Genomic DNA, 55312 nt, shown 5'->3' with positions numbered 1-55312 from the left:
CGGGCATGATTTCGTGGCGGACGCGCTGGCCCGCGGCGCCGCCGCCGCGCTGGTCTCGCGCGTGCCCGAGGGCGTGGCCGGGGACGCGCCGCTGTTGATCGTGCCCGACGTGCTGGCGGCGCTGGGCGCGCTGGGGCGCGCGGGGCGGGCGCGGGCGCGGGCGCGGGTGGTCGGCGTCACCGGCTCGGTCGGCAAAACCTCGACCAAGGAAATGCTGCGCGCCGTTCTGGCCGGGCAGGGCCGGGTGCATGCCGCCGAGGCGAGTTTCAACAACCACTGGGGCGTGCCGCTGACCCTGGCGCGCCTGCCCTCGGACGACGATTTCGCGGTGATCGAGATCGGCATGAACCACCCCGGCGAAATCGCGCCGCTGGCGCGCCTGGCGCGCCCCCATGTCGCGCTGATCACCACGGTGGCCCCCGCGCATCTCGAGGCGTTCGACGACCTCGCGGGCATCGCGCACGAGAAGGCGTCGATCTTCGAGGGGCTCGAGGACGGCGGCGTCGCGGTCTATCCCGACGATCTCGAGGTCAGCCCGATCCTGGCCGAAGCGGCCCGCGGCCAGGCTGCCCGCCCGATCACCTTCGGGGCGTCGAAATCGTGCGACTTCAGGCTCTTGGGGGCTCAGCTTCATCCTCATTCGACGGTGGTCGAGGCCAAGGTCGGGGGCGAGAAGCTGCTGTTCAAGATCCGTGCTCCCGGGCGCCACTTCGCTGCGAACGCGCTGGGCGTGCTGGCCGTGGCCGAGGCGCTGGGCATCGACCGGGCGGTGGCCGCCTGCGACCTGGCCACCTGGGCCCCGCCCGGCGGGCGCGGCGCGCGGCTGAAGGTGCCGCTCGACGCGCTCGATCCCGAGATGGCCTTCGAGGTGATCGACGACGCGTTCAACGCCAATCCCGCCTCGATGGCCGCCGCGCTCGAGGTGCTGGCCGCGGCGATGCCGCGCGACGGCGTCGGCCGGGTCGCCCGCGGTCGGCGCATCGCGATCCTGGGCGACATGCTGGAACTGGGCGCGGACGAACAGGCGATGCATGCGGGCCTGGCGGACCTGCCCGCGATGGGCCGCGTCGATCTGGTGCATTGCGTGGGGCCGCGGATGCGGGCGCTCTATTTCGCGCTGCCCCTGAAACGCCGCGGCCAGTGGTTCGACGAGGCCGAGCCGCTGGCGGCCAAGGTGCACGGGCTGGTCGATGCCGGCGACGTGGTGCTGGTCAAGGGCTCCAAGGGCAGCCGCGTCTCGGTCGTCGTTGACGCGCTGCGGAAACTGGGCCAATCGGTCCCCGAAACCGACGAGGACCTTGAGTAATGCTGTTCTGGCTGGCCGATCTTTCCGACGGGGGCGGTGCGTTCAACCTGTTCCGCTACATCACCTTCCGCGCCGGCGCGGCCTTTTTCACCGCGCTGGTCTTCGGCTTCCTGTTCGGGCGGCCGCTGATCAACCTGTTGCGCAAGCGCCAGAAGAACGGCCAGCCGATCCGCGCCGACGGCCCCGCGGGCCACCTGGAAACCAAGGCGGGCACGCCGACCATGGGGGGCGTGCTGATCCTGGGCGGGCTGATCTTCTCGACGCTTCTGTGGGCGCGGCTCGACAACCCCTACGTGTGGCTCTTGCTGTTCGTGACCCTGTCCTTCGGCGCGATCGGGTTCGCCGATGACTATGCCAAGGTGTCGAAGAACAACACCAAGGGCGTGCCGGGGCGCGTGCGGTTCGGCCTCGGCCTGCTGATCGCGGCCATCGCCGGGGTCTGGGCGGCCTCGGTCCACCCGGCGGACCTCAGCTATCAACTGGCCTTCCCGGTGTTCAAGGACACGCTGTGGAACATGGGGCTGCTGTTCGTGCCCTTCGCGATGATCGTGATCGTGGGCGCGGCCAACGCGGTGAACCTGACCGACGGGCTGGACGGCCTCGCCATCATGCCGGTGATGATCGCGGCCGGCACGCTGGGGGTGATCGCCTATGCCGTGGGGCGCGTCGACTTTACCGAGTATCTCGACGTGCATTACGTGCCCGGCACCGGCGAAATCCTGATCTTCTGCGCCGGGCTGATCGGCGCGGGGCTGGGATTCCTGTGGTATAATGCCCCACCGGCGGCCGTTTTCATGGGCGATACGGGGTCGCTGGCGCTGGGTGGCGCGCTGGGCGCGATCGCCGTCGCGACCAAGCACGAGATCGTTTTGGCCATAGTAGGCGGGCTTTTCGTGACCGAGGCGCTGTCGGTCATCATCCAGGTCGCCTATTTCAAGGCGACCGGGAAACGTGTGTTCCTGATGGCACCCATCCACCACCATTTCGAGAAGAAGGGATGGGCGGAACCGCAGATCGTGATACGCTTCTGGATCATCAGCCTGATCCTCGCGCTGATCGGGCTGGCGACCCTCAAGGTTCGGTGACACCTGGGGGAACAGGAGGACGAGAGCATGGAATACAAGATCGTGGACGAGGATTTCGTCCGGGACTACGAAACCCCCGCGCCCGAGCCCAAGCCGCAGAAACGGCGCCGCGCGTCGGATTTCTGGGCCGCGCCCAGGTTGCACGCGGTCACGCCCGACGCGACCCTCAAGCAGTGGGACGGCGTGCCGCCCTACGCGGTGGTGGCGTTCATCGGCTACCTGATCGCGCTGACGCTGGTCTTCTCGAACCAGTTGGTGCCCTATTGCATCGAGAATTTCGCCCAGCCGCAGAACTGCGCGCCGATCTTCGACAAAATCCTGCCGATCGTGCTGGCCGCGATCGTGGTGGCGCCGGCGATCTCGGGCGCGGTGCAGCGGATGGGCGGCAACCGGACGGCGGGCTTCGTCTTCGCGCTGACCGCCGTGGCGGTGCCGCCGCTGATGCTGGGCTGGCACTACCTGGTCTGAAGGCCGGGGCGGCCCGGGTCCGGGCCGTCTTGCATCCGCCCGCCCCGCGCGGGCATGCTCGCGCCACCTTGGAACGGGGGTAGGGCATGATTCCGGTGCGGGGCGTGAACGGGGCGCGGGTGGCCGTGCTGGGGCTGGGGCGGTCCGGCCTGTCGGCGGCGCGCGCGCTGCGGGCAGGGGGGGCCGAGGTTCTGCCCTGGGACGATAACGAGGCCGCGCGCGCCGCGGCCGAGGCCGAGGGGTTCGCACCCGCCGACCTGACGCGGGCGGGCGCGCTGGAGGGTGCGGCAGCGCTGATCCTCAGCCCCGGCATCCCGCATCTTTACCCCGCGCCGAACCCGGTGGTGGCCGCGGCCTGGGCGGCGGGCGTGCCGGTGGACAACGATATCGGCCTGTTCTTCCGGTCCTTCGCGACCGAGGCCTGGGAGAGTTTCGACAGCCCGCCCAAGGTGATCGCGGTTACCGGGTCGAACGGCAAGTCCACCACCGCGGCGCTGATCCACCACGTGCTGGCGGCGTCGGGGCGCGACAGCCAGCTGGCGGGCAATATCGGCCGCGGCGTGCTGGATATCGACCCGCCGGGCGAGGGCGGCGCGGTGGTGCTGGAGCTGTCGTCCTACCAGACCGAGCTTGCACGCGCGCTGACCCCCGATATCGCGGTCTTCACCAACCTGTCGGCCGACCACCTGGACCGGCACGGGGGCCTGGGCGGCTATTTCGCAGCCAAGCGGCGGCTGTTCGCCGAGGGTGGGCCGGACCGCGCGGTGATCGGCGTGGACGAGGACGAGGGCCGGTTCCTGGCCAACCAGATGGCCGAGGGGCCGGGCGACGACCGGGTGATCCGCGTCTCGGCCGAGGCGAAGCTGGCGGGGCCGGGCTGGTCGGTCTTTGCGCGCAAGGGGTTCCTGGCCGAATGGCGCAAGGGGCGCCAGGTGGCCAGCATCGATTTGCGCGGGGTGCCCGGCCTGCCCGGCGCGCACAATCACCAGAACGCCTGCGCCGCCTATGCCGCGGCACGCTGCCTTGGCATCGGCCCGCGCGAGATCGAGCGCGCGTTCAACGATTTCGCCGGCCTGCCCCATCGCAGCCAGCTGGTGGCCGAGGCGGGCGGCGTGCGCTTCGTCAACGATTCCAAGGCGACGAATGCGGCGAGTGCCGCGCGCGCGCTGGCGGCCTTTCCGCGCATCCGCTGGATCTGTGGCGGGCTGGAAAAGGAGGGCGGGCTGGGCGCGCTGACCCCCCATTTCGGCCATGTCGCCAAGGCCTATGTGATCGGGCGCGAGGCGGCGGGCTTCGCGCTGCACCTTAGGGACCTGCCGCACGAGCTCTGCACCACGATGGCCGCGGCGGTCGCGCGGGCCGCGGAGGAGGCGGAGGCGGGCGAGGTGGTGCTGCTGGCCCCCGCGGCGGCAAGTTTCGACCAGTACGACAATTTCGAGAAGCGCGGCGAGGATTTCATCGCCGAGGTGGCGCGGGTTCTGCAGCGCTGAGGCACGCGCCCGGTGGTGCGCGGGGGCGCGATGTCCGGGTTTCGCCTCGCTGCGCGAGGCGACCGGCGCCGGGGGCTGCGCCCGCGGCGCGTCCGCTATCCCGGCGGGGGAGGCCAGGCGGGGCCGGGACAAGCGCGGGCGGGACGCGGCACGGTTCCCGGCGGGTTGGGCTTTGAGGCGGGTGGTTTCGCCTCGCTTTCGCGAGGCGACCGGGCGGGGGGCGCTGCCCCCCGCACCCCCCGGGGGACGCGCGGGCGGCAAGGGCGGGCCGGCCCCGGAGAGGTTGCCCGCAGCGGCCCGGCGCTAAAGCCCCAGCGCGCCCGCCGTTTCGCGCAACAGCGCCGCGCTTGCGGCCAGCGCGCGGGTTTCGGCCGCGTCCAGCGTCGGCATCAGCGTGGTGCCCACGCCGCCCGCCCCGACCACGCGGGGCAGCGACAGCGCCACGTCGCGCACCCCCGCCGCCTCGGGCGTGACCACGGACAGCGACAGCACCGCCTGTTCGTCGCGCCCGATCGCCCGCACGATGCGCGCCAGCCCCGCGCCGATGCCGTAATTCGTGGCCCCCTTGCCCGCGATGATCCGGTAGGCGGCGCCCCGCACGCCCGCATCGATCCGCGCGCGCACATCCGCCGTGATCGCCGCGCCCAGTTGCGCCGCGACCGAGGCCAGCGGTTCCGAGCCCACCCGCGCCCCGGACCAGCCCAGCACCTCGCTGTCGCCGTGTTCTCCCAGCACGTAGCCATGCACCGATTGCGGCGCGAGCCCGAGATGGCCCGCCAGCAGCATGCGGAACCGCGCGGTGTCCAGGATCGTGCCCGACCCGATCACGCGCCCCGGCGAAAGCCCCGACAGCCGGGTGGCCACATGGGTCATCACGTCGACCGGGTTCGTCGCGATCAGCAGGATCGCCCGCGGCGCGGCGGCGCGCACCGCGCCCACCACGTCCTCGAACACCGCGGCGTTGCGCTCCAGCAGCGCCAGCCGGCTTTCGCCCGGCTTCTGGCCCACGCCCGCGGCCAGCACCACCACGCCCGCGCCCGCCAGCGCGTCGTAGCCCCCCGCCTCGACCACCGCGGCCGAGGCGAAGGGCACCGCGTGGGCGATATCCTGCGCCTGCGCTTGTGCCAGCGCCGCATCGCGGTCCACCAGCACGATCCGGCTGGCCGCCCCGGTCAGCGCCATCGCATAGCCCGCCGCACTGCCCACCATGCCCGCGCCCACGATCCCGACCTTCATGCGTGCCCTCCGTTCGTCCTGCCGGCAGCCTAGCACGGCCGCCGCCCCGGCCCTCAACCGCTGCCTTCTTCCTGGCTGAAATACCCATGGCGCGCCCGCGCAAGTTGCGGCGCGGTCACGGTTTCGCGCGCGCGTGCCCAATCGGCGAAATATTCCAGATTTCCTGTTGCACCGAATCGGCGCCGGCCCTATCTGCCCGCCCACGGACGCCAACGCACGCGCCTCTGTCCCCTTACGGGTTACGTAGCGACGGTAACGTCTCCCTTGGAACTGAGCGGTCATAGCTGGCCGGGTCTATTGGAGATGACCATGTACGCTACGCAAGCCGATTTCGTCGGCCGATCCCCCGTCGCTGCGCCCTCGCGCGCCGAATCCTTCATCCGCGGCGCCCAGTTCGACCGCCCGACGCTGGTGCTGGACGCCGAGGCCGTGGCGGACCGCTTTGCCGCGCTGCGCGCGGGTCTGGGCGATGCGGCGATCCACTATGCCGTGAAGGCCAACCCCGCACCCGCCATCGTCGAGCGGCTGGTCGCCCTCGGCTCGGGCTTCGACGCGGCCTCGCGCGCCGAGATCGAACTGTGCCTCGGGCTGGGCGCCCGGCCCGAAACCGTCTCCTTCGGCAACACCGTCAAGCGCGCCGCAGACATCGCGTTCGCGCATCGCGCGGGCATCACCCTGTTCGCCGCCGATGCCGAGGAAGAGCTGGACAAGATCGCCGAACACGCCCCCGGCGCCCAAGTCTATATCCGGGTGCTGGTCACCGCGAGCGCCGCCGACTGGCCGCTGTCGCGCAAGTTCGGCTGCGCCCCCGGCAAGGTCCAGCCGCTGCTGGAGCGGGCCCGCGCGGCCGGCCTGCGCCCGGTGGGCCTGTCCTTCCATGTCGGCAGCCAGACCCGGGTCGCGGCGATGTGGGGGCCGGTGCTGGACGAGGTGGCGGGCACCTGGCATGCCGCGCGCGCGGCGGGGTTCGACCTCGAGCTGTTGAACATCGGCGGCGGTTTCCCGGCCTTTTACGGCGAAGAGGTCGAGGCCCCCACGGCCTATGCCGCGGCGGTGCGCGCCCAGATCGCGGCCCGCTTCGGCGACGTGCCCCGCGTCATGGCCGAACCGGGCCGCGGCCTGGTGGCCGAGTGCGGCGCCATCGCCGCCGAGGTGATGCTGGTCTCGCGGAAATGCGACACCGATGCGTTCCGCTGGGTCTATCTCGATATCGGCAAGTTCTCGGGGCTGGCCGAAACCATGGACGAGGCGATCCGCTACCAGTTCGTGACCGACCGCGACCACGAGCCGATGGCCCCCTGCATCCTGGCGGGTCCCTCGTGTGACAGCGCCGATGTGCTGTACGAAAAGCGTCCCGTCCTGCTGCCGACGGGGCTGAAGGCCGGCGACCGGGTGATCATCCGCAATACCGGCGCCTATACCTCGAGCTATGCCTCGGTCGGCTTCAACGGCTTTCCGCCGCTGGACGTGGTGGTGATCTGAAAGCGGGGGGCGCTGCCCCCCGTCCTTCGGACTCCCCCCGGGATATTTCGGGCCAGAAGAAGGCAAATTTGTTCTTTTTCTTGGAAAAAATACTCTGGGGGTCTGGGGGCGGAGCCCCCAGCCGGTCGCCCCGGCGTCAGCCGGGGCGAAACCCGTGGCCCGTCCTTCGCCGGTCAGCGGGTCCGGGGCGTGCGCCGCGGCCGGTAACCTTTCCGTGCTGGCGCCAAGCGCGCTTTGGCGTTACACTTGACGTCAGACCCGGCAAACGGGCGGCACGAGAGGCAGTCGAGGCAGTACGCCCATGACGGAAATGGTCTATGGCACCGCGCCCATTCGCGCGGGCGAACCGGTCCTGCCACGCTGGTGGCGGACAGTCGACAAGTGGGCGATGTCCTGCATCCTGATGCTGTTCGGGGTGGGGTTGCTTCTGGGGCTTGCCGCCTCGCCGCCGCTGGCCGCGAAGAACGGGTTCGACGCCTTTCACTATGTGGAGCGCCAGGTGGTGTTCGGCGGCATGGCGCTGGCGGCGATGCTGGTGTTCTCGATGATGTCGCCGGACCTTGTGCGCCGGCTGGGGGTGATCGGTTTCCTGGCGGCCTTCGTCGCGCTGGTCTTGCTGCCGGTCTTCGGCACCGATTTCGGCAAGGGCGCGACGCGGTGGTATTCGCTGGGTTTCGCCAGCGTGCAGCCCTCGGAATTCCTGAAGCCCGGTTTCATCGTTCTGGCGGCCTGGATGATGTCGGCCGCGCAGGATCTGAACGGCCCGCCGGGGCGGGCCATGTCCCTGGGGCTTGCGCTGCTGGTGGCGACCTTCCTGGCGTTCCAGCCCGATTTCGGGCAGGCGGCGCTGATCCTCTTCGCCTGGGGCGTGATCTATTTCGTGGCCGGGGCGCCGTTCCTGTTGCTGGTGGGGCTGGCCGGCGCGGTGGTGGCCGCCGGAACGCTGGCCTATGAGCATTCCGAGCATTTCGCCCGCCGCATCGACGGGTTTCTCAACCCCGAGATCGACCCGCGCACGCAGCTGGGCTATGCCGTCAACGCGATCCAGGAGGGTGGGTTCTTCGGCGTGGGCGTGGGCGAGGGGCAGGTGAAATGGTCGCTGCCCGATGCCCATACCGATTTCATCATCGCCGTGGCGGCCGAGGAATACGGGCTGGTCCTGGTGGCCGCGATCATCCTGCTGTACGCCACCATCGTGATCCGGTCGCTGTTCCGCCTGATGCGCGAGCGCGACACCTTCATCCGGCTGGCGGGCACGGGGCTGGCCTGTACCTTTGCCGTGCAGGCGCTGATCAACATGGGGGTGGCGGTGAAACTGTTGCCGGCCAAGGGCATGACGCTGCCCTTCGTCAGCTATGGCGGCTCGTCGCTGATCGCGGGGGGCATCACCGTGGGCATGTTGCTGGCGCTGACGCGGACCCGGCCCCAGGGCGAGATCGGCGACATCCTGCGCCGCCGGGGGCGGGCATGAGCGCGCCCCTGTTGGTCATCGCGGCAGGCGGCACGGGCGGGCACATGTTCCCCGCCCAGGCGCTGGCCGAGGCGATGCTGGCGCGCGGCTGGCGGGTGAAGCTGTCGACGGATGCGCGCGGCGCGCGCTATGCGGGCGGCTTCCCGCGCGAGGTGGAAATCCTGCGCGTCGCCGCCGACAGCCTGGCGCGCGGCGGGTTGGCCGAACGCATCGCCGCCCCCTTCCGGCTGGGCGCGGGCGTGCTGGCGGCGCTGGTCAACATGCTGCGCGACCGGCCCAGCGTGGTGGCGGGGTTCGGCGGTTACCCGTCCTTCCCGGCGCTGTCGGCGGCCATCGCGCTGAAGCTGCCGCGGATGATCCACGAACAGAACGGGGTGCTGGGCCGGGTCAACCAGCTTTACGCGAAACGCGTGCACGCGGTGGCCTGCGGCACCTGGCCGACCGACCTGCCCGAGGGGGTCGAGGGCTGGCATTGCGGCAACCCGGTGCGCGCGGCGGTGATGGACCGCGCGGGCGCCCCCTATATCCCGCCGGGCGACTATCCCATGAGCATCGTCGCCATCGGCGGCAGCCAGGGCGCGCGCGCCCTGTCGGACAACGTGCCCGCCGCCGTCGCCGCGCTGCCCGCGCCCCTGCGCCGGCATGTTCGCGTCGCCCACCAGGCCCGCGAGGAGGACGTCGCCCGCGTGACCGCCGCCTATGATGCCGCGGGCGTCGAGGCCGAGGTCCGCCCCTTCTTCGACGACATCCCGAAGCGGCTGGCCGAGGCGCAGCTGGTGATTTCCCGCGCGGGGGCCTCGTCCATCGCCGATATCTCGGTGATCGGGCGGCCCGCGATCCTGATCCCCTATCCTTACGCGACCGGCGATCACCAGACCGCGAATGCCCGCGGCCTGGTCGAGGCTGGGGCCGCGATCCTGATCCCGGAATCGGCCCTTGACCCCGCCACGCTGTCAGAGCACATCGCCACGGTTCTGGAACAGCCCGACGGCGCGCTGCAGATGGCGCGCGCGGCGCTGTCTTGCGGGCGGCCCGACGCGACGGAACGCCTGGTGGAAATCGTCGAGGCATTGGGCGGGGAGGGATAAGGCATGAACCTGGCACGAGGGATCGAGTGGATGAACGCGGTTACCAAGCTTCCGACCGATGTGGGGCCGATCCATTTCGTGGGCATCGGCGGCATCGGCATGTCGGGCATCGCCGAGGTTCTGCTGAACCTGGGCTACCGGGTGCAGGGCTCGGACCTGAAGGCGACGAAGATCACCGACCGGCTGAAGGCCTTGGGCGCCACCATCTACGAGGGCCAGCGCGCCGAGAACCTTGAGCACGCGGAAGTCGTGGTGATTTCCTCGGCGATCAAGCCGGGCAACCCCGAGCTTGACGCCGCCCGCCTGCGCGGCCTGCCGGTGGTGCGCCGGGCCGAGATGCTGGCCGAACTGATGCGGCTGAAATCGAACATCGCGGTCGCGGGCACCCATGGCAAGACGACGACCACCACCATGGTCGCCACCATGCTGGACGCGGGCGGGATCGACCCGACCGTGATCAACGGCGGGATCATCCATGCCTATGGCTCGAACGCGCGGATGGGCGAGGGCGAGTGGATGGTGGTCGAGGCCGACGAAAGCGACGGCACCTTCAACCGCCTGCCCGCCACCATCGCCATCGTCACCAATATCGACCCCGAGCACATGGAACACTGGGGCGATTTCGAGAACCTGCGCCAGGGCTTCTACGATTTCGTGTCGAACATCCCGTTCTACGGGCTGGCCGTGTGCTGCACCGACCACCCCGAGGTGCAGGCGCTGGTGGGGCGCGTCACCGACCGCCGGGTCGTGACCTTCGGCTTCAACGCGCAGGCCGACGTGCGCGCGGTGAACCTGACCTACAAGGGGGGCGTGGCGCATTTCGACATCGCGCTGCAGGCCGAGGATATCCTGATCGAGGGCTGCACCCTGCCGATGCCGGGCGATCACAACGTCTCGAACGCGCTGGCCGCCGTCGCGGTGGCCCGCCACCTGGGCATGAAGGGCGACGAGATCCGCGCGGCGCTGGCGGGGTTCAAGGGCGTGAATCGCCGCTTTACCAAGGTGGGCGAGGTGGGCGGCGTCACCATCATCGACGATTACGGCCATCACCCGGTGGAAATCGCCGCCGTGCTGCGCGCCGCGCGCCAGGCCACGACGGGCCGGGTGATCGCCGTGCACCAGCCGCACCGCTATTCGCGGCTGCACACGCTGTTCGACGATTTCTGCACCTGTTTCAACGACGCCGACGTGGTCGGCATCGCCGAGGTCTATGCCGCGGGCGAAGACCCGATCCCGGGCGCGTCGCGTGACGACCTGGTGGCGGGCCTGATCCGCCACGGCCACCGCCACGCCACCGCGATCCGCAGCGAGGACGACCTGGAACGCCTGGTCCGCGCCGAGGCGCGCCCCGGCGACATGGTGGTCTGCCTGGGCGCCGGCACGATCAGCGCCTGGGCCAACGCCCTGCCGCAGCGGCTGGGGGGCTAGGGCGCCATGGCCGAGGTCCTGAAACGACGCATCGGACCCGGCCTGCTGACCGCCTACGGAATCGGCGTCATCGTCGGCGCCGGGATTTACGTGCTGGTGGGGGCGGTCGCGGGGGCGGCGGGCATCTGGGCGCCCCTGGCGTTCCTGTTGGCGGGGCTGGTGGCCGCGCCCTCGGCGCTGTCCTACGCGGAACTTTCCACCCGCATCCCCGAGGCCGCGGGCGAGGCCGCCTATGTCGAGCAGGGGCTGGGGCTGCACTGGCTGGCCGTGGGCGTGGGGCTGGCCATCGTCGTCGCGGGCACGGTGTCGGCGGCGGCGGTCCTGCGGGGCGGCACGGGCTACCTGGCCGCGGCGGGGAACCTGCCCTTCGTGCCGCTGCTGGTGGCGCTGGGCGCGGGGCTTGTCGCGGTCGCGGCGCTGGGCGTTCTGGAAAGCCTGGCGTTCGCCGCGGTTCTGACGGCGGTGGAGCTGCTGGGGCTTGGCCTCGTGGTTTACGCCGGCCTTCAGGCCGCGCCCACGCCCGACTGGACCCGGCCCGCGCCGGTCCCGCTGGCGGGGCTGGGGGTGGCCGCGGTTCTGGCCTTCTTTGCCTTCATCGGCTTCGAGGACATGGTGAACATGGCCGAAGAGGTGGCCGAGCCCGCCCGCACCCTGCCGCGCGCGATCCTGGTCGCGCTGGGGGTGACCACGCTGATCTATGCCGCGGTGTCCATCGTCACCGTGCGCGCCGTGCCGGTGGCCGATCTTGCCGCCAGCGACCGCCCGCTGGCCCTGGTCTGGGAACGCGGCACGGGCGGGTCGGCGGCGTTCCTGTCGCTGATCGCGGGGGCGGCGGCGCTGAACGGGGTGCTGGCGCAGGTGGTGATGGCTGCGCGCGTGCTGTTCGGGCTGGGCCGGCGCGCGCCGCGCCTTTCGGTCTTTCACCATGCCCACCCGCGCCTTGGCACGCCGGTTCTGGCCACGCTGGTGGTGGGCGCGGCGGTCATCGCGGGGGCGCTGGCGCTTCCGGTCGCCACGCTCGCGGGGGCGACCTCGGTGGTGCTGCTGATGGTGTTCGCGCTGGTCAACCTGTCGCTGATCGCGCTCAAGCGGCGCGCGCCCGACGCGCCGTTCCGGGTGCCGGCCTGGGTGCCCTGGGCGGGGCTGGTCACGTCGCTTGCCGCGCTGGCGCTGTCATTCGGAGGGCTTGCATGACGCTGTCCCTGGTTCTTGCCTGTGTCTGGGTCGTCATCGCCGCGGCGCTGGGCCTGTTGCCCGCGCGGTTCCACTGGCCCGCGGCCTATGGGCTGATCGCGGTGGGCATCCCGATCGTGGGCTATGTCACCTACCAGAACGGCCCGCTTCCGGGGCTGATCGCGCTGGGCGCCGGGGCCTCGGTGGTGCGCTGGCCGCTGGTCTATTTCGCCCGCTGGCTGGCCCGGCCCCTGCGCCGGCGTCAAGGCGGGGAATGACCGTCCTTCTGGCCTATGCGGGCTGGGCGGCGGCGCCGCTGGTGGCCTATGCGGCGCTGTCGCACGGGCTGCGCCGGGCGCCGCGCGGGTTCGCGGTGCTCTTCGCGCTCTACACCGCGCTCGCCTGGGTGACCTGGGCCGCGCTGGGCGCGCAGGCGGCCGCGACGGTCGCGCCTTCGGCCGTGATCGTTCCCTGGGCGGGCGTTGCGGTGCTGTCGCTGCTGCTCTATGCCCTCGGCGCATGGATCGGAGGCGGCGAATGACCCAGATGCCCGCACCCCGCGGCACCCTGACCCCGGACCGGCCGCTGGCCGACCTGACCTGGCTGCGCGTGGGCGGGCCGGCCGACTGGCTGTTCCAGCCCGCCGATGCCGCGGATCTGGCCGCCTTCCTTGCCGCGCTGCCGGCGGATGTGCCGGTCTTCCCGATGGGGGTGGGGTCCAACCTGATCGTGCGCGATGGCGGCATCCGCGGCGTGGTCATCCGGCTGGGGCGCGCCTTCAACGGGATCACCGTCGACGGCACCCGCGTGACCGCGGGCGCCGCCGCGCTGGATGCCCATGTCGCGCGCAAGGCGGCCGAGGCGGGCATCGACCTGACCTTCCTGCGCACCATCCCCGGCGCCGTGGGGGGCGCGGTGCGGATGAACGCGGGCTGCTACGGGCGTTACGTGGCCGATGTGTTCGTCTCGGCGCGGGCCGTGACGCGGGCGGGCCGGATCGTCACCCTGACCGCGGACGACCTGAATTTCCGCTATCGCCAGACCGACCTGCCCGACGGCTGTGTCCTGATCGAGGCCACGTTCGAGGGGCCGCCGGGCGACCCCGACACGCTGGCCGCCGCGATGGCCGACCAGTTGGCGAAACGCGACGCGACCCAGCCGACGAAGGACCGCACCGCCGGGTCCACCTTCCGCAACCCTGCGGGGTTCAGTTCGACCGGGCGCGCCGATGACACCCACGAGCTGAAGGCGTGGAAGGTGATCGACGAGGCGGGGATGCGCGGCGCGCGCATCGGTGGCGCGCAGATGTCGGAAAAGCACTCGAATTTCCTGACGAATACCGGCGGGGCGAGTGCCGCGGACCTTGAATCGCTGGGCGAGGAGGTCCGAAAAAGGGTTTTCCAAAACAGCGGAATACAGCTAGAGTGGGAAATCATGAGGGTCGGCGAACCGGCCCCGGACAAAAGCTGAACAGACAAGCTGAACCAAGGGGCCGTCAGACGCCCCGGACATGAGGCACAGGTGGCGGGCAAGTCGAGCAGGACAGCCCCCAGAGTGGCGGTATTGATGGGCGGACCCTCGGCCGAGCGCGAGGTGTCCCTGTCGTCGGGGCGCGAATGCGCCGCCGCGCTGCGTGGGGAAGGTTTCGACGTGGTCGAGATCGACGCGGGGCAGGATCTGCCCGCGCGGCTGGGCGACTGTGCCCCCGACGTGGTGTTCAACGCGCTGCATGGCCGCTGGGGCGAGGATGGCTGCGTGCAGGGCCTGCTGGAATGGCTGCGCATCCCCTACACCCATTCGGGCGTGCTGGCCTCGGCGCTGGCGATGGACAAGGAACGCTCCAAGGCCGCCTACCGCGCCGCCGGCCTGCCCGTGGTCGACAGCCTGCTGGCCCGCAAGGCCGAGGTGGCGGCGGGCCACGTCATGGCGCCCCCTTACGTGGTGAAACCCAATAACGAGGGCTCGTCGGTCGGCATCCATATCGTCCACGACGCCGCCAACGCGCCGCCCGAGATGGGCGAGGAGATGCCCGACCTGGTGATGGTCGAGGCCTATGCCCCGGGGCGCGAACTGACCACCACCGTGATGGGCGACCGGGCGCTGACCGTGACCGATATCCTGACCGACGGCTGGTACGACTACCACGCGAAATACGCCCAGGGCGGCTCGCGCCACGTGGTGCCCGCCGACCTGCCCGCCGAGGTGTTCGATGCCTGCCTTGACTACGCGCTGCGCGCGCACCGGGCGCTGGGCTGCCGGGGCCTGTCGCGCACCGATTTCCGCTGGGACGAGGCGCGCGGGCTGGACGGGCTGATCCTGTTGGAAACCAACACCCAGCCCGGCATGACGCCCACCTCTCTGTCGCCCGAACAGGCGGCCCATTGCGGCATCCCCTTCGGCGCGCTGTGCCGCTGGATCGTGGAGGACGCCTCATGTGCGCGCTGATCGTTCCGCCGCGCGACCCCGCGCCGTCGCGTTGGGCCTATCGGCTGGAACGGCTGTGGCTGACGCCGCTGTTCCGCAAGGCCGTCCTCAAGGGCCTGCCGCTGGCCGCGCTGATGGCGATCCCGGCCCTTTGGCTGGCCGATGACACCCGCCGCGCCGACCTGGCCGCCCAGATCGCCGACATCCGCCGCCAGGTCGAAACCCGCCCCGAATTCATGGTCAAGCTGATGGCCATCGAGGGCGCCTCGGCCGAGACCGACGCCGATATCCGCGAGGTTCTGCCGCTGGATTTCCCGCTGTCCTCCTTCGACCTGGACCTGCACGAGATGCGCAAGACGGTCGAGGGGCTGGACGCGGTGAAAACCGCGCAGATGCGCGTGCGCCCCGGCGGCATCCTGGAACTGACGGTCGAGGAACGCGTGCCCGCCGTGGTCTGGCGCGGCGAGGCGGGGCTGGAACTGCTGGATGAACAGGGCCACCGCGTCGCACCGATCGAGGCCCGCGCGCTGCGCCCCGACCTGCCGCTGATCGCGGGCGAGGGGGCGGACCTGGCCGTGGCCGAGGCGCTGCAGCTGATCGCGGCGGCCGCGCCGCTGGAACAGCGGCTGCGCGGGCTGGTGCGGATCGGCGCGCGGCGCTGGGACGTGGTGCTGGACCGCGACCAGCGCATCCTGTTGCCCGCGCAGAACGCGGTGACGGCACTGGAACGCGTGCTGGCGCTGGACGAGGTGTCCGACATGCTGGGGCGCGACATCGTGGTGGTCGACCTGCGCAACCCGGCCCGCCCCACGGTGCGGCTGTCCCCCGACGCGGTCGAGGAATTCCGGCGGATAAGAAGACTTCAGACAGGAGCGACGAACTGATGACCGATCTCTACCAGGCCCAGCGGGCGATGCGGCGGATGCGCAAGCAGGCGATGGACCGCGGCGTGATCGCGATCCTGGATGTCGGCAGTTCCAAGATTTCCTGCCTCGTGCTGCGTTTCGACGGCATCCGGCCCGCGGGGGGCGTGGAGCAGATCGGCTCGCTGGCCGGGCAGTCGCGGTTCCGGGTGATCGGCGCGGCGACCACGCGCTCGCGCGGGATCAGCTTCGGCGAGATCCACGGCATGCACGAGGCCGAGCGCGCGATCCGCACCGCCGTGCAGGCCGCCCAGAAGATGGCGCAGGTCCGCGTCGACCACGTGATCGCCTGTTTCGCCGGGGCGGGGCCGCGCTCCTACGGGCTGGAGGGGCAGGTGGAACTGTCGGACTCGATGGTCTCGGAATCCGATATCGCCCGCGTGCTGGCCGCCTGCGAGATGCCGCCGATCGGCCCGGGGCGCGAGGTGCTGCACGCCCAGCCGGTCAATTTCGCGCTCGACACCCGCTCGGGCCTGGTCGATCCGCGTGGCCAGATCGGGCATCGTCTGGCCTGTGACATGCACCTGCTGACGGTGGACGCGGGCGCGATCCAGAACCTTGTCCATTGCGTGAAACGCTGCGACCTGGAACTGGCGGGGCTGGCGTCTTCGGCCTATGCGTCGGGCATGTCGGCGCTGGTCGAGGACGAACAGGAGCTGGGCGCGGCCTGCATCGACATGGGCGGCGGGGCGACCGGAATTTCCATCTTCATCAAGAAACACATGATCTATGCCGACAACGTGCGGCTGGGCGGCGAACATGTGACCTCGGACATTTCCAAGGGGCTGCACGTGCCGATTTCCACCGCCGAGCGGATCAAGACCCTGCATGGCGGGGTGGTGGCCACCGGCATGGACGACCGCGAGATGATCGATCTGGGCGGCGACAGCGGCGATTACGAACGCGACACCCGCCGGATCAGCCGGACCGAACTGATCGGGATCATGCGCCCCCGGGTCGAGGAAATCCTGGTCGACGTCCGCGCCCGCCTGGACGCGGCCGGGTTCGAACACCTGCCCTCGCGCCAGATCGTGCTGACCGGCGCGGGCAGCCAGATCCCCGGGCTGGACGGGCTGGCCTCGCATATCCTGGGCCGCCAGGTGCGGCTGGGGCGCCCCCTGCGCATCCAGGGCCTGCCGCAATCGGCGACGGGGCCGGGCTTTGCCGCCTCGGTGGGGCTGTGCCTGTTCGCCGCGCATCCGCAGGACGAATGGTGGGATTTCGACATCCCCACCGAACGCTACCCCGCCCGGTCGCTGAAACGCGCGGTGCGCTGGTTCAAGGAGAACTGGTAACCTCAGCCTGGCGCTTCGGCATCCTTGTCGGGAACCGCGCGGGCGGGCAGGGCGGCGCGCGCGGCGCGGATGTCGCCCAGCTGTCCGTACATGTTGCTTCGGAAGGTGCGCGCCATCGTGCCCGCCTTGGGGCTGACCAGTTCGGCGATATTGCCGATCAGGTTGTCCAGCATGTCCAGGATGATCTCGATCGGTTCGGTCACGGGCGGCATCTTGACCCGGTCCAGCACCAGGTGGATCGCCTTCTTGATCGCCTCGATCACGCCCAGGACCGCGCCGATCACCGTGTCCGCGGCGGCGGTGCCGGCATCCTCCAGCATACCCAGCAGGTCGTCCAGCACGTCCATCAGCTCGTCTATGCCCGCCTCGGCGAAGGCGCCGACCGCGCCGGCCAGGTCGAACAGGCCGAACTGCTCGGCCAGCGCCATGATCTTGCGCCACAGCTTGTCCACAATCCGAGGCAGCCTGGTGGCGATGCGCCCGATCACCTCGGCCGGGCCGGGCTGGCCCTGCGCCTGCGCGGTGCGCGCCGCCTGCCGGCCCCAGCGTTCCAGCCCCGCGCCGAACCGCCGCCCCGTCACCGCCAGCGCCTTGAGATCCTCTTCGTTCGGCATCGCCCCGTCTCCCCGGTCCCGTTGTGCCGTGCCAGCCTACACCGGGACGCCGAATTCCCCAAATCGCCCGGCCCGGGCGCCGTTTTCCGCGTGACCGGGGCGGGCGGGTCTGCTATTCTGGGCGAAAGGGTGAAAACACCCGCCGAGGCATGAGCAGTGTGCCCCACATCGCCGGAACGACGCGCCCGCGGGCGTAGTCCGTGACGACCGCCCCGAGGGGTCCGCTTGCGCATCTAGACGGCGGCGCAGGACAGCCCCCCAGATGTGGTCGGATCGGCGAAATCCCGCGGACGTGCGCCGTCAACAGTGCAGATTTTGTGTGAAAACCACGTTTTTTTCGTGACCTCGCCCATGTGCTTGCGTAGGATGACGCAAGATCTTGGGGAAACGGCCGGGCAGGCCACCAGAAACGACAACAGGCGGACAGACATGACCTTGAACCTTTCGATGCCCGAACAGGACGAGCTGAAGCCGCGGATCACGGTCTTCGGCGTTGGCGGCGCTGGCGGCAACGCCGTGAACAACATGATCGAGAAGCGCCTGGAAGGCGTCGAATTCGTGGTGGCGAACACCGACGCGCAGGCGCTGAAACAGTCGAACGCGCCCGCCCGCATCCAGATGGGCGTCAGGGCGACCGAGGGGCTGGGCGCGGGCGCCCGCCCGCAGGTCGGCGCGGCGGCCGCCGAGGAATCGATCGAGCAGATCGTCGACCACCTGGCCGGCGCGCATATGTGCTTCATCACCGCGGGCATGGGCGGCGGCACCGGCACCGGCGGCGCCCCGATCATCGCCCAGGCCGCGCGTGAACTCGGCGTGCTGACCGTCGGCGTCGTGACCAAGCCGTTCCAGTTCGAGGGCGCCAAGCGCATGCGCCAGGCCGAGGAAGGCGTCGAGGCCCTGCAAAAGGTCGTCGATACCCTCATCATCATCCCCAACCAGAACCTGTTCCGCCTGGCCAACGAAAAGACCACCTTCACCGAGGCGTTCTCGATGGCCGACGACGTGCTGTACCAGGGCGTCAAGGGCGTGACCGACCTGATGGTGCGGCCCGGTCTCATCAACCTCGACTTCGCCGACGTGCGCGCGGTGATGGACGAGATGGGCAAGGCGATGATGGGCACGGGCGAGGCCTCGGGCGAGGATCGCGCGGTGCAGGCCGCCGAAAAGGCCATCGCCAACCCGCTGCTGGACGAGGTCAGCCTGAACGGCGCCCGCGGCGTGCTGATCAACATCACCGGCGGTTACGATCTGACGCTGTTCGAACTGGACGAGGCCGCGAACCGCATCCGCGACGTGGTCGATGCCGATGCCAACATCATCGTCGGCTCGACGCTGGACCCCGACATGGAAGGAACGATGCGCGTCTCCGTCGTGGCCACCGGCATCGACGTGGGCGTGGCGCAGAAACCCGACACCCCCGTCCAGCGCCGCCCGATGAGCGAACCGCTGCCGCGCCAGGCGACCGCAGCGCCCGAACGCGCCGAGCCGCGGCCCCAGCCGCAGGCCCAGCCCGCCGTCGCCCGTCAGGCCGACCCGGTCGAGGCCGAGGAACCCTCGCTGTTCGAAGGGTTCGACCCGGCCACCGCCGCCGCGGCCGCCGCCGCCCCGGTCGAGGCCGTCACCAACGACGTGCCGCCCCCGGCCTACCAGCCCGAGGACGAGTACGAGCCCGAACCCGAGGTCGAACAGGCCGCCTTCGTGGCGCCGCGCCCGCGCGCGCCCGGAACGCCCACCCCCGAGGCGCTGGAACGGCTGCGCGCCGCGGTCAGCAAATCGCCGCGCCAGGCCGCCGGCACGGAACGGCCGCAGGCCGCCGCCCCCGGCCAGCCGCTGGGCGACGAGGCCCGCCACGGCCGGTTCGGCATCGGCACGCTGATCAACCGCATGTCGGGCCATGGTGAAACGCCCGAGCGCGGCGCCCACACCATGCGCCAGCAGCCGCCGGTCTATGGCCGCGGCCAGGCCGTGCATCGCGACGAGGAAGAACTCGACCCCGAGCAGGAGCGGATCGAAATCCCCGCCTTCCTGCGGCGCCAGGCGAACTGATCGCCCCACAGCAGGGCAAACGCGATCGGGGGCCGGGTTTTCCGGCCCCTTTTTCATGCCGCCCGCCCCGCCTGCGGTGGTAACGGTCCTCACGCGGGGCGCGCGCGGCGTTACAGAACCGTAACACGCCCGTCGGTCCGTATCGCGCCCGCGCGAAACGCGCCTTGAAAAAACGTTTTCAATCAACAGGATGCAGCCCGCCGCCGGCATGGGCGAATCATGGCCTGCGATGTTTCATCCGGTTGCAAAGTTTGAATTGTTTCCAAAACGCCGCAGGCTTAAGTCATCCTTGCCGGACCGTGCGAAGTCCGGATCAAACGAGCAGGTGACCCGTGCAGACGACGTTGAAATCCGCGATTTCCTTTTCCGGCACCGGCCTTCACAGCGGCCGCCCGGTGCGCATGACCGTGCACCCGGCCTCGGCCGAGTACGGGATCTGGTTCCGCCGCACCGATATCGACGGGCCCGACGCGCTGATCCCGGCGCGCTGGGACGCGGTCGTGCCGTCGCGCCTGTGCACCAAGCTGGCCAATGGCCGGGCCGAGGTGGCCACCGTCGAACACCTGATGGCCGCGCTGGCCGGGTGCGGCATCCACAACGCCCTGATCGAGATCGACGGCCCCGAAGTGCCGGTGATGGACGGGTCGGCCCAGCCCTTCGTGCGGGGTTTCCTGTCGCGCGGCCTGCGCCGTCTTGCCGCGCCGGTGCGCGCGCTGCGCATTCTCGAACCGGTCGAGGTGGCCGAGGGCGATGCCCGCGCCAGCCTGGCGCCCGCCGACACCATGGAAATCGACTTCGAGATCGACTTTGCCGACACCGCCATCGGCCATCAGGCCAAGCGGCTGAACATGGCCAACGGCGCCTTCGTGCGCGAACTCTGCGACAGCCGCACCTTCTGCCGCAGTGCCGACGTGGACACGATGCGCGCCAACGGCCTGGCGCTGGGCGGCACGCTGGCGAACGCCGTCGTGGTCGAGGGCGACCGGGTGCTCAGCCCCGGCGGCCTGCGCCATTCCGACGAGGCGGTGCGCCACAAGATGCTGGATGCGCTGGGCGACCTGGCGCTGGCCGGGGCGCCGATTCTGGGCCGCTATCGCGGCGAACGGGCCGGGCACGCGCTGACCAACCGCCTGCTGCGGGCGCTGTTCGCACGGCCCGGCGCGTTCCGGCTGGAAACCTGCGGGGACGACCAGGCCGCCTTGCTGCCCGGCATCGGGGTCGAGGTCGCCGACCTGCGGGCCGTCGCCTGAGGGCCGCCGCTTTTGCGGCCCAAAGGCGTTTTGCCTCCCGATTATCTGTGCTAGGACAGCCGCATAATCGCGCGCGCAGGGCGCGCAAGGGCCGGTGGTCTGGTGATCTGAGGACGGGGTAGCGGGCAGATGGCGAAGCGCAGCATACGCATCCGGGCGGTGGGGGCGGTGGCCGCCTTGGCTCTCTTGGCGTCCTGCGGCGCCATCGGATCCCGGCGCGAACCGCCGCTGGACAGCTTCACCGCCGAACAGATCTACCAGAAGGCCGAATTCGAGCTGGAAACCAACCGCGACGGCGAAGAGGCCGCGCGCCTCTTCGGCGAGGTCGAGCGGCTGTATCCCTATTCCGAATGGGCCAAGCGCGCGCTGATCATGCAGGCCTATGCCTATCACAGCGAACGCGACTACGAGAATTCCCGCGTCGCCGCCCAGCGGTACATCGACTTCTACCCCGCCGACGAGGACGCGGCCTATGCGCAATACCTGCTGGCGCTGTCTTACTATGACCAGATCGACCTGGTGGGCCGCGACCAGGGCCTGACCTTCCAGGCGCTTCAGGCGCTGCGCACCGTGATCGAGCGTTATCCTGACAGCGAATATGCCCGCTCCGCGATTCTGAAATTCGACCTCGCCTTCGACCATCTCGCCGCGAAAGAGATGGAGGTCGGGCGTTATTACCTGAAACGCGGCCATTACACCGCGTCGATCAACCGGTTCCGCACCGTGGTCGAGGATTTCCAGACCACGACCCACACGCCCGAGGCGCTGTATCGCCTGATCGAGGCCTACCTGGCCCTCGGTCTGGATGGCGAGGCGCAAACCGCCGGTGCGATCCTCGGCTACAACTTCCAGGGCACCTCGTGGTACCAGGACGGGTTCAACCTGCTTCAGGGCCAGGGCCTTGCGCCCGAACCGCGCAGCACCGGATGGCTTGCCAAGGTCTACCGCCAGATGATCAAGGGCGAGTGGCTCTGATCTGACCGGCGAAAGGGTGGGGCGATGCTGCGCAGTCTCGACATCCGGGACATGCTGATCATCGACCGGCTGGAACTGACGTTCCGGCCGGGCCTGAACGCGTTGACTGGAGAAACCGGCGCGGGCAAGTCGATCCTGCTGGATTCGCTGGGCTTCGTGCTGGGCTGGCGCGGGCGGGCCGAACTGGTGCGCGCGGGTGCCACCCAGGGCGAGGTGGTCGCCGTGTTCGACCTGCCTGCGGACCATCCCGCCCGCGCCGTCCTGGACGAGGCCGGCCTGCAAGCGGGCGACGAACTGATCCTGCGCCGCGTCAACACCGCCGAGGGGCGCAAGACCGCCTGGGTCAACGACCGCCGCGTCTCGGGCGAGGTGCTGCGCGCGCTGTCCGATTGCCTGGTGGAACTGCACGGCCAGCAGGACGACCGCGGCCTTCTGAACCCGCGCGGCCACCGCGCACTTCTGGATGACTTCGGCGGGCTGGCCCCGCAGCTGGCCGCGCTGCGCACCGCCTGGACCGCGCGCGCCCGCGCCGCCAAGGCCCTGGCCGAGGCCGAGGATCGCCTCGCCGCCCTGAAATCCGAAGAGGAGTTCCTGCGCCACGCCGTCGCCGAGTTGGACGCGCTCGACCCCCAGCCCGGCGAAGAGGCCGAGCTGGACACGAAACGCCGGAGGATGCAGGCCGCCGAACGCATCCGCGAGGATATCGCCCGGGCGCATGCCGCGCTCGGCCCCGGCGAGGGGGCCGAGGGGCGCATGGGCGACGCGCTGCGCTGGCTTGACGGGGCCGCCGACGGCGCCGATGGCCGGCTGGACGCGCCGATCGCCGCGCTGAACCGCGCGCTGGTCGAACTGGGCGAGGCGGTCCAGGGCGTCGAGGACTGCATCGAGGCGCTCGATTTCGACCCCGCCGCGCTCGAGGCCGCCGAGGAACGCCTGTTCGCGATCCGCGCGCTGGCGCGCAAGCACGGCGTGCTGCCCGACGACCTGGGCGGGTTTGCCGATGACCTGCGGGCGCGGCTCTCCGCGCTGGATGCGGGCGCCCACGACCTGGCCGACCTGCGCGCCGCGCTTGCCAGGGCAGAGGCCGCCTATGACACCCAGGCCGCGGCGCTGACCGCCGCCCGCCACGCCGCCGCGGAACGGCTGGATGCCGCGATGGCCGGCGAACTGGCCCCCCTGAAACTCGACCGCGCCGCCTTCGCCACCGGCATCACCCCGGCCGAGCCCGGCCCCGAGGGGCGCGACGCCGTGGCCTTCACCGTGGCCACCAATCCCGGCGCCCCCGCGGGCCCCTTGAACAAGATCGCCTCGGGGGGCGAACTCTCGCGCTTCCTGCTCGCGCTCAAGGTCTGCCTCGCCCGCGGCGCCAGCCCGCTGACGCTGATCTTCGACGAGATCGACCGCGGCGTGGGCGGTGCCACCGCCGACGCGGTGGGCCGCCGCCTCGCCGATCTCAGCCACAGCGCCCAGGTCCTCGTCGTCACCCACTCGCCCCAGGTCGCGGCCCGCGCCGCGCATCACTGGCGCGTGGAAAAACGCGTCGCGGACGGCGCGACGCTCTCCTCGGTCACGCCGCTCGACGACGGCGCCCGCGTGGATGAAATCGCCCGCATGCTCTCGGGCGACACCATCACCGACGAGGCGCGCGCCGCCGCCCGCGCGCTTCTGGCGGGCTAGGGGCCATGGCCCGCGCGCTTGCCGCCGGGCTGGCCTATGTCGCGCTGGTCTTCGCCGCGGGCTTCGCGCTCGGCACGCTGCGCACCCTGCTGGTCGCGCCGCGCGTCGGCGAAACCATCGCCGTGATCCTCGAACTCCCGGTCATGCTGGCGCTGTGCTGGCTGGCCGCGGGCGCGGTCATCGCCCGGCTCGCCCTCGCGCCCACATTGCCGGCGCGGCTGACCATGGGCGGCGTCGCCTTCGCGCTCCTGATGGGCGCCGAACTCGGCGTGTCCATCCTCGCCTTCGGCCGCGACCTCTCGGGCCACCTCGCCCATTACGCCACGGGGCCCGGGGCCCTCGGCCTCGCGGGCCAGCTGGTCTTCGCCGCGATCCCCGCGCTCCGCCGCTGACCGCCGCCTTCTTCTTGGCCGAAATACTCCCGCCGGAGGCGCGCGGCCGCCCCGGCGGCCGCGCCCGGCCCAACGCCGGACCAGCGGGGCAAAGCCCCGCGCAGGCCGGCGGCGGGAGCGCCCCGCCCTCAGCCCTGGCGCACCAGCTTGCCGGGATTCATCAAATCCTGCGGGTCCAGCGCGCGCTTGATCTCGCCCATCACGTCCCAGGCGTCGCCATGCTCGCGCGCCATGTAGCCCAGCTTGCCCATGCCGATCCCGTGCTCGCCCGTCACAGTGCCGCCCAGCCGCAGCGCGCGGTCCACCATCCGGTGCGACAGGCGCTTGGCCTCGGCCAGGTCCATCGGGTTCTGCGGATCGACCAGCAGGATCGCGTGGAAATTGCCGTCGCCGACATGGCCCAGGATCGGCCCCGGGATGGTCGCCGCGGCGATATCGGCGCGGGTTTCCTCCACCGCCTCGGCCAGCTTCGAGATCGGCACGCACATGTCGGTCACCAGCGCGGTCGCGCCCTTCCGCGCGGCCAGGCAGGCGTAATAGGCGTTGTGCCGCATCGTCCACAGCGCCGTGCGCTCCTCGGCGCGCGCCGACCATTCGAACCGCCCGCCGCCATTGTCCGCCACGATCTCGCCAAAGGTTTCGGCCTGCTCGGCCACCCCGGTGGGCGAGCCGTGGAATTCCACCATCAGGTGCGGCTTTTCGGGAAAGGACGCGCCGGAATAGGCGTTCACCGCCGCCGCCGTCGCGGCATCCACGAACTCGATCCGCGCCATCGGAATCCCCAGCTGGATCGTCTGGATCACCGTCTCGACCGCCGGGCCGATCGCATCGAAGGCGCAGACGCCGGCCGAAATCGCCTCCGGCTGCCCCTGCAGCTTCAGCGTCAGTTCCGTGATCAGCCCCAGCGTCCCCTCGGCGCCCACGAACAGCCCCGTCAGATCGTAGCCGGCGGCCGATTTGCGCGCCCGCGTCCCGGTGCGGATCACCCGCCCGTCGGCCAGCACCACCTCCAGCCCCAGCACGTTGTCGCGCATCGTGCCGTAACGCACCGCCGTCGTGCCGCTGGCGCGCGTCGAGGCCATCCCCCCCAGCGACGCGTTCGCGCCCGGATCGACCGGAAAGAACAGCCCCGTCGCGCGCAGCTCCCGGTTCAGCGCCTCGCGCGTCACCCCGGGCTGCACCACCACGTCCATGTCCTCGGGGTGGACCGCCAGCACCCGGTTCATCCGGGCGAAATCCACGCAGACCCCGCCCCGCACGGCCAGCGCATGCCCCTCCAGCGACGTGCCCGCCCCCCAGCCCACCACCGGACAGCCATGCGCGGCACAGACCCGAACGATCCCGGCCACCTCCTCGGTGGTCTCGGGATAGGCCACCGCGTCGGGCGGGGCCGGCGGGAAATAGGTCTCGCTGCGCCCGTGCAGGTCCAGATCGGACTTGGACCGGCTCAGCCGATCGCCTAGGATTTTTTCCAGCGCGGTCAGGACTTCGGCGGGGACGGGCATCCATGACCTCCTTGCTGTGCGGACTTGCTTTCGGGGCGCCGGCGCGCACCCTAGGCGAGACGGGCCGCGCGCGAAAGTGCAACGGGTGCCGCGCGGCGGAAAGAGGCGGAAAAGCGTGATCTTCCACGCAAAAACCAGGAAAATCGCAACCCTGGACCGAATTGATCCGCGCCTGCGCAACGCGTGGTTGGTGCTGCGGTCCCGCGGGCCCAGCCAGGTCCAGTTCTGGTTCATCGCGCTGGTCATCGGCATCGCCGCCGGATTCGCCGCGCTGGGCTTTCGCCTCGCCATCGACATGCTGCAACGCACGGTCTACGGCGTCGACGATCCGCACCGGCTGCATTCCTATGCCGAAACGCTGCACTGGGGCTGGGTGCTGGCGATCCCGGCCATCGGCGGGCTGGTGGTCGGGCTGATCCTGCACCGCTTCACCGAGGACGGGCGCGCGCGCTCGGTCGCCGACGTGATCGAGGGCGCCGCGATCAAGGACGGCCGGGTCGAACACAAGGCGGGCCTCGCCTCGGCGCTGGCCTCGCTGATCACGCTGTCCACCGGCGGCTCCACCGGCCGCGAGGGGCCGGTGGTGCACATGGCGGCGGTGATCTCGTCCTGGGTGTCGGACCGGATCCGTGCCAACGGCATCACCGGGCGCGACCTGTTGGGCTGCGCGGTGGCCGCCGCCGTCTCGGCCTCGTTCAACGCGCCCATCGCGGGCGCGCTTTTCGCGCTTGAGGTGGTGCTGCGGCATTTCGCGGTCCACGCTTTCGCGCCGATCACCATCGCCGCCGTCTCGGGCACGGTCATCAACCGGCTGGAATTCGGCGGCGTGACCGAGTTCACCCCGCCCCAGCATGGCGATCTGCAATTCTATTTCGAACTGCCGGCCTTCCTGTTGCTGGGGCTTGTCTGCGGGCTGGTCGCGGTGGTGTTGATGCGCTCGATCTTCTGGGCCGAGGATCTCGCGAACCGGGTCCAGCGGCGCACCCGCATGCCGCGCTGGCTGCGCCCTGCGGTGGCGGGGCTGGGGCTGGGGGCGATGGCGATCTATTTCCCGCATATCATCGGGGTGGGCTATGAAACCACCTCGGCCGCGCTGACCGGGCAGCTGTTCTTTCACGAGGCGGTGGTGTTCTGCATCCTCAAATGCATCGCCGTCGCGTTGACCATGGCGGGGCGGATGGGGGGCGGCATGTTCTCGCCCTCGCTGATGATCGGGGCGCTGACCGGGTTCGCCTTCGGGGTCGTGGCGACCTCGCTGTTTCCCTATATCTCGGGCAACGACACGCTTTACGCGCTGGCGGGGATGGGGGCGGTGGCGGCCGCCGTGCTGGGCGCGCCGATCTCGACCACGATGATCGTGTTCGAACTGACCGGCGACTGGCAGGCGGGGCTGGCGGTGATGGTGGCGGTGTCGCTGTCGACGGCGCTGGCCAGCCGCCTGGTGGACCGGTCGTTCTTCCTGACGCAGCTGGAACGGCGCGGCATCCACATCGCGGCGGGGCCGCAGGCCTACCTGTTGTCGATCTTTTCCGTGGGCGCGCTGATGCGGCCCAAGGACAGCCCGAACGCCGCCTCGCCCGAGGCCTGCGCCGAGCTGATCTCGCAGGGGGTCACGCTGTCGCCCAACGCCACCCTGCACGAGGCGCTGCCCCAGTTCGAAAAATGGGGCTATGGCTTCATCCCCGTGGTGGTGCCGGGCGGCGAGGGCAACGAACCCGACCTGGTGGGCGCGCTGTTCCATGTCGACGCGCTGCGCGCCTATACCCGCGCGCTGGCCACCACCGCCGAGGAAGAACATTCCTGACCGGACCGCCGCGCCCGCCGGGGCCGGCTGTCCTTTCCCGGCAACACGAACGCGCCGATCCGCGCCGGAGGGGCGGTGCGGCTCGCCATCGGGCATTCGACCGGCTATTCTGACATTAGCGTGGGGCGGGTGCCCCGTGCGATGGAGATTTCATGCGAGAGTCCCGGGCATAAGCCCGTTCCCGTTCGGACATTTCGGGAACGCCAGGAACGACAAGGCCACTCATGCGCGACGCTGAGTGATCCCTTTTCCGTACTCCGATAAAATCGAGACACTCCGTTGAATATCTCAAGGCACGAACAGCGTGTTTTGCATGAACTCGCCCTTGGTGGGGCCATCCACCATGACCGGTGCGAGAACGGCAAGATACGCGCCATCACCTGTTTCACCCGCGAGGGGCACGTCCTCGCCGACTGTACCCTGAACGTGTTCCTGCGCCTGAGAAAACGGCGCTTCATCCGCTCGCGCAACGGGCAGCCCTATCGCGCCTCGCGGCAGGGCATCCAGGCCGTGCGCGCGCAACTGAACCAACGATGACAGACCGAAAGGACCGGATCATGGAGTTCACCACACGCTATACCGACCGAACCGACCTAATCATCGGCCTGTTCAGGGCAACGTTCACCGATTCCGAGGGCGCGGCAGAAGGGGACGTGATCGCCCGGCTCGTCGCCGACATGTTCGCGACGGTCGATGCCGCCGATATCTTCGTCGTCGCGGCCCTGGAGGACGGTTCGATTGTCGCCACGGCGATTTTCACGCGCCTGAGCTACCCGGAGGATGCGCGCACCGTGTTCATCCTGTCCCCCATGGCCGTCGCCACCGGCCGGCAGGGTCAGGGGCTTGGGCAGAACCTGCTGAACCACGGGCTGAACGCGTTGCGGGGCCACGGTGTGGATGTCGTTCTGACCTATGGCGATATCAATTTCTATTCCCGGGTCGGACTCGCCCCGATCACCGAGCGGATCGCCAAGGCCCCCCTTCCGCTGCAATATCCCGAGGGCTGGCTGGGGCAATCCCTGACCGGCGCCCCCCTCGATCCGCTGAGGGGGCCGTCGCATTGCGTTTCGGCCCTCGACAACCCGGCTTACTGGTAGGCTTTGGGGACATTCGGGCGAAACGCCCGGATGTCCCGTCCGTCCGCCGCCAGGCCGCGCCGGGTGCCATCTGGGGCCCCGGCCTTTGGTCCCACGCTCAAAGCTGTTCGACCGTCACCTTGTCGGCATGAAACGCCAGGTGCCCGGCGATCTTTTCCATCCCCTCGGCCGGGCTTTCATAGGACCAGGCCGCGTCGGGGATGTCATAGCTCTTGGCGTGCAGGGTGTAATAGCTTGCCTCGCCCTTGTGCGGGCAGGTGGTGCGGCTGTCCGAGCGTTCCAGGAACGCCATCGCCACGTCCGCGCGCGGGAAATAGATCACCGGCGCCAGGTCGCCCTCGACCAGTTCCAGCGCGTTCCGGCTTTCGGCGATCACCGCGCCGCCGGCCCGGACCACCCAGGCGCCCTCTGCCTTGTGAATTCCGATCTGGTCGGCCATCGCGTCTCTCCCCTCGTCTGTAACCCCGGCGCTTGCCGCGCCGCCGTCCACAGACATGATCCCGCCCGGAATGTCCAGATGGCCGGGCGGTCAGATCGGTGCCGTCGCCGCCGCCAGCCAGGCGCGCGCGGGCGCCGAAACCAGCGGCGCCACCCGCTGGGCCACCTCGGCGTGATAGCCGTTCAGCCAGGCCCGTTCGTCGGCGGCCAGCAGGTCCGCGTCGACCAGGCGGCGGTCGATCGGCACCCAGGTCAGCGTCTCGAAGCCCAGCATCTCGCGGTCGTCCGCGCCGTCCAGCGGCGGGGCAGGGCAGACCGCCACCAGGTTCTCGATGCGGATGCCGAATTCCCCCTCGCGGTAATAGCCCGGTTCGTTCGACAGGATCATGCCCGGTTCCAGCGGCACGGTGGACAGCCGCGAAATGCGCTGCGGGCCTTCGTGAACGCACAGATAGGCGCCCACCCCGTGCCCGGTGCCGTGGTCGTAATCCTGCCCCGCCAGCCACAGGGGATAGCGCGCCAGCGCATCCAGGTCGCGCCCCGCCACCCCCTTGGGAAAGCGCGCGCGGGACATCGCGATCATGCCCTTCAGCACCCGGGTGAACGGGCCGCGGGCCGCCCCGGGCACATCGCCCACCGCCACGGTGCGGGTGATGTCGGTGGTCCCGTCCAGGTATTGCCCGCCCGAGTCGATCAACAGCAATTCGCCCGGCCGCACCGCCCGGTTCGTGCCCTCCGTCACCCGGTAATGCACGATGGCCCCGTGCGGACCCGCACCCGCGATGGTGTCGAAGCTGATATCGCGCAGGGCCCCCGTCGCCCGCCGGAACCCCTCCAGCCGCTTGACCACGTCGATCTCGGTCAGCTGGCCGGTGGGCGCCTCGGCGTCCAGCCAGGCCAGGAATTCCACCATCGCGCCCGCATCCCTCAGATGCGCGGCCCGCGACCCCGCCAGTTCGGCCCCGGTCTTGCGCGCCTTGGGCAGCAGGCAGGGATCGTCGCCGCGCGCCACCTCGATGCCTGCCTCTTCCAGCTGGCGCAGCACCCAAAGCGGCGCGCTGGACGGGTCGATCCGCACCGGCCCCACCAGGCTGCGCAGCCCGGCGGCAAAGGCGCTGTCGGGGCGCAGGGTGACCGCGTCGCCCAGATGCGCGCGCAACGCGTCCGTCACCTTGGCCGGATCGGCGAACAGGGTCACGTGCCCGTCGTCATGGATCACCGCAAAGGCGTGCGGCACTGGGTTGCGGGGGATATCCGTCCCGCGCACGTTCAACAGCCAAGCGATGGAATCGGGCAGGGTCAGAACGGCGGCGGTCTGCCCGGCCTGTTTCAGCGCCCCGGCGATCCGCGCGCGTTTCTCGGCATGGGAGGCGCCCGCCAGGTCCTCGGGATAGGGCGCGATGGCGCCCTTGGGGGGCGCGGGCTGGTCGGCCCAGATGCGGTCCACGGGGTTGTCCACCTCGCGCAGGGTGACCCCGCTGCCCTCCAGCGCGCGGGCCAGCTTTTCCACCTGCTCGGGCGTGTGCAGCCACGGGTCCAGCCCCACCGCACCGCCCCCCGGCAGCGCCTGTTTCAGCCAGTCGGCCAGCGCCACCTCGGGCCAGTTCACCGGCGTGAACGCGTCGGGGTCGACCTGCGCCCGGACCTGCACCCGATAGCGCCCGTCGACGAAAACGCCCGCCCGGTCGGCCAGCACGCAGGCGAACCCGGCCGAGCCCGTGAACCCCGTCAGCCAGGCCAGCCTGTCGTCATGGGGCGCGACGTATTCGCCCTGGTGCGCGTCCGCCCGCGGCACCAGGACCCCCGCCAGCCCCGCCTTCGCCATCTCGGCGCGCAGGCGGGCCAGGCGCGGCGGGCCGTCCTCGGGGCGGGTGGGGCTGTCAAAGCTTTGAAACATGGGACCCTTGCGTGCAAACGCGCCCGGCCGGGCGCCGTCGCCGCAAAGGTATCAGCCCCGCCGCCCACGGCAAGCCGGATCGGGTCAGCCGCCGAACAGCCCGCCGAAGACATCGCCGAAGGTGTCGCGCAGCGCGTAGACCACCGACGCGATCAGGAACGCGCCGACGGCCATCATCACCGCCCAGGTGAACAGCTGGAACCCCACCGCAAGCCCGCCCAGCGCGATGCCGGACGCGGCGGCCCGCTTTTGCTCGTGGCGCAGGACCGAGGCCACGCCCAGCACGATGGCCAGCCCCGCAAGGACCCCGACAGCGATCCGAAGATAGTCGTCGATATCGCGCACGGGCGCCACCGGGTCGGGCTGGGGCTGTCCGGCGACGGACCGGGCCGCCGATTTCGCGATATCCGCGGCAAGCTCGCCCAGCGTGACCCCGACGGTTTGCTTCGGCGCGAAAGGGCCGGCCCAGAACACCACGATGGTCAGGATCAGCGCCGCCGCGCCGGTGGCGAAGCCCAGCCATCCCAGAACGGCCCTGGGCGCAGGTGCAGTATCGGACATGCGTGACCCTTTCCTTGCGTCACGCCCCCGATTACAGGGTGAATCTGGCACGATTGCGGCGCGCGGGCGGGTTTGTTGCCCGCCGCGCCCCGCGCCGCGCCTAGCTGGCCTTGCGGATCCCGACCATCCGCGCGCGGCCCCGCGGATCCTTGTCGAACAGGCTGGCCAGTTGCTCGGTCATCGCGCCGGCCAGCTGTTCCACGTCGGTGATCGTCACCGCGCGCTGGTAATAGCGCGTCACGTCATGGCCGATGCCGATGGCGATCAGTTCGACGGCCTTGCGCCGCTCCACCATGGCGATCACGTCGCGCAGGTGCTTTTCCAGGTAGTTCGCGGCATTGACCGACAGGGTGGAATCGTCGACCGGCGCGCCGTCGGAAATCACCATCAGGATCTTGCGCGCCTCGGGCCGGGCCATCATCCGCCGATGCGCCCATTCCAGCGCCTCGCCGTCGATGTTTTCCTTCAACAGGCCCTCTTTCATCATCAGCCCCAGGTTTTCCCGGGCCCGCCGCCAGGGCGCATCGGCCGATTTGTAGATGATGTGGCGCAGGTCGTTCAGCCGCCCCGGCGCCTGCGCACGCCCCTCGGCCAGCCAGCGTTCGCGCGACTGCCCGCCCTTCCACGCCCGGGTGGTAAAGCCCAGGATCTCCACCTTGACGTCGCAGCGCTCCAGCGTGCGCGCCAGAACGTCGGCGCAGATCGCGGCGATGGAAATCGGCCGCCCGCGCATGGACCCCGAATTGTCCAGCAGAAGCGTCACCACCGTGTCGCGGAACTCGGTGTCCTTTTCCACCTTGAAGGACAGGGGCGTCGTCGGGTTCGCCACCACGCGCGCCAGGCGGCCCGCATCCAGGATCCCTTCCTCGCGGTCGAACTCCCAGCTGCGGTTCTGCTGCGCCTGCAACCGGCGCTGCAACTTGTTGGCCAGCCGCCCCACGGCGCCCTTCAGCGGGTCCAGCTGCTGGTCCAGATAGGCGCGCAGCCGCTCCAGCTCGGCCGGTTCGGCCAGGTCCTCGGCGCGGATCTCCTCGTCGAACTCGGGGATAAAGACCTTGTATTCGGGATCGGCCTCGGAATGGGGGGCGGGGGGCGGCGGCTCCAGCGGGGCCTCGCCATCGGGCAGCTCGGTTTCCTCGCCCATCTCCATGTCGGCCATGTCGTCGGGGCTGACATGGGCCTGGGCCGCGTCCTGCATGTCGTCCTGCGACTGCTCGGGGCTGGCGTCGGCCTCTTCGCTCTCCTCGCCCTGCTCCTCGCCGTATTCCTCGGGCGCGTCGTCCTCGGATTCCGCGCTATCTTCCTGGTCCTCCTCCTCGTCGAAATCCGGGTCCTCGCCCAGCTGGTCGCCATAGCCCAGGTCGGTGATGACCTGGCGGGCGAACCGGGCAAAGGCCGCCTGGTCGGCCAACACGTCCTCCAGCCCCTCCAGCGTGCCGCCGGCCTGGTCCTCGATGAACCCGCGCCACAGCTCCATCGCGTTCCCGGCGCCCTCGGGCAGCGGGCGGCCCGTGGCCAGCTGGCGCACCATGTAGCCCGCGGCGACCGACAACGGCACCTCGCCCGCCTCGCGCGCCTGCCCATAGCCGCGCTTCGCCGCCTCGGCGGCGATCACGCAATCGATATTGCTGGCCGTGCCCGGCATGGCGCGCGCGCCCACCGCTTCGCAGCGGGCGGTCTCCATCGCCTCGTAAAGGTCGCGCGCCATCTGCCCCTGCGGACGATAGCGGGCATGTGTGGCACCGTCGTGATACCTGCGCCGCAGCGCAAAGGCATCCGCCGTCCCGCGCGCCAGCAGCACCTCCTCGCGTGTCATCCGCCGGCTGACCTGCGGCAGGCGCACCGCGTCGGCCGTCATCCCCGGCGGATCGACCGAGTAGGTCACGCCCATCTCGGGATCGTCGGCGAGCACCTTCGTCGCCTCGGCGAGCGCCTTCTTGAACGGGTCGGCGGGGTTGTCGGTGGGCTTGGCGGTCATGGAGGTCCGGATCCGGTGGGCTGGCGCTGGCCAATCTAGGGGTGTTGCAGGGGAATGGCCAGTGCCCCCAAACCGCCCCGGACCCGCGTTCCGGGTTTCGCCCCGGCTGTCGCCGGGGCGACCGGCTGGGGGCTCTGCCCCCAGACCCCCGGAGTATTTCCACCAGGAAAAAGACAAACCGGGCTCTTCTTCTGGCCGCAAATATCCCGGGGGGAGTCCGAAGGACGGGGGGCAGAGCCCCCCTTTGCGCGGCCGCTCTAGCCGCCCAGCAAAAGCCCCGTGCACGCGCCGATCCGTGCCGTGAGCGCGTCGCGGGCCCGGGTCATGCGGCCCGGGTCGTCGCTATAGGAGATGTCGGCCAGCAATCCCGCCATCTCGACCCAGCCGGCGGAACGCCAGCGCAGGGGGGCGTCTTGCGGCACGCCGTGGTCCATCGCGCTGGGCAGCGTGGCGTCCAGCATCATGTCGAACATCGCGCGCTGCTCGGCGGTTTCGCTCCAGGCCGGGTCGCGGTCGGCGTGCTGGCGGGTGGCCATGGCGGCCAGGCGGCCGGAACAGGTGGCGAACAGCTCGGCCCGTTGCCAGGGCGTGGCCGGGGTGGAGGGGGCGGCGAGGGCGGCCGGAGCGCAAAGGGCCGCGGCCAGGGCACCGCCGAGGATGCGTTCGGTCGAAGCTGCCATGGCACAAGGGTACGGCAGCCGGGGGATCGGTCAAGACTGTATATACAAACGATGTAAGAAAGCTGCGCGTCGGCACCGCGGCTGCCCGGTCAGTGCCCGGCCAGACCCCGCGCCTGCGCAAGATCGCGGCAGAGGCCGGAGAGCCATTCGTACTGGTCCTGCGCCGCGCGGTCGCCGTCGAGGATGGAACGTTGCAGCAGCACCAGGTAGACCGGCACCAGCGCGGCGATGCGCGCGTCGAGCGTGCCCGGGTCGGCGCCCATCTGCACCGCCGCCGCGCGAAAGGCGGCGGCCATCGCCGCGGCGGGTTCGGGGGGTGCGGGGTCGATCGCGTGGCGCGCGCGGAACCGGGCCGTGGCGGTCCACAGCGCGGCGCAATCGGGGGCGGGGAAGGCCGGGTCGGGCTGCGCGGCGGCCGGCGCCGTCAGCCCCGGGGCCAGGCCCGGGACCAGCGCCAGCGCGGCCCGGATCACCCCAGGCTCACGCTGGCGGCGCTTTCGGGCAGTTCCTCGTCGAACAGCCGCTGGTAGAATTCGGCCACGGTCGAGCGTTCCAGCTCGTCGCACTTGTTCAGGAAGGTCAGGCGGAACGCGTAGCCCACGTTGCGGAAGATCTCGGCGTTCTGCGCCCAGGCGATCACCGTCCGGGGGCTCATCACCGTGGACAGGTCGCCATTCATGAAGGCGGTGCGCGTCAGGTCGGCCACGGTGACCATGTGGCTGATTATCTTGCGGCCCTTGTCGGTGTTGTAATGCGGGCACTTGGCCAGGACGATCGCGGTTTCCGCGTCGTGGGACAGGTAGTTCAGCGTGGCCACCAGCGACCAGCGGTCCATCTGGCCCTGGTTGATCTGCTGGGTGCCGTGATACAGCCCCGTGGTGTCGCCCAGCCCCACGGTGTTCGCGGTGGCGAACAGCCGGAAATAGGGGTGCGGCGTGATCACCTCGTTCTGGTCCAGAAGCGTCAGCTTGCCGTCCACCTCCAGCACCCGCTGGATCACGAACATCACGTCGGCCCGGCCGGCGTCGTATTCGTCGAACACGATGGCGCAGGCGTGGCGCAGCGCCCAGGGCAGGATGCCTTCCTGGAACTCGGTGACCTGCTTGCCGTCCTTGAGCTTGATCGCGTCCTTGCCGATCAGGTCGATGCGCGAGATGTGCGAATCGAGGTTCACCCGCACGCAGGGCCAGTTCAGCCGCGCGGCCACCTGTTCGATATGGGTGGATTTCCCGGTGCCGTGATAGCCCTGGATCATCACCCGGCGGTTGTGCGAGAACCCGGCCAGGATCGCCAGCGTCGTGTCGGGGTCGAACTTGTAGGTGCTGTCCAGATCGGGCACCCGGTCGGTGCGGTCCTCGAAGCCCCTGACCACCATGTCGGTGTCGATTCCAAAGACATCGCGCACCGAGATGTCCTCGGTCGGTTTGACTACGCTGCTCATGCTCGGTCCGTCCATCGCTGCCTTGCGCCGTCTTGGAACATATCGTCCGGGCGTGCAAGGGGAAGGGGGCGCCCGGGCCCGATGCGGCCGTGCGCCCCGGCGGCGGCAACGTTTTTTCAACCTTTCTGGGGGAATTTCCGGGTCAGGCGTCCTGCGCGGGCCTTGGCCCCGCGCGGCGCAGGCAAGACACGTGTCGCCCCAGGCGAGTTCCTTTCTGTACGAGTTTCGACCGGCGATACCCGCAAATGCGCCCGGATCCGGGACGTATCTGCGGGCCCCGCCCGCCGCTGGCGGTGGGCGGGGCGTTGTTGCCCGGCAGCCCCTCCCTCGCGAGTCTTGCCCCCTGTTCCTGGTCCCTGTCCGATCATCTGCCCGGCACGCGGGTGTTTCGGTGCCGGTTTCGCCTTGGCTTTGCCAAGGCGACCGGCGGCCGGGGGCTGACGCCCCCGGCCGGCAGGTCGTGCGCGGGGCAGGGGCGGTCGAGGGCAAGGGCGGGGTTCGGGCCGGGGCGCGGGGCGAATGACGTGCGGGCCGGGCGGGTGTGGTTTCGCCTTGGCTTTGCCAAGGCGATCGGGGCCGGGGGCTGGCGCCCCCGGCCCCGTGGGCGTGGCGTTCCGTTTCCGCCGTGCTGCGCGCGCGATTGTGAGGTGCCGGGGCGGGCCGGGTTTCCTAGGGTGGCGCAAAGGAGGACATCATGATCCGACGCAGTTTCCTGACCGGGGCCGCCGCGCTGGCCCTGGCCGCGCCGAGGGCGCGCGCGGCCGAAAGCTTCGAGGTGACCCGGAGCGAGGCGGAGTGGAAGGCGATGCTGACCGACCTGGAATACCGGGTGATGCGCCGCGAGGGCACCGAGCGCGCCTTTAGCAGCCCGCTGAACGACGAGAAGCGGGCGGGCGTGTTCCATTGCCGGGGTTGCGACCTGGCACTGTACGATGCGGCCACCAAGTTCGACAGCGGCACCGGCTGGCCCAGCTTCTGGCAGGCGCGTCCGGGGGCGGTGGGCACCCGGGCCGACCGCAAGCTGTTGATGCTGCGCACCGAGGTGCATTGCCGGCGCTGCGGCAGCCACCTGGGCCACATCTTCGACGACGGCCCGCCGCCGACGGGCAAGCGGCATTGCATCAACGGGGTCAGCCTGGTGTTCCGTCCGGCCGAGGGCGCCTGAGGGGTTTCGCCTTGGCTGCGCCAAGGCGACCGGGGGCCGGGGGCTGACGCCCCCGGCCCTTTTGCGTCGGCGAAAGAGTGCGAGCGCGGGGCGAGACCGCGGGCCGGCGCGCGCGGTTCCGCGCCATGTCCCGTGGGTGGCGGGACCGGCGCGGCGGCGCGTTCAGCGGAAGCTGCGGCTGTCCTTGATCTGGTCCCAGGCCCAGACGACCTCTTGGAGGCGGTCCTCGTCGGCGCGGTTGCCGCCGTTCATGTCGGGGTGAAGATCCTTGACCAGCGACTTGTATTGCTTGCGGATTTCCACCTTGGACCAGCTGTCCTCGGCGCCCAGGATCTCCAGCGCCTTGCGTTCGGTGGGCGGCAGCCGCCGGGTTGCCCCGCCCGGCTTGCCGGGGTTGCGCGTCGCGTTCTCGCCCAGCACCTGGTGCGGGTCGTCCACCCCCAGCCGCGACCAGGCCCGCTGTTCGTCGCGGTTGCCGAAGGGCTTGGTCTCGCGCTCCCATACCCGGTCCTTGTCGATCTGGGCCTCGAATTCCTCTTCCGAGACGCCGTGGAAAAAGTTCCACTTCAGGTTGTATTCCCGGACATGGTCCTTGCAGAACCACAGGTACTCGTCCAGGTGGTCGGGCGATTTCGGCGCGCGGTACTGGCCCGGCTCGTTGCAGCCGGCATGTTCGCAGACCCGCTGCGAGGTCTCGAACGCGCCCGACATCCCCCGCCGCCCGCGGGTGCGCTTTTTCTTGTCCGCCGACACGGAGATGTCGAATCCGAAGGGATCGGTTTTCGTCATGGCCTGCCACCTTTTCGACTCGGACGAGAGAGTTTAGGGGTTTTGCGTCAGGAATGAAGGGGGCGAGCGTCGAAAAATGAGCATGACCGAGAAAATCCGCGGGCGGCTGCAGGCGGCCTTTGCCCCCGACCGGCTGGAGGTTGTCGATGACAGCGAACGCCACCGCGGCCATTCCGGCTGGCGCGAGGGGGGCGAGACGCATTTCCGCGTGACCATCGCCGCCCCCGCCTTTGGCGGGATGTCCCGGATCGAGCGGCACCGCGCCGTCCACCGCGCCCTCGGCCCCGAGCTGGTGGGCCGGATCCACGCGCTGGCGCTCAAGATCGAGTAGGTTACTCCTCGCGCGCCGGGCCCAGCGGCCGGCCGGGCCGGGGCGCGGCCTCGCGCCGGGCGGCCCCCAGCGACGGCGCGAAACGCGGCTCCGGCCCCGCCTCCAGCGAGGCCGCGGCCGCCGCCGCGATCGCCTCGGGGCTGTCGGCCACCCCGGTCTCGCCCCGCGCGCGCACCGCGCGGCGGAACACCAGCAGGTTCTGCGTGACCTCGACGCGCCTCGTCAGCCCCTTGCGCTCCACGCAAGGCAGGCTTTCGGCGCGCACGTAGTCCCAGCCCTCCGCGGCCATCGCGTTCAACGCCTCGGTCAGCGCCGCGGCGAACCGCTCGGCCGTCCCCTTCGCCCCCTTCGCCTTCGCGCCGCGTTCGGGCGCGGGCAGAACCCTGTACTCGTAAGCCATGTCAAAGACCCCGCTGGACCTGTCCGGTTCGATCTAGCCGATTCGGGCCGAAAGGCCACGCCCCCGCGGGGTCAGCCGTCCAGCGCGGCGAGTTTGGCGGCGATGCGGTCGCGGAGCCGGGTGCATTGATCGTGCTCGTGGCTCGTATGCTCGGGATCGAAGACCCGCAGCGCCGCCTCCACATGGCCCAGCGCCGCCTCCAGATGCGGGCGCGGCTCGTCGGTGGCGTCATGCGCCGCCATCGCCTCTTCCGCCAGCGCCATGTTCTCCTGCGTCGTGGCCCAGTCCACCGGGTGGTCGTCCTCGGTGCGGACGCGCAGCGCGGCGCGATAGGCCGCGACGGCCTCGGCCAGCAGGCCCGCACCTTCCGGCCCGGCGGTGCGGCGGCCCTGGGTCTGGAGCGCGATGGCGAGGTTCTGCATCGTCATGGCCCAGTCCACCGGGTGCGCCTCCTCGGTGACCACGCGCAGCGCGGCGCGATAGGCGGCGACGGCCTCGGCCAGCAGGCCCGCGCCCTCCGGTCCGGCGGTGCGCGCGCCCTGGGTCTGGAGCGCGATGGCGAGGTTCTGCATCGTCGTGGCCCAGTGCACCGGGTGCGCGTCCTCGGTGAACACGCGCAGCGCGGCGCGATAGGCTTCGACGGCCTCGGCCAGCAGGCCCGCGCCCTCCGGCCCGGCGGTGCGCGCGCCCTGGGTCTGGAGCGCGCCCGCGAGGTTCTGCATCGTCCTGGCCCAGTCCACCGGGTGCGCCTCCTCGGTGACGACGCGCAGCGCGTCGCGATAGGCGGCGACGGCCTCGTCCAGCAGGCCCGCGCCCTCCGGCCCGGCGGTGCGTTCGCCCTGGGTCTGGAGCGCGATGGCGAGGTTCTGCATCGTCCTGGCCCAGTCCACCGGGTGCGCCTCCTCGGTGACGACGCGCAGCGCGGCGCGATGGGCGGCGACGGCCTCGTCCAGCAGGCCCGCGCCCTCCGGCCCGGCGGTGCGTTCGCCCTGGGTCTGGAGCGCGATGGCGAGGTTGACATGGCCGCCCGCCCAAAGGTCCGGGTCTTTCTCACGCAACGGGTCGGTCAGCGCGGGGCGCGCCAGGTCGGCGGACAGGGCCAGACCCGGCCCGCCGAAGCGCAGCCCATGCGCGTAGAGCATGTCTTGATAGCCCAACAGCCGCCGCCGCGCCGGTTCCAGCGGGTCGACTGCGCGAAAGCTGTCGGCGGCGGCAGAGAGAACCGTGAAGGCTTGTTCCACCCGCCCGCGCAGCAGGGCGTTCCCGGCGCGCAGTTCGGCGGTTTTGGCGGCCTCTTCCAGTTCGACCTCCTGCACGCGCGACAAGAGGTTTTCCACCTCGTCCAGATCGCCCGCCTCGATGGCGCCCTTGGCGGCGGCTTTCAGGTTCGACAGCCGCTTCAGCCCGTCGTCGATAGCCTCCACCTCGGCCTTCAGCGCGCGGTAGTCCTTGGCCTTTTCGACCAGAAAGGCCTTGAGATCGGCCAGCGCCATGTCCTCGGGCGCGGTTTCGCCAAAGCGCAGGGCGATGGCCTCCAGCATGTCGCGCGATTGCGCTTCGAGGTTGGCCAGCCGTCCGTCGAGATTGTCGACCTTGGTCTCGATCCGCTTTTCCCGCTGCACCCGGTCCCGCACCAGCGCCGGGTCGAGGGCCTGTTTCAACCGCGGGTCGTTGCAGATCTCGGCCAGCAGGGGGCCGTAGAGGTCGCGAAAGGCCGCGATCATCTCGGGGCGGGTGTGCTCGGGGTCGGTCAGCCGCGCCACGAGGGAGTCGAGGATCGCGTCATGGTCCAGCCCGTGCGCCACGAAATCGTCGCCGCGGGGCAGGGCGCAGTCCAGCATCTGCGGCAGGAGTATCCGCGCGCCGTCCGGCTTGTCGAAGCGTTTGTCCTTCAGCGCGGTGGTCAGTTTCCGGCCAGTCTCGGCGCTGAGTTTGGCAAGGTCCGGGGTCCGGCCCGCCAGCCGGTCGTGGTGGTGCAGGTAGGCATCCAGCCCGGCCCCCGCCGCGGCCAGCCCCGTGGGGTCGACCGCCACCGCCGCGACGGTCACGATCAGTTTGCCGGTCTTCGCGTAATCCCCGGATTTGCCCAGCATCGCCTCGCACCCTGCACCCCGCGATCAAGGGTTACAGGCCGGCGGGCGGCCGATCAACCGGCGGCGGAGAGTCCGAAAAAGCTCATATGGGATTCATATGCGATTCATATGGAATTCATATGCTCACGCCGCCGTGAAAAGGGTTAACCGCCCAGCTTCTTCGCGACGATCTCGTTGACCGCCTGCGGGTTGGCCTTGCCGCCCGTGGCCTTCATCACCTGGCCCACGAACCAGCCCGCAAGCTTCGGATTCTGCTTGGCTTTTTCCACCTGTTCGGGGTTGGCGGCGATGATCTCGTCGACCACCTTCTCGATGGCGCCGGTATCGGTGACCTGTTTCATCCCCTCGGTGTCCACGATCTCTACCGGATCGCGCCCGGTTTCGATATGGATTTCAAGGACTTCCTTGGCGATCTTCGTAGAGATTTCGTTCGACGCCACAAGGGCCAGGATGGCCGCGTTAACCTCGGGTGCGGCGATTTCCGTCACCGCCACCTCGGCCTTGTTCGCCCGCCCCAGCACCTCGTTGATGACCCAGTTGGCGGTCTGTTTCCCGTCGCCTTTTCCGATGGATTTCTCGAAGTAATCGGCCAGCTCAACGTCCGCCGTCAGCACGCTCGCGTCGTATTCGGTCAGGCCGAAGTCCTTGACGAAGCGGGCCTTTTTCTCATCGGGCAGTTCCGGCAGGCTGGCCGCAATGTCATCCACCCAGCCCTGTTCGATCTCCAGCGGCAACAGGTCGGGGCAGGGGAAATAGCGGTAATCATGCGCCTCTTCCTTCGACCGCATCGACCGCGTCTCGCCCTTGTCGGGGTCATACAGCCGGGTTTCCTGCACGACGCTTCCGCCATCCTCGACGATGGCGATCTGGCGGCGGGCTTCGTACTCGATCGCTTGCTGGATGAAGCGCATCGAGTTCATGTTCTTGATTTCACAGCGTGTTCCCAGCACCGAATGGTCGCCGGTCTCGCGGTATTTCTCGTACGCGCCGGGTTCGCAGATCGACACGTTCACATCGGCCCGCAGGTTGCCGTTCTGCATGTTGCCGTCGCAGGTGCCGAGATAGCGCATGATCTGGCGCAGCTTGCCGACATAGGCCGCCGCCTCCTCGGGGCCGCGCAGATCCGGGCGGCTGACGATTTCCATCAGCGCGACGCCGGTGCGGTTGAGGTCGACGAAGGACATGTGCGGGTCCATGTCGTGGATCGACTTGCCCGCGTCCTGTTCGAGGTGAATCCGTTCGATGCGCACCAGGCGGGCCACGCCCGGGCCCATGTCGACCAGCACCTCGCCCTCGCCGACAATCGGATGATAAAGCTGGGAAATCTGGTAGCCCTGCGGCAGGTCGGGGTAGAAATAGTTCTTGCGGTCGAAGGCCGAGACCAGGTTGATCGCGGCCTTGAGCCCCAGCCCGGTGCGCACGGCCTGGGCCACGCAGAACTCGTTGATCACGGGCAGCATGCCGGGCATCGCGGCATCGACGAAGGCCACGTTGGAATTGGGTTCGGCGCCGAAGGCGGTCGAGGCGCCGGAAAACAGCTTGGCCCGGGACGACACCTGGGCGTGCACTTCCAGCCCGATCACCAGTTCCCAATCGGCCTTGGCGCCGGAGATCACCTTGGGTTTCGGGGCTTCGTAAGTCAGGTCGAGCATGGCGCACACTCCTTGGCGGGGATGGGCCGCGTTCTAGGCGAGGCGCGGGGGCGGGGCAAGACTCGCGCGCGGTTCACGCGAACTGCCGCGGCCCGTGGGGGCGGATCGGGGCGGAGATGGTGCTTGGGCGCAAGACGCCGGCATGGCCATCGGCCCGCTTTCGTCGCCAAGATCGCCGAAGAGATGCAGCGAGGCGGGCCCCGGCGCCGCGCCGCTTGAGCGGAGCTTTGCCACCGTGCCGGGCCGGGGGTTGCCCGGAGCCACATGAGTCGGCGATAAGGCGCTGCCGGGCGCGACCCGGTGTCGCCACGGATCCCCGGAATGCGCCGCCTTCTGCTTGCTGCCTGCCTGATCCTGCCCGTGTCCTGCGGAAGCGCCGAGGCGCCCCAACGGGCCGCCTTCGACACCGCCGGATTGCCGACGATGCGCTGGGATCACCGCCCGGAAGCAAGCACCTGGACCCGGGCCAGCCTGAGCGCGCTGTCGGATTATGGCGCGGCGCTGGCCGAGACGGTGCCGTCCGATATCGGGCGCTGGTGCCCGGCCTATCCAAAGGCCGGCCCCGCGCAGCGCCGGGCCTTTTGGGCGGGGTTGTTCTCGGCGCTGGCCAAGCATGAAAGCACCTGGAATCCCAAGGCGGTGGGCGGCGGCGGACGGTATATCGGGTTGATGCAGATCTCGCCCGCGACCGCGCGGTATCACGGCTGCGCGGCGACCAGCGCGGCCGAGTTGACGAATGGCGCGGCCAACCTGAAATGCGCGATCCGCATCGCCGCGGCCACGGTGCCGCGCGACGGCGTGGTGGCGGCGGGCGGCGGCGGCGTGGCCGCCGACTGGGGACCGATGACGGTGGCCGCCAAGCGCGAGGAAATCGCCGCCTGGACCCGCGCCCAGCCCTATTGCGGCGGCTAGGGGTGCGTGTGGCGTCATTCCGGGCGCAGTGCCCGTAATTGTGGCAAAGGGCGGGGTGCGGCGCCTTGCGGGCGCGGTGATGCATTGATATCTGCGCGTATAACCCGATAAATTCCATCGGAATTGACGCGCGAGGCAGGTTTTGAGCACCACGACCCCCCGGCTGGAAATCCGGAACATCACCCGGGCCTTCGACGGGCGGCGCGTCGTCGACGACGTGTCGTTCAAGGTGATGCCGGGGCAGGTGACCTGCCTGCTGGGGCCGTCGGGGTGCGGCAAGTCGACGACGCTGCGGGTGATCGCGGGCGTCGACATGCAGGATACGGGCGAGATCTATATCGACGGCAAGCTGATCTGCGACACCGTCTTCCGGGTGCCGCCCGAGCGGCGGTCGGTGGGGTTGATGTTCCAGGATTTCGCGCTGTTCCCGCATCTGAGCGTGGCCGAGAACGTGGCCTTCGGGTTGAGCGGGTCGCGCGCCGAGAAGCGGGCGCGGGTCGAGGAACTGCTGAGGCGGGTGGACCTGGGCCGCTATATCGACGACTACCCGCACCAGCTTTCGGGGGGCGAACAACAGCGCGTGGCGCTGGCCCGTGCGCTGGCGCCGCGGCCCAAGATCATGCTGATGGACGAGCCGTTTTCCGGGCTCGACAACCGGCTGCGCGACGAGATCCGCGACGAGACCCTGCGCGTGCTGAAGGAAGAGGGGGCCGCGGTCCTGCTGGTCACGCACGAACCCGACGAGGCGATGCGCATGGCCGACGAGATCGCCCTGATGCGGCGCGGCCGGATCGTCCAGCAGGGCGCGCCCTATAACCTGTACAACGCGCCGGTGGACCGGGCCGCGGCGGCATTCTTCAGCGATATCAACGTGATCCGCGGAAAGGTTCAGGGGCTTTTGACCGAGACGCCGTTCGGCCAGTTCCTGACGCCGGCGATGCCCGACGGATCGGAGGTGGACATCATCATCCGGCCCCAGCACGTTAAGATCGACTTCGACCGCAACGGCCGCGGCCCCAACCCGACGCCCGAGGACGGGGTGCCCGCGCGTGCCGTGGTCGAACGCGCGCGGTTCATGGGGTCGGAAAGCCTGGTCGAGTTCCGTATGGACTATGACGGGACGGTGCTGAAGGCGACGGTTCCGGCGGTCTTCCTGCCGAAGCCCGGCACGCCGATGTGGCTGATGATCCGGCGCGACCGCTGTTTCGTGTTCCCGTCGCCGGGGCAGGGGCGGGCGGCCCAGGTGGCCGGATAGGGGTTTCGCCTTGGCTTCGCCAAGGCGACCGGGGGCCGGGGGCTGACGCCCCCGGCACGCGGCGGTCTAGCCGTGCACCGCCACCGGCGCGCCGGATGCCATGTCGGTGCCGATATAGGGTTTGTGCGCGGTCTTCCACGCCGCGAACCCGCCCTCCAGGTGCGCCGCGTGGTCGTGGCCCGCGGCCAGGTATGCCTCGGCCACCTTGCGCGAGCGCACGCCCGAGCCGCAGTGGAACACGATGCGCTTGTCGCCTTCCTCGGGCAGGAACGAGGGGTCGTAGGCCGCCATCGGCAGCAGCAGCGAGCCGCGGATATATTCGAACATGTATTCCTGCGGCGTGCGCACGTCGATCAGCACGACGCGGCCCTCTGCCATGCCTTTCTGAAGGTCGTCGACCGTCCAGTGTTCCAGCACCTTGCCGTTCACGTCCTCGGTATGCATGGGGGTTCTCCTTGTGTCTCGGGGCCCGGCCGGGCCGGGATGGCGCAAGCTTGGACAAGGGCCCGCCGCCCCGCAAGCCTTGGCATCGGGGGGAAAGGGGCAAATAATCGCGGAAACCGCGCGGAATGGGTCTTTGATCTGCCGGCAAGACTGAATAGATGTGACAGACAGAATTCCAAGCGGGGCGGGGATGCGCCCGTCCGGAGGGAGAAGACATGCTGAACAATATCGGCCTTCCCGGCCTCCTGCTCATTGCCGTCGTGGTGCTGGTGCTTTTCGGGCGCGGCAAGATTTCGTCCCTGATGGGCGAGGTCGGCAAGGGCATCACCGCCTTCAAGAAGGGCGTGAAGGAGGAAACCGAAGAGGCCAAGCAAAGCCTCGAGGCCGCGCGCGACGTCACCCCCGAGGAAGACAAGGACAAGGCGTAGGACGCCTTGCCCGCTGCCCGTCGTGAGGCCCTGATCCCATGTTCGACCTCGGCTGGACCGAACTTCTTCTGATCGGCATCGTCGCGCTGATCGTGGTGGGCCCCAAGGACCTGCCGGGCATGTTCCGCACGCTGGGCCGGTTCACCGCCAAGGCGCGCAACATGGCGCGCGAGTTCCAGCGCGCGATGGACGACGCCGCCGACCAGGCCGGCGTCAAGGACATGGCCAACGACCTGAAGGACGCCGCAAACCCGCGCAAGATGGGCCTGGACAAGCTGAACGAGGCGGCCGAGAAATTCGAGAAATGGGAACCGAAACGCCCCGAAAAGGGTCCGGCCACCGCCGAGCTGACCGAAGAGCGCAAGGTCCAGTCCGACAAGATCCGCCGCGCGATGGAGGAGAAGGGCCAGGCCCGGCTTGATGCCGAGAAGGCGGCCGCGGCCGCCGACACCGCGGCCCCCGCACCGGCCCCCGACAGCAAGAGCGACGCATGAGCACCGACCAGATCGACGACAGCTCTGCGCCGCTGATCGAGCACCTGGCCGAGCTGCGCTCGCGCCTGATCTACTCGGTCGCGGCCTTTGTCGTGGCGATGGTGATCTGTTTCACCGTCTGGAACCCGATCTTCAATTTCCTGACCCACCCGATCTGCGGCGCGCTGGCCGAGCGCGGGCAGGATTGCGGGCTGTACCTGATCAAGCTGCAGGAAGGGTTCTTCGTCGCGATCCAGATATCGCTTGTCGGCGGTCTGGCGCTGGCCTTTCCGTTCATCGCCTACCAGATGTGGCGGTTCGTGGCGCCGGGGCTGTACCGGTCCGAGAAATCGGCCTTTCTGCCTTTCCTGATCGCCTCGCCCTTCATGTTCTTCCTGGGCGCGGCGTTCGCCTTTTACGTGGTCACGCCGCTGGCCTTCGACTTCTTCCTGGGCTTCCAGCAGGTGGGCAGCCTTGCGGCCGATGGGGGCGAGGTGCCCTCGGAAACCGCGGGTATCACCTTTCATGGCTCGGTGCAGGAATACCTGTCGCTGACGATCAAGTTCGTGCTGGCCTTTGGGCTGTGTTTCCAGTTGCCGGTTCTCTTGACGCTGATGGGCAAGGCGGGGTTGGTTTCTGCCGCGGGTCTCGGCTCGGTGCGGAAATATGCCGTGGTGGCCATCCTGGTGCTGGCCGCGCTGGTCACACCGCCCGACGTCATCACCCAGGTGATCCTGTTCGTGGTGGTCTACGGGCTTTACGAGATCTCGATCCTGCTGGTGCGCCGCGTCGAGAAGAAGCGCGAGAAGGAGTTGCGCGAGCAGGGCCTGTGGTTCGACGAAGACGAGGATGAAGACCCGCTGATGCGCGAGTTCGACGAGGGCGGGGACGCCCGCCCGTGACCGCCGACGCCCTGACCCGCATCGCCGAGGCGCTGGAGCGGATCAGCCCGGTGCCGGCCCGCGCGCCGGATTTCTCGGGTGCCGACGCCTTCGTCTGGCATGTTTCCCCCGACCGGCTGGCCCCGGTGGCGCAGGTCAACCGGGTCGACCTGTCGCTGTTGCAGGGGATCGACCGGTCGCGCGACACGTTGCTGGACAACACCCGCCATTTCGCCCGGGGCCTGCCCGCGAACAACGCGCTGCTGTGGGGCGCGCGCGGCATGGGCAAGTCGAGCCTCGTCAAGGCGGTGCATGCCGCGGTGGTGGCCGAGGGGCACGCGCTGAAGATCGTCGAGGTCCAGCGCGAGGACCTGCCATCCATCGGGCGGCTGCTGGGCCTGCTGCGTGGCGCGTCGGAACGGTTCATCCTGTTCTGCGACGACCTGTCCTTTTCCCATGACGACCAGCATTACAAGTCGCTCAAGGCGGTTCTGGACGGCGGGATCGAGGGGCGCCCCGAGAACGTGGTGTTCTACGCCACGTCGAACCGGCGCCACCTGATGCCGCGCGACATGATCGAGAACGAGCGCAGTTCCGCGATCAACCCCTCCGAGGCGGTCGAGGAAAAGGTCTCGCTGTCCGACCGGTTCGGGCTGTGGCTGGGTTTTCACCCCTGCAGCCAGGACGAATACCTGTCGATGATCGGCGGCTATTGCCAGGCCTGGGGGGTCGAGATCGACGCCGCCGACCTGCGCGCCGAGGCAATCGAATGGCAGGCCACCCGGGGCGCACGGTCGGGCCGCGTGGCGTGGCAGTTCTTCACCGATCTCGCGGCGCGCAAGGGCGTTCGGCTTTAGACGCGCGGCCTTGCCCGTCGGCCCCTGCCGGGGCGGGGCCGGGCGGGGCCTTGTCCGGTTTCCGTGACCAATGGCAAAGGATCGCCGGGGCGCAGCCCCGGCGCGGGTCGCCTCGCGCAGCGAGGCGAAACCGGACCGCTGCGATGACGTATCCGATCTGGGGGTGACCCCGGTGGCGTGGGGCCGGCACGGTGTCGTGGCCTTTTGGGATCCGTGCGGTGCCTGCCGCCGGTTTCGGCACGGCCCGGGCCGCAAGCTGCAACGCCAAAGGGCCGGGGGCGTCAGCCCCCGGCCCCCGGTCGCCTCGCGCAGCGAGGCGAAACCTGTTCGACAGGCGAATGACCCCGGACCCGGGGGGCGGTCCTACGGCGTCAGATAGGGCATCGGGTCGACGCTTTCGAAGCCCTTGCGCAACTCGAAATGCAGAAATGCCGGGCTGCCCGCGCGCACCTTGGCCACGTTCTGGCCGCGCTTGACCGCGTCGCCCTTCTGCACCGCGATCCCTTCGATATTGGCATAGACCGACAGCATGTTGTCGGGGTGGCGCACCACCAGGATCGGCACCTGTTCGGTGTCGCGGGTGATCGCGGCCACGGTGCCGTCGGCGGCGGCCTTCACCGCGCTGCCCGCGCGGGCCGAGATGTCGATCCCATCATTCTTGCCCTTCTGATAGCCGCGGATGATGCTGCCCTGCACCGGCATCGCGAAGGCGGCGCGGGCCGTGCCCTGGGTCTCCATTTTCGGGGAGGCCGGGGGTTCGGGCCTGGCCGCGGGCGTTTCTTCGCGCGGCAGGGGTTTCGCGGCGCTGGGCGGGGTCGGCGCGGGGGAACCTGCGCCCGGCCGCGTGGTCGCCGCGGGCGGGGCGGCGGCGGCGATCTCGTCGGCGGGGACCGGGATCAGCAGGAACTGACCCTCGCGCACCGACAGGTCGGGGCCCAGCCCGTTCCAGTCGGCCAGTGCGCGCGGCGTCACGTTGTAGAGCCGGGCGATGGAATAGGCGGTTTCGCCGCGCTCGACCTTGTGGCGCACGGGTTCCTGCCCCGGGGCGCCGGCCACGGCCGAGGGGGCGCCGGGCTGGGCGCGCTGGATCGCGTCGCCGGCCAGCGTGGTGATGTCGATCTGCCCGTCGCCGGCCGTCGCGCCGGCGGTGGCCACCATCCGGGGCAGGGCGATGATTTCGCCCTCGCGCAGTTGCGCGGCGCCGGGGATGCCGTTGAACCGGGCCAGTTCCTCGGCGGGCAGGCCGACCCGGTTCGCCACCGTGCCCACCGTGTCGCCACGGCGCGCCACGGCCACCTGGTAGGTCGGGTAGGAAATCACGCCGCGCGCATCCGGTTCCGGGCGCGGCGCGGCCTCGACCCGCACGGGCTGGTTGCGCCCGTTGTCGGCGAGATTGCGGAAATCGTAATCCCAGCCGCTTTCGCACCCGGCAAGCAGGCCGACACCCAGCCCCAGGGCCAGGACGCGGAAGGGCAAACGGGCAGGACGGTCGCCAATGGACATCGCTCGATCCTCACTGATGCGGGGCCCGTTTGCCCGGACCCTCGGACTATGACTAGTCGTTCCCGAGCCCCTCCACCAGCGGCACGAAACGCACCTCCCGGAGCTCGTCGTAATCCAGGCCGGTCTCGTTCCGGGTGACCTTGATCAGCCGCTGAACGGTGTCCGACTGCCCCACGGGCACGATCATGATACCGCCAACGCGCAGTTGCGCCAATAGGGGGCCGGGGGGATCCTCGGCCGCCGCGGTCACCAGGATGCGGTCGAAGGGTGCCTGTTCGGGCAACCCGTAGGAACCGTCGGCGGCGATGGCGGTGACATTGGTCAGCCCCAGCGCCTCGAACCGGGCCTGGGCATCGGCCACCAGGCGGCGGTGGCGTTCCACGGTATAGACCCGGCGCGCCAGCCGCGACAGGATCGCCGCCTGGTAGCCCGACCCCGTGCCCACCTCCAGCACCTTGTCGCGGGGTTGGATGTTCAGCGCCTGGGTCATGATCGCCACCACCGAGGGCTGGCTGATCGTCTGGCCGCAGGAAATCGGCAGCGGCATGTCCTCGTAGGCGCGGGGCGCGAAATGGCCCTTGATGAAAACGCCGCGGTCGATCTTTTCCATCGCGCCGAGAACGCGGGCATCGGTCACGCCCTTGGAGCGGAGCGCGAACAGGAACTGCATCTTGCGTTCGGCGGCGTCGTCCCCGGTCATTCCAGCCGTGCCTTCAGATCGTCGATCGCGTCATGGGCGGTCAGGTCCGCGCGCATCGGCGTCACCGCGATATAGCCGTCCAGGTTCAGCGCCGCGTCCGATCCCGGCGCGGTCGGCAGGTTCTGCGCGCCCCCCTTGATCCACAGGAACTTGCGCCCCGAGGGCGAGCGGTGCGGTTCCACCCCGAAGGAGGCGTCGCGGCGATAGCCTTGGGGGCCGACCCGCAGCCCCTTGACCTGATCGGCGGGGACCGGCGGGAAGTTCACGTTGTAGAACAGCCGGTAATCGGCGCTGTCCCAGTGGCCCTGGTCGACCAGCGCGCGCACCGTGGCCGCGCCATGGGCCGCGGCGGCCTCGAATTGCAGCGCCTCGTCGAAGTTCAGCGGGCCCAGGTATTGAGACAGTGCGATCGCGGGCAGCCCCTGAAGGGCGGCCTCCATCGCGCCGCCCAGCGTGCCGGAATAAAGCGCGTTCTCGGCGGCGTTGTTGCCGCGATTGACCCCCGACAGCACCAGGTCGGGCCGGGCATCGGCCATCACGTCGTAAAGCCCCGCAAGCACACAATCGGCGGGCGAGCCTTCGGCGGCAAAGCGGCGGGGCCCCAGCTCGGCGATCATCATCGGGTGGGTATAGGAAATTTTGTGCGCCACGCCCGATTGTTCGAAGGCGGGCGCGACGACCCAGACCTCGCCCTCGGGGCCGGCGATGTCCTGCGCTATGGCCTCCAGCACCCGGAGGCCCGGGGCGTTGATGCCATCGTCGTTGGTGATGAGAATGCGCATGCCTGCCTGCCGCCTTGTGCCTTTGGCCCTTCCTTAGAGACAAGAACGGTGACCGTAAAGCATGTGGCGCGGGCGGGCGGGCCCGCCCGGCCCGCGGGGATCAGCCAAGCCCCAGTTCGGTCACCATCCTGCGCGCCTCGTCGGCCGGGCGGGCCAGGGTCTCGGTGTTCTCGCCGGGATAAAGCCGGTTGCGGTGGTTGGTGGGCATCGGCGCGGGCACGAAGCGGCGGACATGCACGTCCTGAAGGCGCGACTGTTCGGCCTCCCAGGCGGTGAACAACGCGCGCTGGGCCGACTTGCAGGCGGCATAGGCGCCCAGGAACGGGCCTTCGGCGGCATCGTCGATCAGAACCGCCGTTCCGCCGCCTTCGGCGGTGCGCAGAAGCGGCGCGATGAACTGCATCAGCACGGCCAGTGCCTCGACATTCGCGGCGACGGCCTTGGTCCAGAATTTCAGGTCGACCTGTTCGGCCGGGCTGAAGGGGGGCGACTGGATCGCGGCATGGACCCAGATATCCACGTGGCCCCACCGGTCGTAGATGCCCCGGCACAGCGTGCGCATGGCATCCGTTTCGGTGATGTCCATGGGCGCCAGCGTGGCATGGCCGCCTGCCGCCTGGATACGGTCGTCGAGTTCCTCGAGCGCACCGGTGGTGCGGCCGACGGCGACGACGTGATAGCCCAGCCGGGCCAGCTCTTCGGCGGCCGCCGCGCCGAACCCGCGCGAGGCGCCTGTCACAAGGGCAATTTTCTGATTTGTCATGACCGGTCTTTGGAATACCCGAGTGTTGTAGTCAAGATGCTCTGCGCAGGCGGATCCCCGTGGGCGGGGGTGACACGGGCGCGCAGGGCCGCCGCGATGCGGCTGCGCTCACTCCGCCGCCTTGGTCTGGAATCCCTTCGCGATCATGTCGGAGGGCGCGACCGGGTATTCGCCCGAGAAACAGGCGTCGCAATATTGCGGGCACTTAGCGTTCCGGCCATTGGCCTCGCCCACGGCGCGGTAGAGCCCGTCCAGCGAGATGAAGCGCAGGCTGTCCACCTCGAGGTGCTGGCGCATCTCTTCCTCGGACATGTGGGAGGCGAGCAATTTCTCGCGCTCGGGCGTATCGACGCCGTAGAAACAGGGCCAGGCGGTGGGCGGGCTGGCGATGCGGAAATGCACCTCGGCGGCGCCCGCGTCCAGGATCATTTCCTTGATCTTGCGGCTGGTGGTGCCGCGCACGACCGAGTCGTCCACCAGGATCACCCGCTTGCCCTCGATCAGCGCGCGGTTGACGTTCAGTTTCAGCCGGACGCCCATGTTGCGGATCTGTTCGGTCGGCTCGATGAAGGTGCGGCCCATGTACTGGTTGCGGATGATCCCCATGCCATAGGGAATGCCGGACTCGAAGGCATAGCCGATGGCCGCGGGGGTGCCGCTGTCGGGCACGGGGCAGACCAGGTCGGCCTCGACTGGCGCCTCGCGGGCCAGTTCCACGCCGATCTGGCGGCGGGTTTCATAGACCGACCGCCCGCCCAGGATCGAATCGGGGCGGGAGAAATAGACATGTTCGAAGATGCAGAAACGCGAGCTGACCCGTTCGAACGGGTAAAAGCTTTCGACGCCCTTCTCGGGCGAGATCACGACCATTTCCCCGGGCTCGACGTCGCGCACGAACTCGGCGCCGATGATGTCGAGGGCACAGGTTTCGGAACTGAGCACCCAGCCCTCGCCCAGACGGCCCAGCACCAGCGGGCGCACGCCCAGCGGGTCGCGCACGCCGATCAGCTTGGTCCGGGTCATGGCGACCACGGAAAAGGCGCCCTCGACCCGGCGGAGCGCGTCCTTCATCCGCTCGGGGATGTTCTTCTGGAAGGACCGCGCCATCAGGTGGATGATGCATTCGCTGTCGGACGAGCTTTGGAAGATCGAGCCGTGGTTGATCAGCTCGCGCCGAAGCGCGTTGGCATTGGTTATGTTGCCGTTATGGGCGATCGCCGCCCCGCCCATCGAGAACTCGCCGAAAAAGGGCTGCACGTCGCGGATCGCGGTCTGGCCCTTGGACCCGGCGGTGGAATAGCGGACGTGCCCGATGGCCAGCGTGCCGGGCAGGGTCTCCATCAGGCTGGCCTTGGTGAAGTTGTCGCGCACATAGCCGAAGCGGCGGGCCGAGTTGAACCCGGTTTCGGGATCATAGCTGACGATGCCGCCGGCCTCCTGGCCGCGATGCTGCAGGGCGTGCAGGCCGAGGGCGACGAAATTGGCGGCCTCGGACAGGCCGATCACGCCGTAGACGCCGCATTCCTCGCGCAGCTTGTCGTCATCGAAGGGATGGGCGGGGGGCAGATCGCCTTTCGGCGTATCATGCGGGGACGTCGGGCGCATGGGCAGCGGGGCTCCGAATCCATATGGCGGGGACTGGCCCCTCTCTACGCGCTTGGGCGCGCGGTGTCACGAAAGGATCACAAAAGAACACGCCGGTATCGCGCCGGGCATCCAAGCGGTGGCGTTCACTCGACCTGGGGCAGGCGGCGGGGTTCGGCGGGTTCGGCACAACTGCCCATCAGCGCCTCGTATTGTCCGGTCAGCCAGCCCAGCGCCTTGTCGGGGTCGGACTGGGCGATGCGGTCGGTCAGCGAGGCGAAGATCTCGGCCGAGCGGGAATTGTCGACCACCGCGTAGCTTTCGGTCGTGACCACCATGCCGTAGACAAGGAAGGCCACCGCGATCAGCAGCACGCCGCGCGCCACGCCGAACAGAAAACCCAGGCCCTGGTCCAGCCCGCCCAGCACCGAGCCCTGGATCATCGAGGACAAAAGCGGCGTGAACAGCGACACGGCGACCAGCGCGACCATGAACACCACGGCGAAGGCCGCCAGGATCGCCAGTTCGCATGACCCGCCGATCACGTTGCCCAGAACGGGAATTTCGTAGATCAGCGGTTCGACCTGGGGGGCGAAGATGAACGCCACGACCGCGGCCACGATCCAGCCCGCGATGGCCATCACCTCGCGCACGAAGCCGCGCGAATAGGCCAGGATCGCGGACAGCAGGATGACGACGGCGACGCCCCCGTCCACTGCGGTGAACCCTTCCATGCTCGTCCCTCCTCGGCCTTATCCGGCGCCGAATGTCTCTCCGACGAAGGCGGCAAGATCGGCGATCTGGCGCACGCTCATGCCCGTCGGCGCGCCCAGTTTGCTGTTGGCGGGCGCGATGGCCGTGGAAAAACCAAGTTTCTGCGCCTCTTTCAACCTGTTTTCCGTCTGGCCCACCGGCCGCAGCGCGCCCGACAGGGATATCTCGCCGAAAAGGACACAGTTCGGCGCCAATGCGACATCTTCGCGGGCACTCAGAAGCGCGGCGGCCACGGCAAGGTCGGCGGCGGGTTCGGTGACGCGAAGTCCGCCGGCCACGTTCAGGAACACGTCGAGCCCGGCGAAGGGGATGCCGCAGCGGGCCTCGAGCACGGCAAGCGTGGTGGACAGCCGCCCCGCGTCGAGGCCGACGACCGTGCGCCGCGGCGTGCCCAGCGGCGAGGGGGCGACGAGGGCCTGGATTTCGGTCAGGACGGGGCGGGTGCCCTCGATGCCGGCGAAAACGGCGGTGCCGGGCGCGGGTTCACCCCGGTCGGACAGGAACAGGGCCGAGGGGTTGCGCACCTCGGCCAGGCCCTGGCCGGTCATCTCGAACACGCCGATCTCGTCGGCGGGGCCGAAGCGGTTCTTGACCGCGCGCAGGATTCGGAACTGGTGGCCGCGCTCGCCCTCGAAGTAAAGCACGGTATCGACCATGTGCTCGACCACGCGGGGGCCGGCGATCTGGCCCTCTTTCGTCACATGGCCCACCAGCATCACCGCGCTGCCCCGGCGTTTCGCGAAGGCGGTCAGTTCATGCGCGGCGGCGCGAACCTGGGTGACCGAGCCCGGCGCGCTGTCGACCTGGTCGGCCCACATGGTCTGGATCGAGTCGATGATGGCAAGATCGGGCTTCTCGGCATCCAGCGTCGTCAGGATGTCGCGCAGGTTGGTTTCGGTGGCGAGTTTCACCGGGGCATCGGCCAGCCCGAGGCGCTGGGCGCGCATTCGCACCTGGGCGCTGGCTTCCTCGCCCGAGATGTAGACGCAGGATAGCCCCCTGCGGGCGAAAGCGGCGGTGGCCTGCAGAAGAAGGGTGGACTTGCCGATGCCGGGATCGCCCCCCACCAGGATCGCCGAGGCCGGCACGAGGCCGCCGCCCAGCACCCGGTCGAACTCGTCGATGCCGCTGGCCGCGCGGGGCGGTTCGGGGTCGGTCGAGGCGAGGTCTGAGAGGGGGAGCGTCTTGCCCCGCACGCTGCCCAGCGATTTCGACGCGGGGGCGGCGGAAAGGGGGGTGTCTTCCTGGATGGTGTTCCACGCCCCGCAGGCATCGCAGCGCCCCGCCCATTTCTGGTGGGACGCGCCGCAGGCGGTGCAGGTGAAAAGGGTCGGAGCCTTGGCCATGGCCTTTCCTGCCCCAGCGGCGCGGGGCGGGCAAGGGGGCTCTCCCGCCCCCGGGCCTGCGCGCGGCCTGCGCCGCGCTGGTCCGGGGTTGGGCGTGGCGCGGACCTGCGGCCCGCGCGGGGGGCGCTGCCCCCGCCGCCCTGGCGGGCGCCTCCCCCGGGATGATTGTGGCCAGAAGAAGGGATCAGGTTTTGCGGCGGAGGGTGCGTGTCGTCAGGATCGAGAGGGCGAGGGAGGCGAGGATGCAGGCGGTGAAGAGGTAGAGGCCCCAGGCGGTTTCGACACGGGCGAGGCCGACGCCTTTCACGATGACGATGTAGATCGCGATGAGGAAGATGTCGGCCATGGCGAGTTTGCCCATCAGGTGGATGGCGGGCAGCAGGCGCGGTGAGGCGAGGTCGTGGTGGATCAGCGCAAGGCCGATGGTTTTCAGGTAGGGCGCGACGAGGGCGAAGAAGGTGACGAGGAGAGCGAGGAGGATGTCGGTCTGCCAGAGCGACGCGAGGCCGGAGAGGACGGAGATCTCGTTGAGGCCGAAGAGGGGGAGCAGCCCGGCGCGCATCAGGGGGGCGAACCAGGCGAGGGGGAAGAGGATCAGAAGGGCGAGGTTGAACAGTTTAAGGATACGCGGTGCCATCTCTGGCGATCCCCCTTTTTCCCGGGGCGTTCGCTGACCGGTGCCCGTTGCCATGGTCGATCCTATGCGGGCACGTTTCCGATGTCTGCCCTGTCTTTTTCTTGGCCGAAATACTTAGGGGGGCGCCCGGGTGAAACCCAAGGAACCGCGCCCCGAGGCGGCAGGTCCATCGGCGGGGGGGCGGGCCGGCGCCTTGGCAGGTGTTACCGCACCGCCTCGATCGGCCCGTCCGCCCGGCCGTGGATGAACTGTTGCAGGTAGGGGTCGGGGGCGGCGTCCATGTCCGCCACCGGGCCGGTCCACTGGATCACGCCGTCAT

The 55312-nt window shown here is 69.9% G+C and carries 55 protein-coding genes (2 of these 55 cut by a window edge); 31 read left to right on the top strand and 24 right to left on the bottom strand.

What is annotated here, in order from left to right; genetic code table 11:
* The 4 genes from EV662_RS04745 to murD all read left to right on the top strand — a co-directional run.
* Positions 1 to 1306 carry the 3' portion of a UDP-N-acetylmuramoyl-tripeptide--D-alanyl-D-alanine ligase gene (locus tag EV662_RS04745; protein ID WP_132460988.1) on the top strand. It extends 143 nt beyond the left edge of the window, so 1306 of the gene's 1449 nt are visible here — the last part of the coding sequence; its start codon lies beyond the left edge, outside the window; the stop codon is at positions 1304 to 1306.
* Positions 1306 to 2391: a phospho-N-acetylmuramoyl-pentapeptide-transferase gene (mraY, locus tag EV662_RS04740; RefSeq protein WP_132460987.1), complete on the top strand. Its 1086-nt coding sequence runs from the start codon at positions 1306 to 1308 to the stop codon at positions 2389 to 2391. The genes EV662_RS04745 and mraY overlap by 1 nt, the downstream gene beginning before the upstream one ends.
* A gap of 27 nt (positions 2392 to 2418) precedes the next feature.
* On the top strand, positions 2419 to 2859 hold the full coding sequence (locus EV662_RS04735) for a hypothetical protein (RefSeq protein WP_132460986.1): 441 nt from the start codon (positions 2419 to 2421) through the stop codon (positions 2857 to 2859).
* Positions 2860 to 2945: 86 nt separating this feature from the next.
* On the top strand, positions 2946 to 4349 hold the full coding sequence (gene murD, locus EV662_RS04730) for a UDP-N-acetylmuramoyl-L-alanine--D-glutamate ligase (protein ID WP_132460985.1): 1404 nt from the start codon (positions 2946 to 2948) through the stop codon (positions 4347 to 4349).
* Between the two features lie 303 nt (positions 4350 to 4652).
* Here the strand turns inward: murD and EV662_RS04725 are convergent, their stop codons facing one another.
* The gene (locus EV662_RS04725; protein ID WP_132460984.1) at positions 4653 to 5585 is read right to left on the bottom strand and encodes an L-lactate dehydrogenase; all 933 of its coding nucleotides are present in this window, start codon (positions 5583 to 5585) and stop codon (positions 4653 to 4655) included.
* 309 nt (positions 5586 to 5894) lie between these two features.
* Here EV662_RS04725 and EV662_RS04720 point away from each other — a divergent pair, with 309 nt between their 5' ends.
* The 11 genes from EV662_RS04720 (at position 5895) to ftsA (ending at position 16869) form a co-directional block, all read left to right on the top strand.
* Positions 5895 to 7067, top strand: a complete 1173-nt coding sequence (locus EV662_RS04720; RefSeq protein WP_207903589.1) for a type III PLP-dependent enzyme — start codon at positions 5895 to 5897, stop codon at positions 7065 to 7067.
* A gap of 301 nt (positions 7068 to 7368) precedes the next feature.
* Positions 7369 to 8538, top strand: a complete 1170-nt coding sequence (gene ftsW / locus EV662_RS04715) for a putative lipid II flippase FtsW (RefSeq protein WP_132460982.1) — start codon at positions 7369 to 7371, stop codon at positions 8536 to 8538.
* Positions 8535 to 9626 (top strand): UDP-N-acetylglucosamine--N-acetylmuramyl-(pentapeptide) pyrophosphoryl-undecaprenol N-acetylglucosamine transferase, encoded by a 1092-nt coding sequence (locus EV662_RS04710; RefSeq protein WP_132460981.1) that lies wholly within the window; start codon positions 8535 to 8537, stop codon positions 9624 to 9626. The genes ftsW and EV662_RS04710 overlap by 4 nt, the downstream gene beginning before the upstream one ends.
* 30 nt (positions 9627 to 9656) lie before the next feature.
* Positions 9657 to 11054, top strand: a complete 1398-nt coding sequence (gene murC / locus EV662_RS04705) for a UDP-N-acetylmuramate--L-alanine ligase (RefSeq protein WP_132461241.1) — start codon at positions 9657 to 9659, stop codon at positions 11052 to 11054.
* Between the two features lie 6 nt (positions 11055 to 11060).
* Positions 11061 to 12248: an APC family permease gene (locus EV662_RS04700; protein WP_132460980.1), complete on the top strand. Its 1188-nt coding sequence runs from the start codon at positions 11061 to 11063 to the stop codon at positions 12246 to 12248.
* The gene (locus EV662_RS04695) at positions 12245 to 12505 is read left to right on the top strand and encodes a DUF2484 family protein (protein WP_132460979.1); all 261 of its coding nucleotides are present in this window, start codon (positions 12245 to 12247) and stop codon (positions 12503 to 12505) included. The genes EV662_RS04700 and EV662_RS04695 overlap by 4 nt, the downstream gene beginning before the upstream one ends.
* Positions 12502 to 12768: a hypothetical protein gene (locus EV662_RS04690; RefSeq protein ID WP_132460978.1), complete on the top strand. Its 267-nt coding sequence runs from the start codon at positions 12502 to 12504 to the stop codon at positions 12766 to 12768. Before EV662_RS04695 ends, EV662_RS04690 begins: the two co-directional genes overlap by 4 nt.
* Positions 12765 to 13697, top strand: coding sequence for a UDP-N-acetylmuramate dehydrogenase (gene murB / locus EV662_RS04685; protein WP_132460977.1), 933 nt, complete (start codon positions 12765 to 12767; stop codon positions 13695 to 13697). Before EV662_RS04690 ends, murB begins: the two co-directional genes overlap by 4 nt.
* Before the next feature lie 96 nt (positions 13698 to 13793).
* A complete protein-coding gene (locus EV662_RS04680; RefSeq protein WP_243695768.1) occupies positions 13794 to 14672 on the top strand; it encodes a D-alanine--D-alanine ligase in 879 nt (292 codons plus the stop codon).
* Positions 14660 to 15535 (top strand): cell division protein FtsQ/DivIB, encoded by an 876-nt coding sequence (locus EV662_RS04675; RefSeq protein ID WP_132460975.1) that lies wholly within the window; start codon positions 14660 to 14662, stop codon positions 15533 to 15535. Before EV662_RS04680 ends, EV662_RS04675 begins: the two co-directional genes overlap by 13 nt.
* On the top strand, positions 15535 to 16869 hold the full coding sequence (gene ftsA, locus EV662_RS04670) for a cell division protein FtsA (protein WP_132460974.1): 1335 nt from the start codon (positions 15535 to 15537) through the stop codon (positions 16867 to 16869). Before EV662_RS04675 ends, ftsA begins: the two co-directional genes overlap by 1 nt.
* A gap of 2 nt (positions 16870 to 16871) precedes the next feature.
* On the opposite strand, the gene EV662_RS04665 is transcribed toward ftsA, so the two are convergent.
* Positions 16872 to 17483: a hypothetical protein gene (locus tag EV662_RS04665; RefSeq protein ID WP_132460973.1), complete on the bottom strand. Its 612-nt coding sequence runs from the start codon at positions 17481 to 17483 to the stop codon at positions 16872 to 16874.
* A gap of 429 nt (positions 17484 to 17912) precedes the next feature.
* Here EV662_RS04665 and ftsZ point away from each other — a divergent pair, with 429 nt between their 5' ends.
* From ftsZ to EV662_RS04640, 5 genes are all read left to right on the top strand, one after another.
* Entirely contained in the window at positions 17913 to 19529 is a 1617-nt protein-coding gene (gene ftsZ, locus EV662_RS04660) for a cell division protein FtsZ (RefSeq protein WP_132460972.1), read from the top strand.
* A gap of 332 nt (positions 19530 to 19861) precedes the next feature.
* Positions 19862 to 20779, top strand: coding sequence for a UDP-3-O-acyl-N-acetylglucosamine deacetylase (gene lpxC / locus EV662_RS04655; protein ID WP_132460971.1), 918 nt, complete (start codon positions 19862 to 19864; stop codon positions 20777 to 20779).
* 129 nt (positions 20780 to 20908) lie between these two features.
* Entirely contained in the window at positions 20909 to 21754 is an 846-nt protein-coding gene (locus EV662_RS04650; RefSeq protein WP_132460970.1) for an outer membrane protein assembly factor BamD, read from the top strand.
* Positions 21755 to 21778: 24 nt separating this feature from the next.
* Entirely contained in the window at positions 21779 to 23431 is a 1653-nt protein-coding gene (gene recN / locus EV662_RS04645; protein WP_132460969.1) for a DNA repair protein RecN, read from the top strand.
* 5 nt (positions 23432 to 23436) lie between these two features.
* Positions 23437 to 23823 carry a hypothetical protein gene (locus EV662_RS04640; protein ID WP_132460968.1) on the top strand — a complete coding sequence of 129 codons (387 nt, stop codon included), beginning with the start codon at positions 23437 to 23439 and terminating at the stop codon, positions 23821 to 23823.
* Between the two features lie 128 nt (positions 23824 to 23951).
* Here EV662_RS04640 and EV662_RS04635 read toward each other — a convergent pair whose 3' ends face one another.
* Positions 23952 to 25328 (bottom strand): FAD-binding oxidoreductase, encoded by a 1377-nt coding sequence (locus EV662_RS04635; protein WP_132460967.1) that lies wholly within the window; start codon positions 25326 to 25328, stop codon positions 23952 to 23954.
* 193 nt (positions 25329 to 25521) lie between these two features.
* Between EV662_RS04635 and EV662_RS04630 the strand changes: the two genes are divergently transcribed.
* The 3 genes from EV662_RS04630 to EV662_RS04620 all read left to right on the top strand — a co-directional run bounded on the left by EV662_RS04630 (position 25522) and on the right by EV662_RS04620 (position 28229).
* Positions 25522 to 27132 (top strand): chloride channel protein, encoded by a 1611-nt coding sequence (locus EV662_RS04630; RefSeq protein ID WP_132461240.1) that lies wholly within the window; start codon positions 25522 to 25524, stop codon positions 27130 to 27132.
* Between the two features lie 309 nt (positions 27133 to 27441).
* Complete coding sequence (locus tag EV662_RS04625; protein WP_425056990.1) at positions 27442 to 27669, top strand: YjhX family toxin; 228 nt, start codon at positions 27442 to 27444, stop codon at positions 27667 to 27669.
* The gene (locus EV662_RS04620) at positions 27666 to 28229 is read left to right on the top strand and encodes a GNAT family N-acetyltransferase (protein WP_243695767.1); all 564 of its coding nucleotides are present in this window, start codon (positions 27666 to 27668) and stop codon (positions 28227 to 28229) included. The genes EV662_RS04625 and EV662_RS04620 overlap by 4 nt, the downstream gene beginning before the upstream one ends.
* A gap of 97 nt (positions 28230 to 28326) precedes the next feature.
* Here the strand turns inward: EV662_RS04620 and EV662_RS04615 are convergent, their stop codons facing one another.
* From EV662_RS04615 to cobS, 7 genes are all read right to left on the bottom strand, one after another.
* A complete protein-coding gene (locus EV662_RS04615) occupies positions 28327 to 28668 on the bottom strand; it encodes a DUF427 domain-containing protein (protein ID WP_132460965.1) in 342 nt (113 codons plus the stop codon).
* Between the two features lie 90 nt (positions 28669 to 28758).
* Positions 28759 to 30564, bottom strand: coding sequence for an aminopeptidase P family protein (locus tag EV662_RS04610; protein WP_132460964.1), 1806 nt, complete (start codon positions 30562 to 30564; stop codon positions 28759 to 28761).
* A gap of 84 nt (positions 30565 to 30648) precedes the next feature.
* Positions 30649 to 31125, bottom strand: a complete 477-nt coding sequence (locus EV662_RS04605; protein WP_132460963.1) for a hypothetical protein — start codon at positions 31123 to 31125, stop codon at positions 30649 to 30651.
* Between the two features lie 100 nt (positions 31126 to 31225).
* Entirely contained in the window at positions 31226 to 33103 is a 1878-nt protein-coding gene (gene cobT, locus EV662_RS04600) for a cobaltochelatase subunit CobT (protein ID WP_132460962.1), read from the bottom strand.
* A 257-nt stretch (positions 33104 to 33360) separates the two neighbouring features.
* The gene (locus EV662_RS04595; RefSeq protein ID WP_132460961.1) at positions 33361 to 33783 is read right to left on the bottom strand and encodes a hypothetical protein; all 423 of its coding nucleotides are present in this window, start codon (positions 33781 to 33783) and stop codon (positions 33361 to 33363) included.
* Between the two features lie 89 nt (positions 33784 to 33872).
* Positions 33873 to 34256 (bottom strand): hypothetical protein, encoded by a 384-nt coding sequence (locus tag EV662_RS04590; RefSeq protein ID WP_132460960.1) that lies wholly within the window; start codon positions 34254 to 34256, stop codon positions 33873 to 33875.
* Positions 34253 to 35224 carry a cobaltochelatase subunit CobS gene (gene cobS / locus EV662_RS04585; RefSeq protein ID WP_132460959.1) on the bottom strand — a complete coding sequence of 324 codons (972 nt, stop codon included), beginning with the start codon at positions 35222 to 35224 and terminating at the stop codon, positions 34253 to 34255. Before cobS ends, EV662_RS04590 begins: the two co-directional genes overlap by 4 nt.
* A gap of 694 nt (positions 35225 to 35918) precedes the next feature.
* Here cobS and msrB point away from each other — a divergent pair.
* A complete protein-coding gene (gene msrB / locus EV662_RS04580) occupies positions 35919 to 36389 on the top strand; it encodes a peptide-methionine (R)-S-oxide reductase MsrB (RefSeq protein WP_132460958.1) in 471 nt (156 codons plus the stop codon).
* A gap of 162 nt (positions 36390 to 36551) precedes the next feature.
* Here msrB and EV662_RS04575 read toward each other — a convergent pair whose 3' ends face one another.
* A complete protein-coding gene (locus EV662_RS04575; RefSeq protein WP_132460957.1) occupies positions 36552 to 37178 on the bottom strand; it encodes a DnaJ domain-containing protein in 627 nt (208 codons plus the stop codon).
* A 76-nt stretch (positions 37179 to 37254) separates the two neighbouring features.
* On the opposite strand from EV662_RS04575, the gene EV662_RS04570 reads away from it, so the two are divergent.
* Positions 37255 to 37509, top strand: coding sequence for a BolA family protein (locus EV662_RS04570; RefSeq protein ID WP_132460956.1), 255 nt, complete (start codon positions 37255 to 37257; stop codon positions 37507 to 37509).
* A 1-nt stretch (position 37510) separates the two neighbouring features.
* Here the strand turns inward: EV662_RS04570 and EV662_RS04565 are convergent, their stop codons facing one another.
* From EV662_RS04565 to gatB, 3 genes are all read right to left on the bottom strand, one after another.
* A complete protein-coding gene (locus EV662_RS04565) occupies positions 37511 to 37909 on the bottom strand; it encodes a DUF4177 domain-containing protein (RefSeq protein WP_132460955.1) in 399 nt (132 codons plus the stop codon).
* 71 nt (positions 37910 to 37980) lie between these two features.
* The gene (locus EV662_RS04560; protein ID WP_132460954.1) at positions 37981 to 40002 is read right to left on the bottom strand and encodes a coiled-coil domain-containing protein; all 2022 of its coding nucleotides are present in this window, start codon (positions 40000 to 40002) and stop codon (positions 37981 to 37983) included.
* A gap of 143 nt (positions 40003 to 40145) precedes the next feature.
* Positions 40146 to 41654 carry an Asp-tRNA(Asn)/Glu-tRNA(Gln) amidotransferase subunit GatB gene (gatB, locus tag EV662_RS04555; RefSeq protein ID WP_132460953.1) on the bottom strand — a complete coding sequence of 503 codons (1509 nt, stop codon included), beginning with the start codon at positions 41652 to 41654 and terminating at the stop codon, positions 40146 to 40148.
* Positions 41655 to 41975: 321 nt separating this feature from the next.
* On the opposite strand from gatB, the gene EV662_RS04550 reads away from it, so the two are divergent.
* A complete protein-coding gene (locus EV662_RS04550) occupies positions 41976 to 42566 on the top strand; it encodes a transglycosylase SLT domain-containing protein (protein WP_132460952.1) in 591 nt (196 codons plus the stop codon).
* Positions 42567 to 42708: 142 nt separating this feature from the next.
* Entirely contained in the window at positions 42709 to 43821 is a 1113-nt protein-coding gene (locus EV662_RS04545; protein ID WP_132460951.1) for an ABC transporter ATP-binding protein, read from the top strand.
* A 66-nt stretch (positions 43822 to 43887) separates the two neighbouring features.
* Here EV662_RS04545 and EV662_RS04540 read toward each other — a convergent pair whose 3' ends face one another.
* Positions 43888 to 44265 (bottom strand): rhodanese-like domain-containing protein, encoded by a 378-nt coding sequence (locus EV662_RS04540; RefSeq protein ID WP_132460950.1) that lies wholly within the window; start codon positions 44263 to 44265, stop codon positions 43888 to 43890.
* 215 nt (positions 44266 to 44480) lie between these two features.
* Between EV662_RS04540 and tatA the strand changes: the two genes are divergently transcribed.
* Genes tatA through EV662_RS04520 form a run of 4 tightly spaced genes read left to right on the top strand, consistent with a single transcriptional unit; the run spans position 44481 to position 46904 of the window.
* Entirely contained in the window at positions 44481 to 44693 is a 213-nt protein-coding gene (gene tatA / locus EV662_RS04535) for a twin-arginine translocase TatA/TatE family subunit (RefSeq protein ID WP_132460949.1), read from the top strand.
* A 38-nt stretch (positions 44694 to 44731) separates the two neighbouring features.
* The gene (tatB, locus tag EV662_RS04530) at positions 44732 to 45187 is read left to right on the top strand and encodes a Sec-independent protein translocase protein TatB (RefSeq protein WP_132460948.1); all 456 of its coding nucleotides are present in this window, start codon (positions 44732 to 44734) and stop codon (positions 45185 to 45187) included.
* Positions 45184 to 46068 carry a twin-arginine translocase subunit TatC gene (gene tatC / locus EV662_RS04525; RefSeq protein WP_132460947.1) on the top strand — a complete coding sequence of 295 codons (885 nt, stop codon included), beginning with the start codon at positions 45184 to 45186 and terminating at the stop codon, positions 46066 to 46068. The genes tatB and tatC overlap by 4 nt, the downstream gene beginning before the upstream one ends.
* The gene (locus tag EV662_RS04520) at positions 46065 to 46904 is read left to right on the top strand and encodes an ATP-binding protein (protein ID WP_132460946.1); all 840 of its coding nucleotides are present in this window, start codon (positions 46065 to 46067) and stop codon (positions 46902 to 46904) included. Before tatC ends, EV662_RS04520 begins: the two co-directional genes overlap by 4 nt.
* Before the next feature lie 363 nt (positions 46905 to 47267).
* On the opposite strand, the gene EV662_RS04515 is transcribed toward EV662_RS04520, so the two are convergent.
* The 9 genes from EV662_RS04515 to EV662_RS04475 form a co-directional block, all read right to left on the bottom strand.
* Positions 47268 to 48407 carry a peptidoglycan DD-metalloendopeptidase family protein gene (locus tag EV662_RS04515; RefSeq protein WP_132460945.1) on the bottom strand — a complete coding sequence of 380 codons (1140 nt, stop codon included), beginning with the start codon at positions 48405 to 48407 and terminating at the stop codon, positions 47268 to 47270.
* A gap of 52 nt (positions 48408 to 48459) precedes the next feature.
* Complete coding sequence (locus tag EV662_RS04510; RefSeq protein WP_132460944.1) at positions 48460 to 49107, bottom strand: protein-L-isoaspartate(D-aspartate) O-methyltransferase; 648 nt, start codon at positions 49105 to 49107, stop codon at positions 48460 to 48462.
* Positions 49104 to 49889: a 5'/3'-nucleotidase SurE gene (gene surE / locus EV662_RS04505; RefSeq protein ID WP_132460943.1), complete on the bottom strand. Its 786-nt coding sequence runs from the start codon at positions 49887 to 49889 to the stop codon at positions 49104 to 49106. The genes EV662_RS04510 and surE overlap by 4 nt, the downstream gene beginning before the upstream one ends.
* A 100-nt stretch (positions 49890 to 49989) precedes the next feature.
* Positions 49990 to 50652, bottom strand: coding sequence for an SDR family NAD(P)-dependent oxidoreductase (locus EV662_RS04500; RefSeq protein ID WP_132460942.1), 663 nt, complete (start codon positions 50650 to 50652; stop codon positions 49990 to 49992).
* 108 nt (positions 50653 to 50760) lie between these two features.
* Positions 50761 to 52257, bottom strand: coding sequence for an amidophosphoribosyltransferase (purF, locus tag EV662_RS04495; RefSeq protein WP_132460941.1), 1497 nt, complete (start codon positions 52255 to 52257; stop codon positions 50761 to 50763).
* 125 nt (positions 52258 to 52382) lie between these two features.
* Positions 52383 to 52970 carry a CvpA family protein gene (locus tag EV662_RS04490; protein ID WP_132460940.1) on the bottom strand — a complete coding sequence of 196 codons (588 nt, stop codon included), beginning with the start codon at positions 52968 to 52970 and terminating at the stop codon, positions 52383 to 52385.
* Positions 52971 to 52988: 18 nt separating this feature from the next.
* Complete coding sequence (gene radA, locus EV662_RS04485) at positions 52989 to 54356, bottom strand: DNA repair protein RadA (protein ID WP_132460939.1); 1368 nt, start codon at positions 54354 to 54356, stop codon at positions 52989 to 52991.
* A 184-nt stretch (positions 54357 to 54540) separates the two neighbouring features.
* Entirely contained in the window at positions 54541 to 54981 is a 441-nt protein-coding gene (locus EV662_RS04480) for a paraquat-inducible protein A (RefSeq protein WP_132461238.1), read from the bottom strand.
* A gap of 215 nt (positions 54982 to 55196) precedes the next feature.
* A protein-coding gene (locus EV662_RS04475) for an ABC transporter ATP-binding protein (protein ID WP_132460938.1) crosses the window boundary here: on the bottom strand, positions 55197 to 55312 show its 3' end. 631 nt of this gene lie beyond the right edge of the window; the window shows 116 of its 747 coding nt (coding positions 632-747); the start codon falls outside the window, past its right edge; its stop codon occupies positions 55197 to 55199.

The sequence above is a fragment of the Rhodovulum marinum genome, from assembly GCF_004343075.1.
In the GTDB taxonomy this organism is placed as follows: Bacteria; Pseudomonadota; Alphaproteobacteria; order Rhodobacterales; family Rhodobacteraceae; genus Rhodovulum; species Rhodovulum marinum.
Note: the sequence above shows the minus strand (reverse complement) of the source record. Positions and strands in the feature narration are given on the sequence as shown.

Bases quoted from the DNA above. Each gene is read 5' to 3' on its own strand.
- EV662_RS04500 (WP_132460942.1), bottom strand. From the start codon at position 50,652: ATGACAAATCAGAAAATTGCCCTTGTGACAGGCGCCTCGCGCGGGTTC.
- EV662_RS04700 (WP_132460980.1), top strand. From the start codon at position 11,061: ATGGCCGAGGTCCTGAAACGACGCATCGGACCCGGCCTGCTGACCGCC.
- EV662_RS04595 (WP_132460961.1), bottom strand. From the start codon at position 33,783: ATGGCAGCTTCGACCGAACGCATCCTCGGCGGTGCCCTGGCCGCGGCC.
- EV662_RS04665 (WP_132460973.1), bottom strand. From the start codon at position 17,483: ATGCCGAACGAAGAGGATCTCAAGGCGCTGGCGGTGACGGGGCGGCGG.
- EV662_RS04690 (WP_132460978.1), top strand. From the start codon at position 12,502: ATGACCGTCCTTCTGGCCTATGCGGGCTGGGCGGCGGCGCCGCTGGTG.
- EV662_RS04635 (WP_132460967.1), bottom strand. From the start codon at position 25,328: ATGCCCGTCCCCGCCGAAGTCCTGACCGCGCTGGAAAAAATCCTAGGC.
- EV662_RS04570 (WP_132460956.1), top strand. From the start codon at position 37,255: ATGAGCATGACCGAGAAAATCCGCGGGCGGCTGCAGGCGGCCTTTGCC.
- EV662_RS04710 (WP_132460981.1), top strand. From the start codon at position 8,535: ATGAGCGCGCCCCTGTTGGTCATCGCGGCAGGCGGCACGGGCGGGCAC.
- EV662_RS04675 (WP_132460975.1), top strand. From the start codon at position 14,660: ATGTGCGCGCTGATCGTTCCGCCGCGCGACCCCGCGCCGTCGCGTTGG.
- EV662_RS04650 (WP_132460970.1), top strand. From the start codon at position 20,909: ATGGCGAAGCGCAGCATACGCATCCGGGCGGTGGGGGCGGTGGCCGCC.
- cobT (WP_132460962.1), bottom strand. From the start codon at position 33,103: ATGACCGCCAAGCCCACCGACAACCCCGCCGACCCGTTCAAGAAGGCG.
- EV662_RS04540 (WP_132460950.1), bottom strand. From the start codon at position 44,265: ATGCATACCGAGGACGTGAACGGCAAGGTGCTGGAACACTGGACGGTC.
- EV662_RS04725 (WP_132460984.1), bottom strand. From the start codon at position 5,585: ATGAAGGTCGGGATCGTGGGCGCGGGCATGGTGGGCAGTGCGGCGGGC.
- msrB (WP_132460958.1), top strand. From the start codon at position 35,919: ATGATCCGACGCAGTTTCCTGACCGGGGCCGCCGCGCTGGCCCTGGCC.
- EV662_RS04615 (WP_132460965.1), bottom strand. From the start codon at position 28,668: ATGGCCGACCAGATCGGAATTCACAAGGCAGAGGGCGCCTGGGTGGTC.
- EV662_RS04565 (WP_132460955.1), bottom strand. From the start codon at position 37,909: ATGGCTTACGAGTACAGGGTTCTGCCCGCGCCCGAACGCGGCGCGAAG.
- EV662_RS04640 (WP_132460968.1), top strand. From the start codon at position 23,437: ATGGCCCGCGCGCTTGCCGCCGGGCTGGCCTATGTCGCGCTGGTCTTC.
- EV662_RS04720 (WP_207903589.1), top strand. From the start codon at position 5,895: ATGTACGCTACGCAAGCCGATTTCGTCGGCCGATCCCCCGTCGCTGCG.
- surE (WP_132460943.1), bottom strand. From the start codon at position 49,889: ATGCGCATTCTCATCACCAACGACGATGGCATCAACGCCCCGGGCCTC.
- EV662_RS04515 (WP_132460945.1), bottom strand. From the start codon at position 48,407: ATGTCCATTGGCGACCGTCCTGCCCGTTTGCCCTTCCGCGTCCTGGCC.
- EV662_RS04620 (WP_243695767.1), top strand. From the start codon at position 27,666: ATGACAGACCGAAAGGACCGGATCATGGAGTTCACCACACGCTATACC.
- purF (WP_132460941.1), bottom strand. From the start codon at position 52,257: ATGCGCCCGACGTCCCCGCATGATACGCCGAAAGGCGATCTGCCCCCC.
- mraY (WP_132460987.1), top strand. From the start codon at position 1,306: ATGCTGTTCTGGCTGGCCGATCTTTCCGACGGGGGCGGTGCGTTCAAC.
- tatC (WP_132460947.1), top strand. From the start codon at position 45,184: ATGAGCACCGACCAGATCGACGACAGCTCTGCGCCGCTGATCGAGCAC.
- EV662_RS04695 (WP_132460979.1), top strand. From the start codon at position 12,245: ATGACGCTGTCCCTGGTTCTTGCCTGTGTCTGGGTCGTCATCGCCGCG.
- ftsA (WP_132460974.1), top strand. From the start codon at position 15,535: ATGACCGATCTCTACCAGGCCCAGCGGGCGATGCGGCGGATGCGCAAG.
- murC (WP_132461241.1), top strand. From the start codon at position 9,657: ATGAACGCGGTTACCAAGCTTCCGACCGATGTGGGGCCGATCCATTTC.
- ftsW (WP_132460982.1), top strand. From the start codon at position 7,369: ATGACGGAAATGGTCTATGGCACCGCGCCCATTCGCGCGGGCGAACCG.
- EV662_RS04605 (WP_132460963.1), bottom strand. From the start codon at position 31,125: ATGTCCGATACTGCACCTGCGCCCAGGGCCGTTCTGGGATGGCTGGGC.
- EV662_RS04680 (WP_243695768.1), top strand. From the start codon at position 13,794: ATGGGCGGACCCTCGGCCGAGCGCGAGGTGTCCCTGTCGTCGGGGCGC.
- EV662_RS04510 (WP_132460944.1), bottom strand. From the start codon at position 49,107: ATGACCGGGGACGACGCCGCCGAACGCAAGATGCAGTTCCTGTTCGCG.
- tatB (WP_132460948.1), top strand. From the start codon at position 44,732: ATGTTCGACCTCGGCTGGACCGAACTTCTTCTGATCGGCATCGTCGCG.
- EV662_RS04575 (WP_132460957.1), bottom strand. From the start codon at position 37,178: ATGACGAAAACCGATCCCTTCGGATTCGACATCTCCGTGTCGGCGGAC.
- murB (WP_132460977.1), top strand. From the start codon at position 12,765: ATGACCCAGATGCCCGCACCCCGCGGCACCCTGACCCCGGACCGGCCG.
- murD (WP_132460985.1), top strand. From the start codon at position 2,946: ATGATTCCGGTGCGGGGCGTGAACGGGGCGCGGGTGGCCGTGCTGGGG.
- EV662_RS04550 (WP_132460952.1), top strand. From the start codon at position 41,976: ATGCGCCGCCTTCTGCTTGCTGCCTGCCTGATCCTGCCCGTGTCCTGC.
- EV662_RS04560 (WP_132460954.1), bottom strand. From the start codon at position 40,002: ATGCTGGGCAAATCCGGGGATTACGCGAAGACCGGCAAACTGATCGTG.
- cobS (WP_132460959.1), bottom strand. From the start codon at position 35,224: ATGAGCAGCGTAGTCAAACCGACCGAGGACATCTCGGTGCGCGATGTC.
- recN (WP_132460969.1), top strand. From the start codon at position 21,779: ATGCTGCGCAGTCTCGACATCCGGGACATGCTGATCATCGACCGGCTG.
- EV662_RS04490 (WP_132460940.1), bottom strand. From the start codon at position 52,970: ATGGAAGGGTTCACCGCAGTGGACGGGGGCGTCGCCGTCGTCATCCTG.
- tatA (WP_132460949.1), top strand. From the start codon at position 44,481: ATGCTGAACAATATCGGCCTTCCCGGCCTCCTGCTCATTGCCGTCGTG.
- EV662_RS04610 (WP_132460964.1), bottom strand. From the start codon at position 30,564: ATGTTTCAAAGCTTTGACAGCCCCACCCGCCCCGAGGACGGCCCGCCG.
- gatB (WP_132460953.1), bottom strand. From the start codon at position 41,654: ATGCTCGACCTGACTTACGAAGCCCCGAAACCCAAGGTGATCTCCGGC.
- radA (WP_132460939.1), bottom strand. From the start codon at position 54,356: ATGGCCAAGGCTCCGACCCTTTTCACCTGCACCGCCTGCGGCGCGTCC.
- ftsZ (WP_132460972.1), top strand. From the start codon at position 17,913: ATGACCTTGAACCTTTCGATGCCCGAACAGGACGAGCTGAAGCCGCGG.
- EV662_RS04735 (WP_132460986.1), top strand. From the start codon at position 2,419: ATGGAATACAAGATCGTGGACGAGGATTTCGTCCGGGACTACGAAACC.